Origin of the sequence: Streptomyces sp. MspMP-M5 (assembly GCF_000373585.1) — a bacterium.
Taxonomy (GTDB): Bacteria; Actinomycetota; Actinomycetes; order Streptomycetales; family Streptomycetaceae; genus Streptomyces.
The window spans coordinates 1-57,270 of record NZ_KB891895.1 but is presented as its reverse complement, the minus strand read 5'-3'; the positions used below and the strand labels follow the sequence as shown (position 1 = coordinate 57,270).

Genomic DNA, 57,270 nt, shown 5'->3' with positions numbered 1-57,270 from the left:
CCGCCGCACTGATCGCCGAGAAACTGGGCCTGCCCGGCCTGACCACGGACGGCGCCGACCGGTGCCGCAACAAGCACCGCACCCGCGGGGCCCTCACCCTGGCCGGCCTGCCACAGCCCCGCTACGCCCTCGCGCTCACCCTGAACGAGGCCCGGGAGGCCGCCGCGGCGATCGGCTTCCCCATGGTGCTCAAGCCCCGCGGCATGGGCGCGAGCATCGGCGTGGTGCGGGTGGACGACCCGGCCGGACTGGACGACGCCTTCGTGATGGCGGAACGGGCCGGCCACGGCGGCTCCCCCGACTACGAGGGCGGGGTGCTCCTGGAGGAGTACCTGGCCGGCCCCGAGATCAGCATCGACGGCGCCTGCCTCGACGGCACGTACCAGCCGATGTTCCTCGCCCGCAAGCAGACCGGTATGGAGCCGTACTTCGAGGAGACCGGCCACGTCGTCGACGCCGACGACGAACTGCTCCGCGACCCCGAACTGCTCCGGATCCTGCGGGCCGCCCACCGGGCGCTGGCGGTGTCGACCGGGACCACCCACACCGAGGTCCGCTTCACCACCAAGGGCCCGGTCATCATCGAGGTCAACGCCCGCCTCGGCGGCGACCTGATCCCATGGCTGGGCCAGTTGGCGACCGGGATCCACCCCGGCCGGGTGGCCGTCGAACTCGCCCTGGGCGTCCGCCCCGACCTCACCCCCACCGAACGCCGGGCCACCGGAATCCGGTTCAGCTACCCGCCACGGGACTGCCGCGTCGAGGAGGTCACCGTCCCCGCGCCGGACCCGGCCCGCGGACTGCTGTACGCCGAGCCGATCGCGGACCCCGGCACCGAACTGCGACTGCCCCCGAACGGCTATCTCGGCCGCTTCGCCTACGTCGTCTGCGCCGGCGAGGACCGCGCCGCATGCGAACGGCGACTGGACGCGGCCGCCGCCGCCACGGACCTCTCCTACACCCCGACCGTCTGACCCGTCCCACCACCGCCCCGCACACAAGGAGCACCCCACGGTGTCCGCGATCACTGAACTCACCCGCGCCGAAGCCGACGCCCGCGCCCGGCTGCTGCACATCGACTCCTACCGGATCCACCTCGACCTGACCGCGGGCCCGGACGTCTTCCGCTCCGAGACGGAGATCCACTTCACCGCCGCCGAACCGGGCACCGCCACCTTCGCCGAGCTGCTGCCCGAGCACCTCCACGCGGTCGAACTCAACGGCCGCCAGCTGGACCCCGGTTCGGCCTTCGCGGACGGCCGGATCCACCTCCCGGACCTCGCCGCCCGCAACCACCTGCGGGTGATCGCCGACTGCCGCTACACCAACACCGGAACCGGCCTGCACCGGATGACCGACCCCGCCGACGGCAAGGTCTACCTCTACACCCACCTCCAAGTCGCCGAAGCGGCACGGATCTTCGCCTGCTTCGACCAGCCGTCGCTGAAGGCTCCCGTCACCCTGAGCGTGACCGCGCCGGAGGGCTGGCAGCTCTTCTCCACCTCGCCCACCCCCACCGCGCCCGACGGCGCCACCTGGCACTTCGCGCCGGCCCCGGCCCTGCCGACATACGCGTTCGCCCTGGTCGCCGGCGACTACCACGTAGTGCGCGACACCACCTACACCGCTCCCGACGGGCGGCCGGTACCACTGGCGGTGGCCTGCCGGGCCTCCCTCGCCGCGCACCTCGACGCGGACGAGATCCTGCACACCACCCGGCAGGGCCTGGACCACTACACCGGGGTGTTCGGGTCCTTCCCGTTCGCCAAGTACGACCAGGTCTTCGCGCCCGAACTCAACGTCGCGGCCATGGAGAACGCGGCCTGCGTCACCGTCCACGAGAAGTACGTCTTCCGCTCCCTGGCCACGGAGGCGCTCCGGGTGCGCCGGGCCGGCACCATCCTGCACGAGATGGCCCACATGTGGTTCGGCAACATGGTCACCATGCGGTGGTGGGACGACCTGTGGCTGAGCGAGTCGTTCGCCACCTACGCCGCCGCCCGCTGCCAGGCAGAGGCGACCGAGTGGACCCAGTCCTGGACCATGTTCGCCAACGTCGAGAAGGTCTGGGCGTACCAGGCCGACCAGCGGACCACCACCCACCCGGTGGTGGCCGACATCGCCAACCTCACCGACGTCCAGGTCAACTTCGACGGCATCACCTACGCGAAGGGCGCCGCCGTCATCAAACAGCTGGTGTCCTGGGTCGGCACCGACGCCTTCAACGACGCGGTGCGCGACTACTTCGGCCGGCACGCCTGGTCCACCGCCTCCCTGGCCGACCTCCTCGCCATCGCGGGCAAGCACTCGGGCCGCGACCTCGGCCACTGGGCCGAGGAATGGCTGCGCACCGCCGGGCCCAACACCCTGCGTCCCGAGCTGACCGTGGACCACGACGACCGCTTCCGCACCTTCGCCGTCGTCCAGGAAGCGCCGACCGCGCACCCCCGACTGCGCTCCCACCGGATCGCCATCGGCCTGTACGAGCTCCGCGACGGCCGCCTCGAACGCGTCCGGCGGGTGCAGGCCGACGTGACGGGACCGCGCACCGAGATCCCCGAGCTGCACGGGGTGCGCCGGCCCGATCTGGTACTGCTCAACGACGACGACCTCGGCTACACCCGGATCCGCTTCGACGACCGTTCACTGGCCACCGTGCTGGCGCACGTCACGGCGCTGCGCGAGCCGGTGCAGCGGGCGGTGTGCTGGTACGCCCTGTGGGACATGGTCAACAGCGCCGAACTGCCCGCCCGGACGTACCTGGCGGCGGTCACCGCCTGCCTGCCCCACGAGACCGACTTCGGCATCGCACAGGTGCAGCAGCGGCAGGCCCAGACGGCCGTGGCCCGCTGCACCGCGCCGGCCGACCGCGCCGCGGCCCGCGACGCACTCGCCGCCACCTGGTGGGACCTGCTGGCGCAGGCCGAGCCCGGCAGCGACTTCCAACTGATGTGGGCCGGAGCCTTCGCCGAGACGGCACGCTCCGACACGGACCTGGACCGGGTCGCCGCACTGCTGTCCGGCGAGCGGACCGTGCCGGGGCTGGCGGGCGACGCCGAACTGCGCTGGCAGCTGCTGACCGCGCTCGCCGCCGCGGGACGCGCCGACGCCGCGGCGATCGACGCCGAAGCGGCCCGCGACCACACCGCGGCCGGACTCCGCCACGCGGCCCGCGCCCGGGCCGCCCGCCCCACCGCCGAGGCGAAGGCGGCGGCCTGGGAGTCCGTCGTGCACCGCACCGATCTGCCGCACGCCGTGCAGACCGCCGTCGCCGAGGCGTTCGCCGGCCTCCCCCAGGACGGGGCCGAGGTGCTACGCCCCTACGTCGACCGGTACTTCGCGGTGCTGGCGACCCTGTGGGACGAGCGCGGCGGCGACCTCGCACGGGGCCTCGTCGACGCCCTCTTCCCCCGCGCCCTCGTGGAGCAGGCCACCCTGGACGCCACCGACGCCTACCTCACCACGCACCGCCCGGCCCCGGCCCTGCGCCGACTGCTCCTCGAAGCCCGTGAGGACGTCGCCCGCGCGCTCAACGCCCAACGGCACGGCGCCGCCGGCCCGCTGCAACACCACTGACACGGAGCCCAGTTCGGCCGTCCGATCTGCGGAGACGTTCCCGTCCGCGAGGACGTCTCCGCGGACGGGAACGATGCGTACTCATCGTGTGGTCTCGTTCAGCGCCGGGGCGGCCTGCTGTTCGGCGTCGAGGCGTGGGCCGATGACGCCTTCGGTGGCCAGTTGGTCGTGGACCTCGTCGACGAGCCCGTGCAGCACCTTGATCTGGGACTTGGTGAACAGCAGCACGGCGACGATCAGCACGATGCCCGGCAGCTGGGACAGCAGGAACGACTCGTTGAACTTGTCGACATCGAAGCTGTAGACGACGATCACGCGCAGCACGGCGTCGACCAGTGCGGCGAGCCCGAACGCCGCCGTCACCATGCGCTCACGAGCACGGAACGGCTGGGAGCGCTCCCACGCCTGCTCATAGGCGACGGTGCGGTCGGGGTCGCCGTCGGTCGCCATGGGGGTGGCCGCCACATAGACCAGGGGCCGCCCGGCGACACAGGTGAGGAGCAGGTAGACGGCGGCGAGCAGGGTGTAGAAGGACGGCTTGGCGGCGATCAGGCGCGGGTCGTCGGATAGGAACAGCAAGGCGACGGTCAGCGCCATTTCGAGGACGACGAGCAGGCCGATGACGTCGAGTTTGCGCCGCTGAATGGTGTGGATCAGCGTCCACACGCCACCCGCCGCGCCGGCGAGGGTCAGCGCCCAGACCTGGCTCAAGCCGGCCAACTGGTGCAGGACGTAGAAGCCCGCGATAGGGATGACCAGGTCGAGCACCATCGGAGCGAGGGCCCGGAACTTCCGTGCCGGGTCCGGTGACTTGGATGCCTGGGTTTTCATGTAAGGGTTCCCTTGACGAGCTTTTCCAGTGCCAGGCAGCGATATATCCGGAGTGCGCTGCCGTTGCTTACAGTTATCACGGAAACCTGCTGGTCAACGACGTGCGAGCGCGAGATCGGCGTGCGGGGCCCGGGTGTGACAGGGGAGGGAACGCACGGGTCTCGTCGCCGACGCAGCGGTGGAACCTACCCCAAGACATAAGCCGATTCGGCTTTGCCGGATCGATCCCGTACAGTTCATCGTGCCGACGCGGGGTGGAGCAGCTCGGTAGCTCGCTGGGCTCATAACCCAGAGGTCGCAGGTTCAAATCCTGTCCCCGCTACTCACAGGTGAAGGCCCGGTCGATACCGGGCCTTCACTGCGTCCTGGGCTGCTCGCGCCGTGGCGAGGACTGGCCGACTGCCAGCTCCGCCTGGGCCGGCGGTGGCACGGCATCGGCCCGAGCAACGGAGCCGGCTCGTGGGAGCGGCACCCCGGTGCGCTGGACACCGGCTCCGAAGCTCCCGGCGTCCCTGGACTGGTCAGGGGCGCACTGAGGGTGCTCCGCCGACACTCGACCTGGCGGGACTGGGCCTGGGCCCAGATCTCCCTCCTTGCAAGCTGGTTCCTCGCGGTTGTCCCCCTCCTGCTGTTCGCGATGGGTCTCTTCGGGATCCTGATGCCGGTCCTGTGGGACCCGTGGGTCTCCACCTGGGACAACAGCTGGTACGGCTTCATACGCCTGGAGAACGCCCGCTCGGCAAACTGGGCGGCCGGACTCGGCGTGGGGTGGCTCCTGCTGGGCCTTTGGATCGGACCGCACGCGCTGCGCGCCCAGGCCAAGCTGGCGCGAGCGGTACTGGGCCGCTGACACCCGAGGGCTGTTGCCTGGGTTGGCGGACTCAGGACGGTGGGCGACGCCGACGGCGCTGCCGACGGAAGCCCCGCGCGGCGAGCACGAGCGCGGTGGCAGTGGCCACCGTCAGCAGCATGAAGAGCCAGTTGCGCGGATAGTCCAGCGGCAGAACCGAGGAGTTGGCCTTGGGTCCCGGGCGCAGCAGCACCGGCAGGGCCACCGCCGTCAACGTACCCGCGACCAGCAGCGCCCCGCGGACGGGCCCGCGCGCCCAGCCGCGGACCAGGACCAGCCCGGCGAGCAACACCAGCGGCGCGATGACCGCGTCGTGCAGGATCAGGGCCCCGCCGAGCCAGACCACGACGTCCCTCAGGTCGGGCACGTCCGGCAGCGACGACGCTCCCACACCCATCAGCGCCAGTCCGGCCATCCCGGCCAGCACCCGTGTCACGCTCACCTTCACCTGCCTGGGTTTCAAGACAGCACCTCCAGTCGGCCGACCCACTTCGTCTGCAGCGCACCGGGCCGGTTCGGTGCGATGAGGCGGGCCGGGTAGCCGTGGTCGGGAGTGAGTTCCTGTCCGTTGAGGCGCAGCGCGAGCAGGGTGAGCGGGTCGCGGGCTTGCTCGTGGCTCATCTCGGAGACCCGGTAGCCGCCGCGGAGCTGCAACGACACCACCCGCACGCGCGCATGCGACGGAGCGCCGGCTCGGTCCAGCAGGTCCGTCATGCGCACGCCGGCCCAGTGCGCCGACTTGCTCCAGCCCTCCACACAGGCGATCGGCAGTTCCACCTCGCACTGCGGCAGACCGCGCAACTCTGCCAGCGTCAGCGTGTAGGGCCGCGGCCCGTCCACCACCAGACGGTAGGAGTCGTCGGGGATCCGGCCGACGCCGGCCGCAGCCGCGGTGCGGTTGACCGGCAGGCCCTGTGGGCCGTGGTCCGGGTGGCGGGGCGCGAGCAGATCGAGCCTCTTCAGCGGGGTGAAGGACTGGCCGACCGTGGTCAACGTGACCGCGCCGACCGCCGCTGCCACCGCGGCCAGCAGCGAGCGCCGGTCGGGCGCGTCCTCGACGGGCAGAGCGAGCGTTCCGGGCGACCGTCGGCTCCAATGTGCCTTGATCTCGGGAGCCTTGACGGCGATGTGCAGCATCAGTGCCCCGGCTACCAGCCAGGCCACCGCGTAGTGCACGGGCACGAACGAGAACGGCCATGGATACCACTGGGCGATGTTCAGCAGACCGGTGACCAACTCGAACACCGCTCCCGCCACCAGCAGCCCGATGGACAGCCGCTCCAGTGCGTGGAGCACTGAGCGCACCGGCGGCCAGGCGAACAGCCGAGGGTACACCGCCCACAACTTGGCCAGCAGCAGGGGAATGGCGGCGATACCGGAGGCGACGTGCAGGCCCTGGGTGAGCCGGTAGCCCCACACCGGACGGCTCGGCAGGTCGTTGGCCAGCCAGCCCGGCGGATGTTGGAGGAAGTGACTGACCAGTCCGGTGACGAAGCACACCGCGAACGCCAGGCCCAGCCACCGCCCGATCGAGGTCGCCGTCCGGGCGTCGTGCAACCGCCCCCTGAACACCGGCGGCCGGAGCAAAAGAATGCGCGATCTCATGCCTTCCATCACAGCCGTCGCGAACTCGCAACGGAAGCTGCAAAGTCTTACGAAAGACGGACATCACGTCCGGCATCCGGCATCCCAGCAGCGACGACCGCGACGAGCGCCGGGCACTGGGTGGTTTCGCCTGCCCGTCGTCCACGTGCGCGTGCCTGCGTCGGGTATCGGCCGCGGTGCATTCGGCGTCCTTGGGAACCGCCGGCCACGTATCGCCGGCGACGGGCGCCGTCTCACGGTGACTTGGGCCCGTGCGCTCGCTGTATCCCGCTGTCCGCAGACAACCGGCAGCGCCATCCCGCCATCTCTTCCTGTGACCAACCACATGGGGGAGACGATGAACTGGACCAGGCTGGTGGGGTTTGCAGCGGCCGGTCTCGCGCTGTGCGGCTGCGCCCACGCGGCGAGCACGAGCGGGGCAGCGCAGCGCAGCCCGCGTACGACCGTCCACAGCGCGCACGAGGCTGCGGACAAGGCCGAGGGCGACCGCGGCCGCGCGCTCACCGGCAAGCCCTTCAAGCCCGTGCTGGAGCTGGCGGGCAATCTCGACGCGCGCCCCGAACAACTGGTCGGCATCCGGCTCGATTTCCTCTCCCGCGCTCAGGGTCATGACGCGGTGACCGCCCACTCGCCGGCGTTCAGCGGGCCCGTCAGGCTGCGTTGGCAGGACGACGACTCCTACGGCGCCACGCGCCCGCTCGCGATGACGGACAAGGCCGGCTGGTACCCGCTCGAGGTCTCCGTCGCAGGCCGCACCGTCGCCCGCGACAGGATCCACGTCGTGCCTTCCGAGCGCCCTTCCTTCACCCTGACGTTCGGGTCGGAGGTGGCGCGGCCCGGTGAGCCGCTGTGGCTGAACTTCGACGATCTGTACCCCGGTGAGCGGGGCACCGACTTCACCGTACGGTCCGCGGCTCTGCACCGGCCGGTCCGTCTCGTCCACGACGAGCGGAACGACTTCTACAACCCCCGGGCGTTCTCGGCCAGGGCGGAACTCGCACCCGGTCTCGCGGACGGTGACTACACCTTCGAGCTGTACGGCCCGCACGGCCACCGCATCGCCGACAAGCGCCTGACGGTCCGCGCATCCCGCCCCGGCGACGCCGACTACCTCGGCAAGGCACACGGCCCCGACCTCTACGACCCGAACATCGGCTACGCAGACAGTCCTCACCGGCACGACTTCAAGGTCAGTCCCGGAGGGCGGGTTGCGGTCATGTGGCACGACGCGGTCCCGGATCCGGGCGAGGAGACGCGGCTGACGGCCACCTCCTCGGCGTTCACGCAGGTACTCCGGCTCAACCGCGATGACAGCAAGTCCGCAGACGGCGATGACCCGCGTTACTTCAACACGGCCACCATCCGTGCCGGTCTCAAACCGGGCCGCTACCCCGTGACGATCGTTGCCCACCACGGCCGCGTCATGAAGGTCGGCTACGTGACGGTGACGGCGCCGTAGGTGCACTGACCGGCGTGGATGGCTCTCTTGCGGCAGCCACGTCACCAAGTGCCGCGATCTGGAGGTAGCCGTCTCGCACCACTCGCCGGCACGAGCACATGCCTGGTGAGGCGAGGAACCAGGGGCGGTCGCTCTGCGACTGTCGCCGGCCGCAACCTCCCGGCCCCGCACGAGACGGGGGCCGGGAGGGAACAGTAGCCAGAGCCTCACATACCGCCGACGCCGACGCCTTCGTTGCCGTTGGGACCGAGGCCGCCGACACCGACGGTGGCACAGGCATCGAGGCCGCCGACGCCGACGCCGACGTCAGGGCTGCCGACGCCGCCGACGCCGACACCGCCACCGCGGCCGTGGCAACCGCCGCCGTGGTCGCTGCCGTGCGTTTGCTGGGTGACGGCCGCAGGGGCCTGGGGCTGGTCGGGCGCGGCATTGGCTATACCGGCGCTCAGGAAGCCGGTGACGGCGGTGGCGGCCAGTACCGTGGCAATCGAACGGAACATGATTCAGATCCTTTCGCTTTCCCCCTCTTGTCCCGCTCATCCTCACCGCGGTCGGACGGTTCTGCCGTTCGGCGCGGGCCATCGCGGTGACGTCGCCCCGTGTCAGTTCCAGTCCAGAGCCTCTCCGCACCGCCCTGCGTGCGGCATGCTCAGCCAACGCTCCTGGCCGCATCGCGCGGTGCCGAACCCGCACGTGGCGCCGGACCCAAGCAGGCGAATGTTGCCTGATGGGACGCTATGGGGCGGTCCGATGGGTCGGTATCGATCCGCGAAGTGGGCCGTTACCGGCTCGTCCGGCAGTCCTACCCCTAGTGGGCCGCCAACAGCCCCGCAACAATGCCCACGACCAGCACCACGCCAAGGCTCAGTGCCACGCGCTTGGGATTCACTCCTGTGGCATGGCCTGATGACCCACGACGTCGGAAAGCGGGGATCCAGACGAAGCCCTGCGAGTCCCCCGTGTGAGGGTGGTGGTTGCCGTGATTGCCGTGGTGGCCCAACCCGCCGCTGTGATGGTGCCCGCTAAATCCCCCTCCGTGGTGGCCGCCCCCGCTGAATCCTCCGCCGCCGTGCATGGTGTTCACCCCGTTCTTTCGTGATCAGTTCTTCACCGCCCCCTGCCCGGCTTCCGGCGGCCTACACCTGAACGGCCGAGGTCGTTCCGCGCCTCGAAGTCCATCGCGGTGAACGCGCCACCGGGATCATGGGTGAACCGCCAGCCACCAGCCGTCAGCAGCGCGCCGAAGGCCCCGTTGAGGTGGACGGGTTCTTATCCGAGGGATGCCAGAAGTTCGCGCTCCCTGTCCGGGGCAAGTCCGGCGCGGCGTGGCCGGTGCAGTCCCTGCTCGCGTTCCCAGCGCAGGGTGTCGGCAAGGAGGTCGGCGCGGGAGCGGTGGCGCAGGCCCGCGGTAGTGGCGGCAGATTCGTCGCGCGCCGCCCAGCCCTCCCATCCCGGTTCGACCACCCACATGGGCAGTGAATCGGGGCCCATGTACTGGGTCACTCCGTGCGCGAGGAGTTGCTGGGACGCCATCGCGAAGACCGGTCCGGTGTGTCCGCCGACGCTGCGGGACAGGTCGATCCACTCGGCGAAAGGCACAACCGGGCCAACCGCGTTGTAGGTGCCTGTGGTTCGGTGCTCGGCAGTGTCGAGGAGCCAGGTCGCCAGATCGCGTACGTCGATGGTTTGCGTCGGGGCCTGCGGGGTGTCGGGGACGAGCAGGGGCTCCTGGGGGGCGCGGGCGGCGCGGGCGACCCAGTAGCCGGAGCGGTCACTGTGGTCGCCGGGCCCGCCGATGAGCCCGGCCCGTGCGACGAGGAGCCGGTCGGCCAAGGCCGTCCGAGTGAGCGATTCGCAGGCGGACTTGGCCTCGCCGTACCGGTCACGGTCTACCTCTTCTTGGTCTGCGGCGGGCAGCAGGGCGGCGGACTCGTCCGCGCCGGGCTCGCCGTGGGAGGCGTATGCGCTGACCGAGGAGACGTAGATCCAGTGACGTGCCCGCGCGCCGAGCGCGTCAACTGCTCTTCGTACGAAGCCCGGTTGCCAGGACACCTCGACCACAGCGTCCCATTCCCGGCCGGGTAGGGACGCGTACGCGGCGGGGTCTCGCCGATCCGCGGCCACCAGGCGCGCGCCTTCCGCCACGGGCCCGCTGTCGCCACGAGCCAGGCACGTCACGCGGTGGCCGCGACCGAGGGCCTGCCGGGACACTTCACGCCCCAGCCAGGCCGTACCGCCGAGGACCAGGATCTCCATGCGTTCCATGACGGAACTCAATCAGCAGGGCCCGATCACGCCAAGAGGATTCTGCCGTGAGCGGAGCCCGCATCTGCCCGAATCGTTTTCCTCGTGCGCCAACTACTGACACCACGACAGGGTTTGGCTGCTTGGCGTAGATCGCCATCCGGCATGCGCACGCCTTCGGCCGCGGCTCGGCCATGAGCCGCTCGGCTACCCGTCGGTGACGGCCTTTTCAAGGAGCGACGTGAGGATCGACTCGGCATGTGTCCATAGCAGGGCGCCGCCGGTATCCGGCACGACATGGTGCTGTGCACCGGGCATACGGGCAGCGAGCAGTGCTCCGTTGTCGGGTGAGTGGCTGGTGTCCTGCTCGCCGTACCAAATCTCCACCGGGATGGTGATCTCGTCGAGGGCGAACGGCCACCGCCCCATCGCCAGGACCGTGTCGCGGGCGTAACCAGCAGCACCTTGAGCAAATGCCTCGGTCAAGGCCCTTCGGTAACCAGCCGCGAAATCAGGGTCCTGGTACACAGCAAGGTCGCAGTCGGGGCTCCCGGCCATGACCATGTCCCACATCGCATCCGCAGTGAAGCCCGCGAAAAACTCCTCGGCGCCGGCTGGATCGCGCGTAGTCCGCTCGACGAGACCACGTAGGTCCGGCTCCAGAAGAGAAGCGAACTCCGGCGCGGCGACTTCGTCCGCACCGGAGACGACAGTCAGTGCCGAGGCGACCCCCTCCGCAGCGCAGGCGAGAGCGAAGGGTGCACCTTGCGAATTCCCGACCACGATCGGGTGCCCCAGCCCTTGCAGGACACAGAGTTGACGCATATCCGCAGCGAAGTCAGAGAAGGTCCGCCCGGGGGCGGGCGTCGAGACACCAAGCCCCGGACGATCCACAGAGACAAGGCGCACTCCAAGCGCGTCAACAACGCCTGCACCGAACCCGAGCCACCGGCTCGTAGCCGCACCCGGACACAACAGAACGGGCACTCCGTCCGATGGCCCCCACTCGGCCCAGCCGAGCAACCGCCCATCAGACAGAGCACTCTTGCCCAGCCGGGCCGGAACGTCGATGTATCCAGTCATGATCAACATGATGGCCATGGACAGGGTGCTCCGCACCAGACTTTCACCATGCCCCTGCCGACGTCGCGTGGCGCCGGCGGTAGGCCCGTTGGCGGCAGGCCGGGGAGCAGTAGTCCCGTGGACGGCCTCGGTGCGTCCGCGTCCCGCTGAAGGGGGTGCCGCAGACTGAGCACTGCCCAGTGTAGGGCTGCGACGTATTTACGTCACGATTTTCGTCACGTCGGCGCTGGATGAGCAGTTCGATGCCGTCGAGAGTGCGGGCCAGGCCGAAGTCGAAGGGGTCCTCGGGCTCGTCGAAGCCGCCGGCCAGCCACAGGCGGCCGAGTGCGGGGTACGGGCTCATGTGCTCGGCCAGATCCTCCCGGCTGCGCCACCACTGCGCGTGGGAAACGCCGGACTCCCGTTCTTCGCTGAGGACTTCGTGGACCTGTCGGGCGGCGGTCTTCACGAATCCGCCGACCAGTGAGACCACGGCGACCGCCTCGGAAGCCCGCAACCCCGTCCCCTCGGCGATCCGCAACGCGCGGTCGTAGTCGGCCATGATGTTCGGACCGGGCAGACGGCGACTGCCGGCGGTGTGCACGATCCAGGGGTGCCGCAGGTGCAGGGCCCAGTGTGCGCGGGCCCATGCCTCCATGCCGCTGCGCCAGTCGACGTCCGCGGGATCGGGACGGTCGGGTGCGGTCGTGTCGAGTTCGCCCACCACGGCGTCCCGCATCAGCTCGATCAGCTCCGCCTTGCCGGGCACATGCCGGTAGAGCGACATCGGCGTGAACCCCAGCCGCTCGGCCACCCGCCGCATGGACAGTGCGGACAGCCCTTCGGCGTCGGCGACCTCGATCGCCGCCGAGACGATCGCGGCCAGGTTCAGTCCCGTCTTTGCCTGGCTCTCCTTCGCGCCCCAGAGCAGCTCGACGGTGCGTCCAGGGTCCGCCGCCGTGTTCTCGTCGGTCATGCGCACTCACCTTCCATCCTTGACCTCCACCCTAGCCTGGCGTTTATGGTGTACGCAGCCGTGTACGGCATAAACCTCACTTGGGGGAAGGTGTGCCCATGCTCGACGACCAGCCCAGCCGGTCAAACCAGTGCAGCCAGTTCGACCTGCCCGGTCAGTCCGGCCAGACCGATGAGTTCGCTCAGTTCGACCAGCTCCACGTCGCACCCTGGGGCCGCGACTCCTGGCCCGGTACGCACGACCGGCCGTTCGCCACCCTGCCTGCCGCACAGCGGGCCGTCCGTGCCCGCACCGCGTCGCTGCATGCCGACCTCGTGGTGAACCTCCACGCCGGAACGTATTTCCTCGATGCTCCCCTCACTCTGGACGGCGCGGCGGGAGACTCCGGCGAGAACGGCCACCGGGTCGTCTACCAGGCATATGGCCACGGAAGTCCCCGTCAGGAAAAGGTCGTTGTCAGTGGCGGCCGGGTGATCACGGGGTGGACTCCCGGCGAGGTGGACGGTGCCTGGCAGGCCGAGGTGGGCTCGCTGGAGACCCGGCAGCTGTACGTGAACGGCCGCCGGGCACCCAGGGCTTCGCTCAGCCCCGGCATCCCGGGCAGTGTGACGAAAACCGAGACTGGTTACGTCACGGACAGTACGGCTCCGCAGAGCTGGCAGGACCCGACGGGCATCGAATTCGTCTTTCCGTGGGTGTACCCGTGGTCGGAGGCCCGCTGCCGCGTCGCCGAGATCACCGGCGACGCGCGGTCCACAACCATCACCCTCGCCCAACCAGCCTTCGACCGGGCCCGCGAGCTCTACGCCGCCACCTGGGTCGGCGAAAAGCCCGAGAGCCCCGAGAGCGCCGAGAGTCCGGAAAGCCATCGGGACGCGCGGTGGGACGGCCTGGCCCGGCCGAGTTCGGCGGAGAACAGCGTGAGCTTCCTGACCGAGCCGGGCACCTTCGTCCTCGACCGATCCGCACCAGGGCGCCACGTCCTGCACTACCTGCCACTGCCGGGGGAGGACATGGCCAAAGCCGAGATCGTCGCGCCGGTTCTGGAGAAGCTCGTCGTCGGCCGGGGAACCGAGGAACACCCGCTGCACGACGTGACGTTGCGCGGCCTGACCTTCTCCCACGCCGGCTGGACCGAACCGGACGGACCCCACGGATTCCTGCACTTCTTCGCCAACAGCTACTACGGCGGCGGGGAGCTGCAGAAGGTCGAACTCGCGGACGGAAACGCCCATGTGACGATTCCGGCGGCGCCCCGGTACGTGCCGGCCAACGTCGAGTTCACCGCCGCCGTGCGGGTCGCACTGCACGACAACACGTTCACCGGGCTCGGCGCCGGGGCGATCGGCTTCACCGGCCCGGGCCGCGACAACACGATCGTCGGCAACCGGATCGAGGACGTCTCCGGCAGCGCCGTGACCGTCACCTCGGGCACCGGTACCCGTATCCAGCAGAACCTGATCCGCCACATCGGCCGCGAGTACCACGGCTCACCCGCCCTCTGGGTGAGCGACGCCCGAGAGGTGACGGTGGCGCACAACGAGATCCACGACGTGCCCTACAGCGGGATCGTCGTCACCGGCGGCAGCCAGGCCGCCCGGGTCCAGGTCATCGAGAACCTCATCCACCACACCATGACCATGCTGGCCGACGGCGGCGGCATCTATCTCAACGGCCCCCAAGGGACCTCCTACGCCGACGGCACCCTGGTACGAGGCAATGTCGTCCGCGACACCCTCACCCCCTACAACTTCGGCCTCTACACCGACTACGGTGCAGCCTGGGTGACCGTGCAGGCCAACGTCGTCCACCGCAGTGACGCCCCGATCGTGCTACGGGTGACGCCCCCGCTGGAGAACGTGACCTTCCTCGACAACTTCTGGGACGACCACCCTGCCGACGCCGACACCCCGCCGAGCGGAGTCACCCTGGCCGGAAACAAGGTGCTGCCCAAGGACGGCTTCGAGAAGGCCCTGGCCGCCGACCCCGCAGGCGCCGCCATACTCGCTTCCGCAGGCCGGAGCACACCATCCGTTGGCCCGAACCCCGACCAGGCTGTGTGACCGGTCCCGATTGCCCCGCCGACGGCGCATCGGCCCCGTCCGGTCAGGCGATATCGGCGTGATGCCGGTGCGCGTGCCGGTGGAACTCCGCGCCCAGCCGGGCCAACTCCGCCTCGGAGCAGATCCGGCACACCCGGGGGAACACCTCACGCTCGCAGAGCCGGACATGGCGATCGAACGCCGCTGTAAGGCCCTGGATTCTCCCCTCGACAGCCGTGTCGCGGAGCGCGGCGGACGCCGCCGCCCCGTCCAACGCCCCCAGCACATCCGGATATTCGGCCTCCAACCGTCCGGCCAGGACGTCACCGTCCCGCATCTCGCACCGCACCACCGGCAGCAGGAACCGGCGTTCCGCCACGGCGTGCCGTTCCAGTTCGTCGGCGGCGTGCCGCACGCATTGCTCTTGATCAAGGCTTGCCCCGGCACTGCAGATCCGGTCCAGCAGGGCCTGGATCGTGCGGTGGTCGCGCTTCAGCTCCCACGTCAGGTCGGACTGGTGCATGGTGTGGGACATCGGAGCTCCTTTCGGAAGCGACGGGCTGGAGATCGGCCATCGCCGGTGCACGAAGGCCGGCGGGAATCTGGCGGAGGGGAAATTCCTGAGATCGACCTTACGGGGGCGTGCACTCGACGGCATCGGTCGATCGGTGGATCGGGCGGTGGAGCGGGGCCCCTCATCGAGGGAGCCCCGCCGGGAGGAAGGTGGCGGCCGGTGCCCGGTCCGATCCGTTGCATCCCCTGAGGAATGAGGTACCTCAGATGAGGGGGAGCCACCGGGGATGGGATGCGCCGCGGGGGAGGAGGGCGTAACGGTACGCGCCCGGGGTGTCGGACATCCGTACCTGATCGGTGACACCCTGGTAGTGGCCGAGCGGGGTGTGGGCGGTGAAGGTCTGCGGGGCGGGGTAGGCGTGCTCCTCGCCCGTGCCGGCGATCTCGGTGGCGTAGGTCTTGTCGAAGATGCCCATGCCGAGGATCCAGAGGGCCACCCGGGACAGCGAGACGTGCACGCGGTAGCTGCCGCCGTCGACGGCGCGGCGGCGCAGGGCCTCGACGATGCCGGCGGTCAGGAACCAGGAGACCAGGTAGTCATTGACCACCGTGATCGGTGGCAGGGCGGGCTTGTCGCCGTCGCCTTCCAGGTGCAGCAGGCCGGTCAGCGCGCCCGCGGTCTGGTCGAAGCCGAGGTAGTCGGCCCAGGGGCCGCTGCGCCCGTTCAGGGAGACGGTGGCGTAGACCAGTCCCGGGCGTCGGCTGGTCGCTTCCTGTTCCGACAGGCCGATGGACTCCAGGTAGCCGGGGCGGCGGTTGGCGAAGAAGACGTCGGCACCGGCCTGGAGCTCGTGGATGAGGGCCAGGCCCTCCGGGGCGTACGGGTTTACGGTGGCCGAGCGGACGCCGACGTTGGCGGTGCGGTATGTGACGTCGTGCTCCAGCTCGTTGGGCCGCCACAGGTTCAGCACGTCGGCCCCGTGCAGTGCCAGGGCGCGGCCCGCGCCGGCGCCGGCGATGATGTGGCCCATGCCCAGCGCACGCACTCCGTCGAGCGGGGCCGTGGCGGCCTCGGGAAGTGGTTCGGGGGCGCTGTCGCCGACCCGGGTGATCTCCACCAGCGGCATGTCTGCGAGGTGGTCGGTGTACTGGCGCTCGGTCAGGATCTCGTTGGGCGTACGGACCATGGGCATCACCGCCCCGGCCGCGGCCCCGGCCGCCTCCAGTTCGCGGGCGTTCCACCGCGCGATGGCGGCGGCGACCGCCTCGGGAACCTCGGGGGCGCCCAGCAGCTTCTGGGCGGCGGTCTTGATGTTCGGGTAGATGTTGAACGGCATCATCCAGCGGCCGTCCGCCGTGCGGTAGAACGCGTTGGCGTAGGCCATGTTGGGGATCGACGGCACGCCGCCGGGGTAGCCGTTGAGCAGTTCCCACTTCTGGTCGTAGAACGGGCACAGCCGGTGCGGCCCTACCCGCAGGTCCATGTGGATGTCCTGGCCGCGACCGGTCCGGTCCCGCCACAGGGCCGCGACGGCGGCGGACTTGGCGACCAGCGCGATGCCGGAAGCCGCCCCCAGCCGCAGCGTGCTGGGCACCACCGGGTCCGCGCCCTGGAAGGTGAGGGTGCCGCCGGTGTCCTGCGGCGTCAGGCCGATTCCGGCCAGGACCTCGGACGTCTCGGAGTGGACGTCGAAGGCGTCGTCGGTTGCGGGGGCGGCGATCGCCCTGGTGATTCTGTCGGTGAGGGACATGGTGTTCTGGGGGGACTGGGGCTTGGGAGGCATGGTCGTTTGCGTCTTTCGAGTACGAGGGACGTAGGGCGCGGCATTGCGCGCGGCGGCGCGCCCGCGGATCAGGCCGCCGCCGAGTCCGCAGCCTGGTCCGGAGCCGTCTCCGCAGTCATGTCGGGAGTCATGTCCGGTGTCTTGCCAAGGGCCCGCATCAGGGCGATCTGCGCGCGGTCACGGCGGGCGGCGAGTTCGCCGACCGACTCGGCCCCGAACGCCTCCTCGGCCTGCTCGGTCAGTACCGCCACGGTGGGCTCGTCGAAGGTGGGGTTCCCCAGCTCTGGCCAGCTCGCTTCCATGGCGGGGCCGAGGTGGCGGACGAAGTGCGGCAGGCCGTCCGGACCGCCACCGAGGTGGAAGGTGCGGAACGGGCCCGCGACCGCCCAGCGCAGGCCGATGGAGTCGGTGACGATCTCGTCGAGCTCGGCCTCGGTGACCACGCCCTCGGCCACCAGGTGCACGCACTCGCGGAAGAGCGCGGACTGGAGGCGGTTGGCGACGAATCCGGGGATCTCCTTGCGCAGGACCTGCGGCTTCTTGCCCATGACCGCGTAGAAGTCACGGGCCGCGCGGAGGGTCTGCGGGGCGGTCTTGTCACCAGGCACGATCTCCACCAACGGCACGAGATGCGGCGGGTTGAACGGGTGGCCGACCACCAGCCGCTCGGGCTGCGCCATCGCCTCGGCGATCGCCGTGGCGGGAATCCCGGAGGTCGAGGTGGCCAGCAGCGCATGGGCGGGGGCGGCCCGCTCGACGACCTGCCAGATCTCCTGCTTCACCGCCAGCCGCTCCGGGCCGTTCTCCTGCACGACGTCCGCGTCCGCGACCGCCGTGGCCAGGTCGGCCTCGAAGCGCAGCCGGGCGGTCAAGTCCCCCGTGGGCAACCCGAGTTCCGCCAGGGCCGGGGCGATCTCGGCAAGTCCCGTGAGGACTTGTTCCTGCACATCGGGCCGCGGATCGGTGACGGTGACGTCCAGGCCGTGGGCGAGGAACAGGCCGGCCCACGAGATCCCGATCACGCCGCCGCCGATGACCGTGGCCCGCCGGTATACGGGGGAGGTGTCTGTGGTGGTGGGTAGGTTCATGATGCGTTCACGGCTTTCTCAGCTCTCTCGGTGCGTTCTCTTCAACGGGTCGGTGCGCTCTCACGGCGGCCGGGCCTACGGTCAGGGGGCGAGGTAGTCGTGGACGACGTCGGCCGGGCTCAGGGTGAGGTCGGTCAGGATGTGACTGGCAGAGACGATCTCCAGCACCGGCAGGTCCGCGACCGGCGCCAGCGCGTGGGCGAACAGTTCCAGACGGGCCGGGCCGTGAAAGGCGCTCTTGACGGTGATGTCGGTGATCTGGGTGCGAACCAGTTCGCAGATGCGCGGCCCGCCGTCGTAGCCGGACACCACCTTGACCATGTACGTGGGCACGCAGATCTCCGCACGGGCCTCGTCGAGATCCATCGGGTGGTGCTTGTAGCCCATGGTGGCGGTGGCCACGCGCAGTGAGCCGTAGTCGAGGGTGCCCACCAGGGTGTCGGAGTCGACGTAGAGCCGGGGGCGGCCGGCCTTCTTCGGGTAGGCGCTCAGCTCCCGTCCACTGGAGATGGCCGGGACACTGTCGAGGTACATCGCCAGGTTGTACTCGCCGCGCTCGCCCTCGTACGCGACGGGGACCACCTGGCCCGCCTCCGTGTAGTCGCCCAGGCCCGTCACGTCGGGCATGCGCATGACCTCGAACCGCACCAGCGGCTCGGGCACCGACAGCGGTTCGGGTACGACGCGCCGCAGGGCCTCGGGATCGGTGCGGTAGGTGATGTTCAGGTACTCGCGGTCGGTGAACCGGTACCGGGTGGGGGCGAATGCGGGCGCGTCCAGCGGGGTGGTGAACAGCCGGGCGACGTCGTGCTTGTGCATGGTGGCTTCCTTCAGACGCCTGTGCCTGTGAACGGCGCGGAGCAGAGGCTTCCGCTCAGCGCCTGTGCACCAGTGCACGCCACCACGATCATGTCTGTCCAATATATGTTTCAGGCAGACTCGATATGCTGTGCCATATGGAGATCACGCAACGCCTGCTGGAACAGTTCCTGGCCATCGCCGAGGAGAAGCACTACGGCCGGGCAGCGGAACGGCTCTCCATGCGCCAGCCTCCGCTCAGCCAGGCCATTCAGCGCTTGGAGCGCGGCCTGGGGGTGACGCTCCTGGAGCGCGCCTCGCGCGGCCCGCGCGGTGTGCGCCTGACACCCGCGGGTGCGGCCTTCGTCACGGAGGCGCGACGGCTGCTGGACGCCCACTCCGCGGCCATCGAGCGGGTCCGCCGCGTCGCACACGGCCTGGAGGGGGACGTACGGGTGGGATATGTGAGCATCCTGAGCCACCGCTACCTTCCCCGGCTGCTGGGGGCCGCCGCCGCTGAACTCCCCGGACTGCGCATTCACTTGCGCCAGGACACCACCGTCAGCCTGGTGGAGATGCTGCGTGCCGGCGCCCTGGACCTGGCGTTCATCCGGGACCCCTCACCCCTGTCGGACGACTTGGCCGTCCGCGACTTCGCCACCGAACGCATCGTCGCCGCCCTGCCCGACAAGCACCGGCTGGCCGGAGCGGAGACGATCGCCCTGGACGACCTCCGCGACGACGCCTTCGTCCTTCCCAGCACGGCGACCCTCCCCGGCCTCGCCCACCAGGCCGAGCTGGCCTGCGGCGACGCGGGATTCTCCCCGCACCTCCACGCCACCGTCGACGACCTCACCGGACTGCTCGGCTACGTCGCCGCCGGACTGTGCGTCAGCCTGGTCCCGGAAGATCTGCGCGGCTTCCCCGTCCCCGGCATCGCCTTCGTACCGCTGCGCGGATCCTCGCCCCACCTGAAGACCACCGTCGCCGCCGTCCACCGACCCGACACCGACGCCGCAGTCCACCGCCTCCTCGAACTCATCACCCGCCACGCCCGACCATGACTGCGGCTGCGAAGCAGCCCGCGGAGAACGGCCTGGGTGAGAAACGTGCCTCGTGATTGCCTCCGCTGCGGCGGGGGAGGAGTGGCTCCTGCTGACGCTCCCCGCCGCGCCGGGCGCCCGCCGCGAGCGGCCTCCCACGCCGCCGGGTCACCGCATTTCGGTAAAGCGTTCGACATGGGCATTTAAACAATCTTGTCCTGAGCATGACTTTAACGATGGGATCGCGACAGCCGCTTTGTGCGGCTCAGGCCCACTCAGGGAGAATTCATGCGCATAGCCCGCCCCAGTAGACGTGCCGCGGCCGCGACGGCCGCAACCGCCACCCTCACCGTCGTCGCCCTGGCGACCACCCCGCTCGTCGGTACCGGTACCGCCGCCGTGCCGCACACCAAGGCCGTCCCGGCCATCGCCGGGCACCAGTTGGTGCACGGCGTGGGCAGCCCGCTCTCCATCGCGGAGTGCCGGGCCAAGTACAAGCTCGCCTGCTACGACCCCCTCCAGTACCGCACGGCGTACAACCTCAACGCGCTCTACAGCAAGGGAATCACGGGCAAGGGCCGCACGATCGTCATCGTGGACTCCTTCGGCTCGCCGACCGTCCAGCACGATCTGGACGTCTACAGCAAGCAGTTCGGCATCCCCAGCACCAAGGTGAACGTGGTCAAGTGGGGCAACGTCCCCGCGTTCGACCCCAAGAACCCCGACATGACCGGCTGGGCCGGCGAGACCACCCTCGACGTCGAGATGGCCCACGCCGTGGCGCCCGACGCGAAGATCGTCCTGGTGGAGACGGCGGTCGCCGAGACCGAGGGCACCACCGGTCTGCCGGAGATGATGGACGCCGAGAAGGCCATGATCGACCGCGGCGTCGGCGATGTGATCAGCCAGAGCTTCGGCGCCACCGAGAACACGTTCCCCGGCTTCGACAAGGGCGACTTCTCGAGCATCAAGAACCTGCGGTACGCCTTCAAGGAGGCTGCCAAGAAGCACGTCACCGTCCTCGCCTCCTCCGGTGACGGCGGTGCCACCGACAACACCGCCGACGGAAAGGGCTTCTACAAGGAGCGCGTCAACTCCTGGCCGTCCTCCGACCCGTTGGTCACCTCGGTCGGTGGCACCCAGCTGCACCTGAACGACAAGGGTCAGCGCATCAAGCCGGACAGCGTCTACAACGACCACGGCGCGGGCGGCGGCGGCCAGTCGCACGTCTTCACCCGCCCGGCCTTCCAGAACGTGGTGAAGAGCACCGTCGGCGACCGCCGCGGCACCCCGGACATCTCGATGACCGCCGCCGTCGACGGCGGCGCCTGGATCTACTCCAGCTACGACCCGACCGCCACCGGCTGGGGCATCACCGGCGGCACCAGCGAGGCGGCTCCGCTCTTCTCCGGCATCGTCGCCCTCGCCGACCAGGCCGCCGGCCGCCGCCTCGGCAACATCAACGACGCGCTGTACACGCTCTACAAGCACTCTGCCCACGGCAAGAGCACCGGCATCGTCGACGTCAACGATGGTACGAACAACAGCTACGAAGGCGTCACCGGCTACACCGCCGTCAACGGCTACGACATGGCCACCGGCATCGGCACCGTGGACGCCGCCCGCTTCGTCCCGGCCCTCGCCCGGGCAAGCCACCGCGGCTGACCCGCACACCGCCCCGCGCGGTCCGGGCCTCGCCGGGCCCGGACCGCACCGCTGTACCGGATTCCTCGTGAGCCGCCACGCCCGCGTCGGGCAGCTCCACCAGTCGTCCCAGCCCCAGCCGGGGTCGAGGAGGTGGTGCAGTACCGCGGCCGCCTGACTGGAGCTGACGTGCTGTGGGAGAAGGGGTGTCGAGCAGCACGAGTCCGGTGGGCGGGGTCTGTGCTGCGCACAGTTCGGCGGCGGCGTGTGCGGCCCAGCCGCCTGAGGAGTCACCGAGGAGCATGGCCTGCTCGACTTGCTTGCGCAGTACGCGTGTCCGGGCGCGGGCGGCCGGCGGCGCGGCGGCGGCGTCCGGCCACCGCGACCGCGGGGAATGAGCGCCGGCCGGGCCGTTTCCCGCTGGACGCCTCCCACCGCCGGTGAGCCCGGGTCACTCGACGCCGGCTCCGAGCCGGGCGAGTGCGGCGGCGCTCGGACTGCCTGGCTCCGCGGTGTACATCACCACCTGCAGGTTGGTGCCAGGCAGCAGCAGGGTCTGGCAGTCCAGCTCCAGCTCGCCCAGCTCGGGGTGGCGCAGGAACTTGCGCAGCGTTGCGATGGGACGGACATGGTGGTCGCGCCAGCCGGCGGCGAAGTGCGGGCTGTGCGCGGCGAACTCGTTGATCAGCTCACCCAGCGCACGGTCGGCCGGATACCGCACACTGGTCGTGCGCAGCTGGGCTGCGACCTGCCGGGCGAACTCGCCCTCCGCGCCTGCCGGTGCCGAGCACAGGGTGTCGCACAGCCGGATGGACAGCCGCACGACGTTGCGTTCCTCGACGGGCAGTTGACCGAAATCGGTGATCAGCGCGGCTGCCGCATCGTTCCAGGCCAAGATGTCCTGCCGCTCGTCGACCAGGTAGGCGGGGATCGGCCCGAGTCGGTCCAGTAGCTGGTGCGCCTCGCCGGGCACTGGCCCCCGATCGGCTTTTGTGCCGGGCGGGACCTGCCCGGCCAGCCGCGCCAAATGCTCGCGCTCCGTGGCTGTGAGCCGCAGCGCCGTACCCAGCGCGGCCAACACCTCCGGGGACGGACGCGGTGCGCGGGCCTGCTCCAGCCGTTCGTAGTAGCTGACCGACACCCCGGCCAGATCGGCTACCTCTTCGCGGCGCAGCCCGGGAGTGCGCCGGGCGCGCCGGCCCGGCGGGTGGGTGACGGCGGTCGGCACCTGGTCCGGACGTAGTGCCTCCCGCCGGCGGCGCAGGAAGTCCGCCAGTTCGCCTCTGCTCACCCACTGATGGTGTCACGAGGTGCCCGACGTAGCCACGGACTGCTGGTCCGGGGCTCAACTGGCCGTTCTCCGGCGGTGGGTTCGCGGCCAGTCTGGACCGGTCACACCTCGTCGAACATTGGAGGACACCGTGCCGAGCACTCCCGAAGAAGCATTCCGTCGCCTGCTGGATCTGATACTGGCCAAGAACACGGACGCCGTCGCCGACTTGTGGGCGCAAGACGGCACGGTCGAGTTCCCCTTCGCCGCGGGAAGCTCGCCGTGCCGCTTGGCCGGCCGGGAAGAGGTCCGCAGCTACCTGTCTGCCCTCCCGGGGCTGGTAGACATGCGAGAGATGTCCTCGGTCACCGTGCACCACACGGAACGGCCGGAGACCATCGTGGTGGAGTTCACCGGCAAGGGCCACACGGTGCGCACCGGAGAGCCCTATCGGCTGGACTACATCGCAGTCATCACCATCCAGGACGGTTTGATCACCCGCTACCGGGACTACTGGAGCCCGTTGGCCGTCGCCGAGGCTGCCGGGACACTGCCCGAGCTGCTCGACGCACTGCGCTCCAAGGCCGCTGGATGACGGGCGTACTGGTCACCGGTGGCACGGGGAAGACCGGGAGCGCGCTGACGGAACTGTTGCGCGGAGGCGGCGTGGCGGTCCGGGTGGCCAGCCGCAACCCGTCTGACGGTGATCCTGACGCGGCGCGGTTCGACTGGGGTGACCCGGCCACCCACGCGGCCGCGCTGCACGGGATGGACCGGGTCTTCCTGGTGCCTCCGACGAACTCGGTGGATCCTATGCCGCTGGTCCGGCCGTTCCTGGCCGAGGCGCAACGCCTCCGTGTGCGCAGGTTGGTGCTCCTCGGCTCCGCCGCCGTGCTGCCGAACGCTCCCAGCGCGCTGGAGCTGGCCGCGCGGGTGCGGGCCCAGCCCGGGTGGGCCGTACTGCGCGCGTCCGGGTTCATGCAGAACTTTCTGCGCCCGCACCCGCTGGGCGAGCGGATCCGGCGGCATGGCGAGATCCGCACCGCCGCCGGTGCCGGTCGTGTGGGTTGGATCGATGCGCGGGACATCGCGGCGGCCGCCTCCGCCCTGCTGGCCGACTCCGGTGTCGAACCCGACGACCGGCGCGACTACCTGCTCACCGGGCCGCAGGCATTGAGCTACCAGGATGCTGCGGCGATCCTCACTGCCCGCACCGGGCGGCCGGTCCGGATGGTGCACATCGCGACCGATGAGCAGGCGGCCAACTACCGGGCCGTAGGCATGCCTGCCGAGTTCGCGGCCGCCCTCGCCGCGGTGGAAGACGGCATCAGGGCGGGACGGGAAGATCAGGTCAGCACCGCGGTGCTGGACCTGACCGGCCGCCCACCCCGCACCTTCACCGCATTCGTCCAGGACCACGCAAACGCATGGGTGGACCTCGGGGTGCCCGAACGCTGATCGTGCGTGGGCCCGTCAGCCCACGGCCGGTGCTCGCACCGCTCCACCGCCGCATGTCTCCTCAAAGGGGGGCCGGGCGCTCCCCCTTGACGTGGACAGCCGTTGTCGCTGTCTCTTCGTTGTCATGGCGCGGCCGCGCGGGCGGAAGGCACCCAGTTCGACGCCCAGGTATCCACTGCGCCTCGTCCGCGATGCCCTCTGCCCTCTGTGCCCCTTGCACGGCAGACCGCCGCGGTGCACGTCCCGCGTGGTTGCCGGTCGTACCGCGGTCCGACGCCTGATCTCCGGCATCAGGCAATGACGCCGAGCAATTCGAAGGGAGCGAACGACAACGAACTGGATCCCGCCACCAACCTGGGGATCGCCCTCATGCGAGGCGCCGACATCGACCTCGAACAGCAGTGGCGAGCCTGTGCGCGGGACTGCCCACGACCGCCCTCGATGCGGCGGGCGCGGCGCTGTTCGTGATGCTCAATAGTGCAGCTCATCCGTCAGCAGGCGCATGCGACCGCTCGCGATCCGGCCGGCCCGTTGGTCACCGAGGCCGGTAGGAGGTGGCCAGGACGGAGACGGTGACCTGGTCGGGTAGGGAGCGTCAACCTCCAGGTCCGCACTCGGCACGTGGCGCGCGTTCGGTGTCATTCCCACCAGGTCGACGATCCTCAGCACTCAAGGCAACCGGATACTTCTTCTGCGACGACATGACACCCCCACCCAGCCGAAGCGAAGCAACGAGGGGAGACTGCCCGGCCATCAACTCCACCAACCAGAAGCGTACTTAGCCGCGACAATCTACTAGCTTGCTTTTTGGATCTCCTTGCCGCACAGGACAGTGCCGCGACCGTTGATCTGCCAGTGCTCCTGGTCTCCGCAGTCGTCCTTATTGGAGTACACACCCGTGATCCTGACGATGTACTTGTACTTGTCGGGGATGTGGCCATCGCAGGGGGTGATCTGGTTGCGGTACAGGACATCCTCCTTGTCGGCGAACTCGCACTGGGCGACACGGAAGTTGCGGTTCAGGCAGAAGGCGGTCGTGGTGCCGTCGTCGTTGTCGTGGGACCAGTGGTAGTCGTATGTATCCGAGCAGTTGTGGGAGTCGTGGACGATCGACATCACACGGTAGTAGGACCCCGTACCGGTGCAGCTAGCCGGGTGCGGAGTTTTGGGCGACCACGCCCCGTCGGGGTTGTTGTAGTTGTCCAGACAGTCGTCGATGCTGATGCTGGCGAACGCCTTGTCCTCTGGGCTGGGGGGAGTGGGCTTGGGGCTGTTCTCCACTCCGCCGGAGTCGTCACTGCCCGAGTCCCCGGCGGTTCCCGGGCTGCTGGTGTGAGGGGTGCGCGAGGGGTCGGGCGAGTTGTTTGAGTGGTTTCCGTGGAAGTTGATGACCAAGCTGACAACAAGGGCTGCGACACCCAGCAGTGCGTAGAGGTACTCGCTCTTCCAGCCGCCCCGGCGGGGCGTCGGCTCACTCGGTCCGGTGCTCGGCGGCGTACTGCCGCCGGGAGCCGTGACCGGTGGCGTCGACTTGGAGTCCGGGCTTTGCCGACCGGCCCCCTGCCCGTTGGCTGTCGCGCTCTGCGGGCCTGTCTCCGGCTTCAGGCCCGGAACGTCCGGATCCGGCCGTCCGGACTTCCGCACCCCGTCCTGGCGGTCCTCCTCGGTGAGGTGACGGGTCCCGCTCGGGCCGACGGTCCAGCTGCGGGTGACTGTCTCGGCCTCCGCTTGGTCGGCGGCCCGCTGGAGCCGTCGGCCCTCCTCCGCGTACTGGGCGACCAGCGACGTCCACCCGGCCGACAGGGTCCGGCTGGTGCCGCTCTCGAAACGCCGGACAAGCTGCTCGGCCGTCAGCCGGTCGTCGGGCCGCGCCGCGAGACAGTTGCCGACCACCTCGTCCAAACCCGTGGGAAGCCCGTCCAGATCGATGGCGGCCTGCCGCACATAGTTGAGCTGCTGGAGCGGCTCACTGGTCTCCGGATACGGCAGCTTTCCACAGGCCACGTAGTACAGGGTGACGCCGAGTGCGTAGATGTCCGAGGCTGGTGTGCTGGGGTGCCCCTGGGCCTGCTCGGGTGCGGCGAAGGCGATGGTGCCGAGGGTGAGCTTGGTGCTGGTGAGGTCGCTGGCATGGGAGATGCCAAAGTCGATGACCTTGGGACCGTCAGAGCACAGCAGGATGTTCAGGGGCTTGACGTCCCGGTGCACGATCCCCTTGTCATGCAGCTCGGCCAGGGCCCGGACCACGCCGGAGGCGATCCAGCGCACCGCACGAGGGTCGGCCAGGGGCCCTTTCTGCACCACCAGCGCCTCCAACGACGGCGCCGGGACGTATTCCATGGCCATCCACGGCCGGCCCGCGTCGACGTCGGAGTCCAGGACCCGTGCGGTGTACGAGCTCGTGACACGGTGGGCGAGCTTGACCTCGCGGTTGAAACGTTTCCGGGCCTCCTCACTGACGCCGCCCGGAGCCAGCAGCGTCTTGACGGCAGCGATCCGGCCTGAGCCCGGATCCCTCCCGAGATAGACCACGCCCATGCCGCCGGTGGCCAGCTGTCCGAGCAGCCGGTACGGGCCGAGGTTCCGTAGTTCCCCGCTTAAGGCGAACACGCCCATGCCGAAAGGATCCGTCACGGAAATTCCCCCTCCATCCAGTTGACGCAGGCACTGACGAGCCCGCGTCAGCTTTGGTTCCTGTCCAACTCGCCTAATGGGCATGCCCGTTCACGCCCCACAGGGCTGCCGGACCGACCGAATTTCGTCAGCGAACACGCCCGACATCACCCCGTAGGGGCGACGTGTCATCGCTGGTCACACGAGGCGGCCTCCTTTCTCCGTCCCGGCCGGGATGGGGAAAGGGGGCCGCAGTCACTGTGTGATGTCGGGCGTGCTGGTCAGTTCTGTGTAAAGCGGCGTCGCTTCACGCGGAACAGGATGAAGCCGACGGCCAGGAGCAGTGCGGCGGTGGCAACGGCCGCTCCGATCTGGGTGCCGGTGTTGGCGAGGCCGCCTCCGCCCTTGTTTCCGTCGTCATTGTGGGGCGGTGTGCTGGCCGGCGGAGTGTGGGTGCCGGGGTTGCTCGGTGTCGGGCTGCCCGGGCTGTGGGTGGGGGTGGGCTTGCCCGTGGGCGTCGGTGTCGGGGTGGGTGGGGTGGTGCCCCCGTTGTCGATCTTCGCGGCGCCGTTGCCGCCGAAGTAGCCGGTGTAGGTGCTGCGGTAGCCCGTCTCCTCGCGGACGGACCGCTTGGTGGTCTTGTCCAGGGCCGGGTGCTCGACGGTGAAGCGGGCTCGGCTGAGCTTCTGTTCGGGCTGCTTGGAGAAGTCGACGCCACCCACGCCTTGGTTGTAGACCTTGCCGCCGTAGCGGAGTTCGAACCAGTCGATGCCCTGGCGTAGGGACTTCATGTACTTGTCGTACGTTCCCTGCTTGGTCCAGTTCTGGTTCGGGGCACGCAGCGGCCACCGGCTCACGTTGTTGCTGTTGATGATCGGCCGGAAGTCGGTGGCCTTCTTCGCGTCCTGCTGGCGGATGAACTCGGCGGCCACCCGGGACTTGTACACGCGGCGCAGGTCAGCGTACGTGGGGGAGGTGTTGACCTGCTTGTCGACCTGCGGCATCACGTAGCGGCGCAGCAGGGCTTCGCTGGTGTGCTTCTCCGGGTCGGTGAGGTTGCAGACGCGGGCGCCGGGTGGGTGGTACTTGACGTCCATCCACTGGGTGGACACCTTCAATGGGGCGTCGAGGATGTAGATCCCGCCGTCCTGTTCGCGGACCTTGGCGGGCTTGGGTTCGATCCACAGCCGCACGGAGGGGAAGCAGGGCAGGTCGTCGCGTCGGGGGACGGTGTCCCAGAACGTCTTGGCCTGCGGGTTCTTGTTGGGGTTGATGGCGTGTGCGAAGTCGGTCTTCATCGCGAAGTCGGCGTCCAGCAGGATGCGGCCGGCATCGGTCTTCGCGAAGGTGGAGTCCATGATCTTGTCGGGCTGGTCCGGGTTGAGGTTGACCCAGAACTTTTCCGGTGTGAGCGCGAGCCAGGTGAACATGGCGTCGGAGGCGAGCTGGAGCTTGGCCTGGCCGCCGTAGCCCGGGGTGGTGTCCTCGTCGTCCACGTAGTCGGCCTTGAAGGAGTAGTCCAGTGCCTTGCCCTTGACGGGGTTTCCGACGTACTGGAGTTCCAGGGTGGTGAAGTCGACGCCGCCGGGGCCGCGGCCGAGCGCGGAGCGGGAGTTGACTGCGTTGTACTCGCGCTGGATCGCCTTTCCTTCGGCTGGTGTCTTACCGGAGCCGAAGGCGACGTCGTTGATCGGGCCGGCCGACCCCTGCCGGGGGTTGGGGTTCATCACGTTGTACGTCTTGGAGTACTTCGTGGTGGGGTAGACGCCCTGGCCAGTGGCGTTGCGCTGGTAGATCCGGACCGGGTTGCCTGTGATGGCGCGCTCGCCTTGGAGTTCCTTGTTGAGCTTGCCGTACTGGTTGACGGTCCCTTTGGCGGCTTTCTCGCCGCCGTAGATGACGAGCTTGTTCTTGGTGAAGTCGTGATTGGAGTCCTTGTGCCGCAGAACGATGTTGTCGTCGCGTAACTGCTTGGAGCGGTACTTCGCGGTGGACTTGAACTCGGCGAACTCGTCTTGCTTCTGGTTGTAGGCGTCGTACTTACGGCGGGCGAGAAGGTTGCCATCCTTGTCGCGTATCTCGATCGTGACCTCGCACAGCCAGTCCGGGCCGACCATGTTGAAGTCGCGGACGGTCTTGGCCTCGAAGGCGGACCCCTTGCGGTTGTTCTTCTGATTGAGGATCAGCCGGTTCTTCAACCAGTTGCCCCAGCCGATGTTCGGGTTCTTCGCCGTCGCCTTGAACCGGCCGTAGCGGGCGTAGATGGCTCGCTTCATGTCGTCCGGGTGCTTCGTCTGGGCGTACTTGGCATCCCACTTGCCGATGTCGGCGTCCGTGTTACCGGCGGCGGCAAGGTCCCCGGGGCTGGGAGCGGGGAGGTTGTCCCAGCCCTTGAAGGTGTTGTCGTAGGAGTACTGCTCGGGCGGGCCGCTCCAGGTTTCCTCGAACTGGCCGCCGCCGATGGGTGCGCCGGAGTTCGCAGGGGTACGGGAGTACGTCTTTCCGAGGTGGTACTCGTCGCAGCGCTTCCCACCGATGATCTTCGCGGTGTCGCCCGGCGCGGCGTACGCGAGGGCAGGCGGAAGCCCGACCAGCATCATCCCGGACGCAGAGACGATCGCGAGCGCGGACGCCAGGCGCCGACGCAGGCGAACTCTCAGTGGTGTGCTCATTGCGTGTCCCTGATGGGGGCGCACGGGACCAGGTCGGTGGACGAGATGGGCCCCCGTGTCATGTCACCGTCCACCGCCCCTACACCCTAGGACTCCAGATGAAAAATGGATGACTCCAGCCACGCCAACTCGCCAAATATTCCGGCCAGTTCACCGCGCGTCGCCGTCTTCGCTACCGTGGTCGTCTATGACCACCTCCGCAGACCACAGCACGGACCCGACGCGGCACCCGGAGCTTCTCGCGTGGCTGAGTGAGCGCCAGCAGGCTTTCACCCAGTGGGCGCAGCAGGCCGGCGTCGACCGGCTCGACTTCAGCCCCGGTTCCTTGAACGTGCTCGAAGAGCTGCTCCGCGAGTCGTTCGCGTCGGATGAGGAGATCCGCGCTCAACGGTTGGAGCCGTTCGTGCAAGGCGCCGTCTGGTACCTCGGGGAAGTGGTCTGCCGCGCCAAGGGCATGGTGTGGAAGTACGAGCGCGACGTCGACGCTCCCGATACAGCTACGATGCCGCCTCTGTTCGGCCCGAGCGCCCCGACGGGCGTTCTTGATACCCCGTGTGTCAGCTTCGCGGAGGACGGTCCCGAGCGCGGCCTGTACCCGCTGAACGTCCTGTGCCGCACGCTCATCACTGAGGATGAGCTGGGTGAGCCGGTGGACGAGCGTCTGGTCGACGCCCTCGCAGACGACTACCTCGATGTTGCGTTGGACGAGGACGCGTACTAGTAGATTGTCGCGGCTAAGTACGGTTCTGGTTGGTGGAGTTGATGGCCGGGCAGTCTCCCCTCGTTGCTTCGCTTCGGGTGGGTGGGGGTGCGATGTCGTCGCAGAAGAGGACGAGAAGCCGGACCAGCTGCTCGGCCACGTCCGCGACCCGCTTCCTCCGCGGCCCGGCCGTGACCGTCGCGAGGAGACCGAGTACGTCCGCTCGGGGACCTGCTCGATCTTCTGCTGGGTGGAACCGCTGCGCGGCTGGCGACGCGTGGATGCCCAGCCCCGCCAGACCAAGGTCGACTGGGCGCGCCAGGCCGAACGCCTGCTGACTGTGGACTATCCCGACGCCGCCACGGTCGTGCTGTTTTGATGGACAACCTCAACACCCACACCATCGCCTCGCTCTATGAGGCGTTCGACCCTGGGAAAGCCTTCACGCCGGCACAGCGCCTGGAGATCCACCACACACCCGAGCACGGGTCCTGGCTCAACATTGCCGAGATCGACCTCTCCGCGCTCACCCGCCAGTGCCTGGACCGCCGCATCGACGACCTCGCCGTCAGCCCGTAGGTGCCGGTGGACAGAAACCGGTTTCTGGCCCGAGCCATGGCGGCATCATCGCCGCTGGTAACGAGGTTGCCGGCCAGGAGGAACAGTCATGCCGCGCCGATGAGGAGCAGCCGGCGCGAGGCCCCGCGAAGTGGTAGGCGTTCACCGCGGTGATGATCCGGCCGTGCCTGACGCGGGCTGCGGCTGCCCTGGTATGGCTGTCGCCCGGGCAGCGAACGCGGGCGACATGCGCTGTTGTTCCTACCCGGCCACCCGATCGCCGGTGGCGGCGGGCGTGGGTTCGCGGCCCGCCCTGCCCACCTGGCCGGTCGCCGTTGCGATCCAGGCGATGGCCTGCACGACTCCGGCCGTGGCGAACAGCGCGGCGGGGGTGAAGGCCGCGGCCAGCCAGCCGCCCAGCAGCGCGGCCGGGAGGATGGCAGTGAAAGAGATGGCCCGGTTGACCGCGACGGCCCGGCCCATGTACTCCGTGTCGATCACCTTCTGGCGGTAGGTGAACCAGCCCACGACGATCAACGAGGTGGCTGCGCCCGCCAGCGCCCAGGCCGGGGCCAGGACCCACACGTCCGCCGTGGCGGCCGGCGCGAGCAGGGCCACGGCGAGCGCTCCCATCCCCGCCGACAGCAGTGCGCCTTCGCTGAACCGCTTGATCAGGCGGGGGACGGCGGCGGCGCCCGCTACCGCGCCCGCTCCCTGGGCGGCGACGATCAGCCCGAGGACGACGGTGGACTGGCCGGTGGCGTCCGTGACGACGTACACCAGGTTGGCTTCGATCGCGTGCACCGCGAAGTTGGTCAGGGTCAGCAGGACCGTCCCCGAACGCAGCACCGGATCGGAGAACAGCAGTCGGAAGCCGGTGAGCAGGTCCGGGGCCATGCCGCGCAGCGACGCGCGGAGAGCCGTCGTCGCCGCCGTGACCGGGGCGGCGGCGGTGGGCAGGATGAGTACGGCGGACAGGATGAACGACACCGCGTTGACCCCGCTGGCCGCCGCGGGGCCGAGGAAGGCGACCACGCTGACGCCCGCGATCGGGCCGAGCATGTTGAGCAGGCTGTCCGAACCCTGGACCCACGCGTTCATCACCGCCCGCCGCTCCTGCGGCACCCGTTCCATCAGGAAGCCCTGGAACGCCGGGAAATACAGCGGCCGCATACAGGCCAGCGCGAACGCGGCCCCGTATACCGCGGCCACCGGCGGCCGGTCGAGCAGGCACAGCAGTGCGATGCCCCCGACGACGACGGCGGAACACAGGTCGCAGCGGACCATGAGCCTGCGCCGGTCCACCCGGTCGGCGATCACGCCGCTGAACAGGCCCACCAGTACATACGGCACGAACTCCAGCGCGTAGGTGAACGCGGTCAGCAACGCCGAGCCGGTCAGGTGCAGCACCAGCACCGGCAGGGCGAAGCGGAACACCCAGTCACCCGTGGTGGAGACGATGTACGCCGAGCGCAGCAGGATCTCGTCGCGGCGTTCAGGCACCGCGGCCGTCCAGCGGCAGCAGCGGGTCTTCGACAACCTGCTCCAGCAGGGTGACCAGGCGGTCGAGCAGGCCGGTGACGAATGCGGCGGAGAGCCGGTCGGCCTGGTAGTAGGCGGACAGGGACAGCTCGTCGCCACCCGCTTCGCCGACGAGCATCAGCTCGCTGCGGGGGCGGAAGCCCTCGTCGGACAGCGGAAAGGGGGTGGTCACGGCGGGCGCGAGGTCGAGGCCACCGCCGTGGAGCTGGGCGTAGAGCATGTTGAGCACCACGCCGATGGGTGCGTCGGGGTCGGCGTACTCGTCCGGATTGAACGCCTTGACCAGTTCGGCGAACGGAATCGCACCGTTCTCCTGCGCGTCCAGGCTGCTGCCGCGCACGCGGCGCAGCGCGGCCCGGAAGGTGGTGGCGCCGGCCAGGTCGGTACGGACCACCAGCAGTTCGGCCAGCGGCGCCACCAGGTTCTCCCGGCCGGTGGTCTCCCGGTTGTAGACGTTGACCGCCACTGCCTGGTCATCATGGCCCGTGCGTTCGCGCAGGGCGACGTACAGCACGCACAGGACCAGCATGAACAGGGTGACCCGTTCCTGTGCCGCGAACGTCCGTACTGCGGTGGCCAGTTGGGCGGGCAGGCGGCGGGTCTCGTAGCCGCCCTCCGGCGTGGCGCCGGGGGCCCGCTTGGGAACGTCCAGCCGCGGGATCGCCCCCGAGCCGGCGAGCCGCTCGCGCCAGAAGCCCATCATCCGCTCGCCGTCCTCGCCGGCCAGCAGCGCGCTCTGGCCTCGGACGTGGTCCTGGTAGGTGTAGGAAACCTCCGGGACCTGCGGCTGCCGGTCGGTGGCCAGGGCCGTGTACAGGGCGGACAGTTCGTCCACCAGGACCCCCCGCGCCCATCCGTCGACCACCAGGTGGTCGAAGACGAGCACGACGAAGTGGTCGTCCTCGGCCACGCGCACCACGGCGACCCTGAGCCGCTCGGGCTGGTCGGCGGGCAGCGGCCGGTCGGCCTCGGCCCGCACCCGTTCGATCGCCGTCGCCTCGTCGTCAGCCTCGAACAGCACGCTGCGCACGACGGTGTCGGCGTGCACCGACTGGGCCTTCGGGGTGGAGAACCGGGTGCGCAGCGCCTCGTGACGAGCCGTCAGTTCGGCCAGGGCGCGGTCGAGGAGAGGCAGGTCGAGCCGGCCGCGGACCCGGTAGGCCAGGGGTATCGTGCGGACCGACGGCACCCCCAGGGCGCGGCTGCGCTCGTCCATCAGCAGCCTGCCCTCCTGGTAGCTCAGGGTCGGCAGGGGCAGTGGTTCGGACATCTGCGAGGGCTCCTAGGCTGTCGGGGCGGCGGTGTCGACGCGCTGGGTCACCAGGTCGGCGAACTCGCCGAACTCGGGGTACTCCAGCACCTCGCGCATGGTGACCTTGACTCCCAGTGCCGCCTCCAATCGGGCCACCATTTGGGTGGCCAGCAGGGAGTGGCCGCCGAGCAGGAAGAAGTCGGACTCCTCGTCGATGCTGGTGCCCAGTACCTCGGCCCAGATCTCCGCCACGGCCTCTCGTGCGGTCGTGCTCATCGGGACTCGCTCTCTCCGGCGGACAGCCGGTTCCGGTCGATCTTTCCGTTGGCGGTCAACGGAAAGCCGTCGACGACGATGTAGCGGGCGGGGACCAGGTAGCCGGGCAGAGTGGCCCGCAGCGCCGCCCGCACGGCCTTGGCCAGGCCCTTGTCGTCGCCGGCGATGTGGGCGGCCAGCCGCTTGCCGCCCAACGGGTCGGTCTCCACCAGGACGCAGGCCCCGCGCACACCCGGCACGGCGAGCACGGCCTGCTCGACCTCGCCGGGTTCGATCCGGTGTCCGTTGACCTTGGCCTGGGCGTCCTCGCGGCCGAGGAACTCCAGGGTGCCGTCGGCGCGGAAGCGGGCGAGGTCGCCGGTGCGGTAGCAGCGGATCCCCGCCAGGCGCCCGGCACGGGGGACGGGGAAGCGCTCGGCGCTCTGGTCCGGCAGTCCCAGGTAGCCTGCCGCGAGGCCGTCGCCGGCCACCCACAACTCGCCGGGCACTCCCGGCGGTACCGGGTGGCCGCCGCGGTCCACCACGTAGACCCGGGTGTTCCGCACCGGTGTACCAATGGGCACCGTGGCCGTTCCCGCGGGCAGCGGCTCGCGCAGCACGTGGCAGCAGGTGAACGTGGTGTTCTCGGTAGGGCCGTAGCCGTTGACCACGGTGAGCCCGGCATGCCGGGCGAGCACGGCGTTCACGTGGTGCGGCGAGACCACATCGCCTCCGGTGAACAGCCGGCGCACGCCGGCGAAGGCGTCCGGCTGGTGCTCGGCCATCTGGTGGAAGAGCCCGGCGGTGAGCCAGAGGGCGCTGATGTTCCGCCCGCTGATCAGCTCGGCGAGTTCGGTCAGCGTCAGCGGTCCGGGCGGGGCGACCTCCAGCCGTGCGCCGCGGGCCAGCGTGCACCACACTTCCAGCAGCGCCGCGTCGAAGGTGGCGGGCGCCAGCTGGAGGACGGCGTCGCCGGGGCCGAAGTCGATGCGCTCCTCCCGGGTCAGCCGGGCGACCCCGCGGTGGGTGAGCTGGACGCCCTTGGGGCGCCCGGTCGAGCCGGAGGTGTACATCACCGTGGCGACCTCGGGCACGGCTGCCTGGAGCGGTTCGCCGGACGGTGCGATGCCGTCCACCGGCAGGGTGTCGCCGAGGGGGACGGTCCCGGCGAGCGCGGTATCGGTGAGGGTGAGCCGCACGCAGGGCCCGGACATCATCAGCCGCAGCCGCGGCTCGGGGTAGTTCGGGTCGAGCGGGACGGCGGTCGCGCCGGCCAGCGCCGTGCCGACCATCGCGGCGATGGACGCGACACCCCGCTCGAACAGCAGGCCCACGGGGTCGCCGGTGCGTATGCCGCGGCGGAGCAGCTCGCGGGCGATGCCGGTGGCGTACTCCAGCAGCTCCCGGTAGGTCAGCGTGGCCTCGCCGCTGGACACGGCGACGGCTTCGGGCTGTTGGTGCGCCCACTCGGCGAACATCCGGTGGGCGGGCACGTCGACCGGGGCCGCGCCCGGCCCGGACGACCAGGCGGACAGGCGTGTCCAGTCGGCATCGCCGATCAACTCGACGTCGCCGAGGGCCCGTTCCGGCGTGGCGAGGGCGGCAGTGACGAAGGGGCCGGCGCAGGCGTCGAGCGCGGCGGCGATGTCGTCGGTCACCGGACCGAACGTGAACTCCGCTGTGCCGTCCGGCAGTTGTGCGGCGGTCGGCGTGTCCCCGGGGTGGCCGACCCCGTAAGCCAGCGCCTCGCTGTCGAGGCGGCACAGCCGGGCCATCAGGGCGGAACAGGCCCTGCCCAGGATCTGTCCGGCCGTCGTGCCCGCGGTGGCGGCGAGGTCCGCGGCGGCGGCGACGGCCCGCGCGTCCAGTCGGATCGTGTGGGCCGTGGGCCCACTCCGAGTCAGTGGCATGCCCTGCCCCTTCCCTTACGATCATGCATCAGTGAGTCCGACCGAGGGAGCAGGCCATGACCACCCTGATCGTCTTCGACATCGACGGCACGCTGCTGCGCAGCGTCGCCCCGCACCAGGCCGCCTTCTCCGGCGCACTGCGCGACAGCGGGCTCACGGAGATCGACTCCGCATGGGGCGGCTACGCCCACCACACGGATTCGTGGATCTTCCGTGAGGTCTTCCGCCGCAACACGGGCCGGCTCCCCGACGCGGCGGAGACCCTGGCCTTCGCCGACCGGCTGGCCGAGCGCTTCGTGGCCGCCACCGCACACGACGGCGTCGAGCAGATACCGGGCGCCGCCGCCTTCCTCAAGGCGCTGACCGCGTCCGAGGAGTACGCCGTGGCCTTCGCCACCGGCGGCATGCGGAAGGTCACCGAGGTGAAGCTGGCGCCGCTCGGCGCGGCCGGGCCGGTGGCCACCGCCAGTGACCACACCTTCCGGGAGCACGTGGTACGCGAGGCCGTCCGTCAGGCGGGCACCGGATTCGACCGGGTGATCTCCGTGGGCGACGGGCCGTGGGACGTACGGGCCGCGGTGGCCACCGGCAGCCAGTTCATCGGCATCGGCGAGTCCACGGCACCGTTCGGCGACTGGTTCCCGCGTACTCACCTCTTCGCCTCGTTCGACGAGATCGACCCGGCGGCGGACTTCGCCCTCTCCCCGCCGGCGGGGCGGGTCGCCGCGGTGCCGGACACGGACGTGGCGTTCACCGCCCGCCCGGCGTCCTGTGGTTGCTGGAACTGACCGCACGCTCACGCCCCGACCTGTTCGGCCACCACGCGGCAGAGTTGGTCGAAACGGCCCGTTCCCGTGAGGCTCGCCGCGGGCAGCCGGATGCCGAACTCCGCCTCGACCGCGAGCACGATCTGGATCTGCCCCAGAGAGTCCCAGCCCGGCGTCAGTCCGACACCCCCCTCGCGCACGTCCGCCCCGGCCCCCAGAACGCTGCGCACAGCTGCCTCGACGCGGCCGGTGAGGTCGTTCGGTGCCGTCCCCGGCGCCGGGGCCGCACGCTCGGCGTGCACCGGAGGGGAGGCAGGGGAAGCGGCCGGGGGAGCCGCCGCCTCCTGAGCGCCGTCCAGGGCGAACCGGGTGACGCCCTCCGGCGTGAGCCACACCCGCCGCGCCGGCGCGTCCGCCGCGCGCAGCTCCGCGGCGACCAGTTCCGCGACCTCCTCGGGCAGCAGGCCGAGGACGTCGGCCGGCCGGACCGCCGCCGAGTACCCGCCCTGGACATAGCCCGGCTCGACGACGACCGTGCGGATGCCGTGGGCACCGTGGTGGCGGTCGATGCCGTGCAGGACGCTCTCCGCCGCGGCCTTGGCGGCGACGTAGTCCGACCAGCCGCGCGGGTGGTAGCGCGTGGCCTGCGAGCCGAGCAGGACGACCACGCCGCGCTGGCGCACGAGCATGCCCTCGAGCACGGCGTCGGCCAGGTCGCGCAGCGCCGCGTAGCCGATCTCCAGGTGCTCCTGGTGCCCCGCCGCCAGCGGTGCGGCGGCCGCGTGCACCAGCGCGGTCGGGGTGCGGGCCGCGATCTCCGCAGCCGCTGCCGCACGCCCGGCGGGATCAGCCAGATCGACCGTCACCGACTGGACGGTGGCCCCGGCCTCCTCGCACTGCCGGACGAGCGGGTCCGCGCCGCCGCGGTGCACGAGCACGAGGTCCCAGCCCTGCCTGGCCAGTTCGCGGGCGACCGCGGAGCCGATGTCCCCGGCCGCGCCGGTCACCACGGCGAGCCCGCGGGCGTCCGCCGGGATCAGGCGTCCCCCGGTGGTCTCGTCGGGCCGGGGCCGCGGGGCCCGTACGGTCGTCCTGATCTCGCCTTCGAGGACGACCTCGCGGTCCTGGAACGCCAGGAGCCGACAGGTCAGCACCCCGGTCGCCGCGCTCACCGAGCGCACCTTGAGCGAGTAGTCGACGCGTCGGTCGAAGGCGACGGCACGCACCGGGCGGAACGCGGTGTCGAGGATGACCGCACCGGGGCCGGGAACGACCATGCCGATCAGTGCGGACACCGGACCGAGCGCCATCACCAGCGGCACGATCGGTGCGCCGAATGCGGTCCCGGCGGCGTGTTCCGGGTCGTGGTGGATGGGGTTGTGGTCGCCGGTGGCCGCGGCGAAGGCGGTGAACTCCGCGGCGGTGAAGCTGTGGCTGCTGTGGGCGATGTCGCCCGGCTTGACGTCATGCATGGTGGTTCTCCGGCTCGGTGTGGTCGTGGATCCGCAGCCATGAGGGGGCGGTGTGGTCGCCGGTCAGATCCAGGTGCCAGGTGCCCTCGGCGGCTCCGGGGGAGAAGCCGGCGTCCGCGAACACCGTGCGGCAGGGCGCGTTGCGTTCGGTCGGCACCACGAGGCCGTGCAAGCGGGTGCGGCCGTCGGCGGCCAGTCCGGCCGCCAGCACGCGCAGTACGCCGGCCTCAACACCCCGGCCCAGCACGCGGCAGGACAGCAGATACGCGTCCACCGTGGTCTCCGTGCCCTGGTGCGAGAGCACCAGCAGGCCCAGGTCCTCACGCGCGCTGAACCGGTCGGCCACCCCGAGGACCAGCACGTCCGACTCCGGAGCCGCGGCCAGCCTGCGCAGCTCGGCGCGCGTGTGGCGGCGGGTGGTCGTGTTGAACTGGTTGGTCTTCGCGCACAGTTGTTCCGCGCGTGCCGTGTTGCCCTCGGTCAGCGGGCTGAGGTGCAGCTCGGTCTCCAGCGAGGCGTAGAAGTCCTCGATCCGCTCGAAGCCGCGCCGGCGCCGCTCGACCTGTTCGCGTGCCCGGTACTGCTCGGTGCGCCTGCGATCGGCCTCGGTCACGTTGAAGACCGTGGTGAACGGGCTGTCCAGCAGCACGTCCGCGTATCCCGCCGGGTCCTCGGGCAGCTCCGGCACGATGACCTGGGGCAGGAACTCGCGTACCCGCGTGCGCTCCACGGGGTTGTCGTCGAGGAACAGGACGTTGGACAGGCCCACGTTGAGCCGCTCCGCGATGTCGGCGATCGCCTCGGCCTTCGGCCGCCAGCTGATCTCGGTTGCCACGAAGTCGTCCTCGCGCAGCACCATCCCGGAGTGCTCGCGGATCGCGCGCAGCGCCAGATCCTCGTCGTTCTTGCTGCACACGGCGAGTGCGATGCCGCGCTCGCGCAGCGACTTCAGCGCGCGCTGAAGCCTGTGGTGCGCGTTGCCGGGGTGGTCCGTGCCGACCTGGATGCCCTCGATACCGTCCTCGCCGACGACGCCGTGCCACAGGGTGTTGTCGAGGTCGGTGACGATGACCCGGGCGGTCCTGCCCGTCACCGACAGCGTCAGCCCCCAGAACCGGCGCGCCAGCGCCTTGCTGAGCGCCACACCGTGCGGGACGCGGCCCACCAGCCACAGTCGCGGGTCCACCAGGGGGCCGCCGTCGACCCGTGCGATGATCTCGGGCAGTTCGATGACGTGGACGTGGTCGTGCGCGCTCAGCGCCTCGCGCAACAGGCGGTCGGCCTCGCGCAGCAGCGCGCCGACGCCGGCCGCGTACGGCTGAAGCGGCGCGAAGGACAGTACGAACACGGGCCGGTCGGTGGTCTCGGCGTAGGCGGAGACCAGCCCGGTGTAGTGCTCCAGCGCGCCCCCGAGGCGCTCGCCGTCGGCGTCGTCCAGCTCCTCGACGCCGAGCACGTCCTCCAGCCGGTCGACGAAGAAGCTCGCCTGCGGGCCGAAGCCGCGCAGCGTCGAGTCCGGATCGTGGATCTCGCGGGCGAGGGTGCCGTACTCCGGTACGTACAGGGTGTGCGGCGCGAAGCCGAGCACCCGACTGCCCTCGGCGGCCATCTCACCGGCCAGGATCTCCAGGTTGCGCGAGCCCAGTACGGCCAGCCGTACGGGCTCGGCGGCCAGCTGGCGCGCCCGGTGCTCGATCACCCGGGGCTCCCGCAGCAGCACGTAGGGGTCGTCGGCCATCAGCTCACCGCATACGCGGGCGAGTTCGGTCGTGGCGACCGATTCCAGGGTGGTGCCCCAGAGCTCGGCGCGCGCCATGGCGCCGGACTCCCGCAGACGGTCGAAGACCGGAGCGAAGTCCAGTGTGGACTTCAGGGCCGTGTCCCGGACGATCATCTCCAGGTCGAGCCGGACCGGGCCGGTACCGAAGTCCGCCGTGCCGCTGACCGTCATGGGGTGCCGGTACGGCACCTGGGCCAGTTCCTCGTAGCGGTGTACTTGGGTGCAGGAGTTCCAGCCGGCGCCCAGGGTGACGATCCGGGCGCCGCGGCGCTCGAACACCTCGAAGACGGTGTCCGCGCCGAACGCGGTGTCCGAGCGGCAGGCCGTCAACTCGTCGGCCAACGGCCCCGCGACGGCGAAGGAGTACACGGGGTGCGGGGTGCGGCGGACCTCCGGCAGGTCGAGGAACCACTCGACCAGCACTCCGGTGTTCGGCACGGACCGCCGGTGGTGGTACTCCTTCGTACGGCAGAACTCGAAGGTCACCGCGGGCAGCGCCACGGTGATGCCGTCCGCGACGAGGGCGCGCAGCGCGGCCAGGAGGTCACCGCGCAGCCCGTCGGTGGGGGTGCGGAAGGCGAACAGTGACGAGTGCACCACCACCAGGCGGTCCGCCGGGTCGAGTACGGCTCGCAGGGCGGCGTGGATCTCGTCGCGTCGCGATGCGCCGCCCATCAGGACACGCCCGTGGTCAGCGGGGCCGGACGGCCGGCGAGTACGGCCGCCAGCGAGTCTGTCAGGAGCGCGTTCTCCCGCGGGGTACGGCACGACACCCGCAGGTAGCGGTCGCCGTCCGGCATGGACTTGCCACCGCAGTCCTTGAGCAGGATGCCGTGCTCGGCGAAGGTCCGGCGCACCACGGCAAGCGCGGAGACGCCCTCCGGCAGGCGGACCATCACGTAGTTGGCGTCCGGCGGGTACACCGTCACCCCCGGCAGGCCGGCCAAGAGTGCGGCCAACTCGTCGCGGTCCCGGCGGACTTGGGTGCAGCTGGCGGTGAACGCGTCCTGGTACCGGGGCAGCAGCCGCAGGAAGCACTCGGCGAAGCCGTTGACGTTCCAGATCGGCAGCGCGGCCCGGACGTCCGCGACGAAGTCCACGTCCGCCGAGAGCAGATAGCCCAGGCGCAGCCCGCCGATGCCGTAGACCTTGCTCATGCTCTTGACCACGGTCAGTCCCGGCAGTCCGGCCAGGTCCGGCTCCAGGCTGTGGCCCGGTGCGCAGAAGTCCACGAAGGACTCGTCGACCACCAGGCGGATGCCGGCCCCGGCCAGGGAGCGGGCCAGGGTCACCAGGTCGGCGCGTGGCACCGCCATCGACGTCGGGTTGTTCGGCGAGGTGATGATCACCGCGGCCACGCCCGCCTGCCGTGCCTCCTCGGCGACCCGCTCCGGGTCCATGGTGAACGCGGGAGCGGGCAGGTGGATGCGGTGGATGTCCGCCTCGTCGAACACCGCCTCGTACTCGTTGAAGCCGGGCACTACCAGGCCGACCCGGCCCAGCAGTCCCCCGAGGATCTTGATCAGCTCGGATGCTCCGTTGGCCACGACCAGTCGCTCGGGCGGCTGGCGGATCGCGGCGCCCAGCAGCTGTTGCAGCGCGCGGTGGCCCATCGGGTAGTGCACCAGCGCGTCCCGGAAGTCGCGCGCCAGCTCATCCACCAGTTGCGTTGGTGGGAAGTAGAGGTTGTAGAGCAGGCGGTGGTCGACGAGGTCGTAACGCCAGTAGCCGCCGTGGAGGTTCTCCAGCATCGTCAGTCGGTCGTCGGGGCTGCTGAAGAGGTATTCGGCCGCGCCGTGATCGGTGAGGTCGTCCACCTCGTACCAGCGCAGCCGCCCGCAGTCCACGCCGTGGACCGGGAAACGGCCCGCCGTCACGGTGTCGGCGATGACCTGCTCGTAGTAGGCGCCGTGGCCGCCGCCGGCGATCAGTTTCTCCAGCGCGGGGACGAACTCCTCGCGCAGGTACTCCTCGCGCAGCAGGTGCACATTGACCGTCTTGAAGGTCTTCGTCAGGTCGAGCCCGGGCCCCTGCTGTGCGGGCAGCAGCATCGCCGAGACGGTGCCGGCGGCGTCGAGGGTGACCACAGTGCCGTTCATCGGCGGCCGGTACGGGGCGAGCGCGGTGACGACCTCGCCGTCGGCCGCGGTCAGCGCGCCGAGCAACGCACCGTCGAACACCACATCGCCCTCGATCAGGTAGACGTCCTGGTCGAGGTGCTTGTGGGCCAGCCACAGCGAGTAGGCGTTGTTGGTGGTGCGGTAGGCGTCGGACTCGACGTAGCTCACGTCCATGCCGGCGAAGCTCTCACCGACCACGGTGCGCACGTCGTCGGCGAGGTGGCCGACGACGAGGACCGTCTCGCGGACGCCTGCGGCGGCGAGGTTCTCCAGCGTGCGGATCAGGATGGGCTTGCCGGCCACCGGAAGCAACGGCTTGGCGTTGTCGAGCCCGAGGCGGCGGCCCAAGCCGGCCGCCAGGACGACGGCCTTGGTCGGCTTGGTCATGCGTGGATCTCCCCCGTGGTCGTCACGTTGTGCAGCAGTTCGTCGAGAACGATCCCGCCGATGTCGTGCTGGTAGAGCCAGACGCCGTCGGCCCTGCGGGTGTAACTCGGTTCGCCGCCGACCTCGGCGGACGGAGCCAGCCCCGCTCCCAGTCCGTACGCGAGGAGCCGCGGGTGCGCCGTGCCGTGCACGTCGACCAGGTGGCCTTGGGCGGTGACCACGGTGCCGGTGGGGCCGACGGCCGCACTGACCGGTGTGCCGTCGGTGCGATGGATCGGCGGCAGGTTGGCCTCGAAGCCGTTGGCCATGACGATGACGTCGGCCTCGGCGAGTGCGCGCTGCGCGGCCTCCAGGGCCGCCGGGTCGGTGACCTGCACGAGGCGCGCCGGTGCCGGGCCGGTGCCGGGCAACCGCAGGGCGGCCCTGGCCAGTTCGTGGGCCCGGCCGCGCAGGCCGCCGTAGCGGTTGACCCGTCCGTTGGTGGGGCAGACGTCGAGCACGGGGTCAAACGGGTAGCCGTCGGCGCGCGCCTCGTCGGGACTGTTGTAGAAGAGCCGGAGCCCGCTGCGGTGGATCACGGTGATCTCGTCCGCCTCGGGGGCCAGCAGGTGGACGACCGACCATGCGCTGTGCGAGCCGCCGACGACCACGGCCTTGCCGCGCACCGGGGGCAGGGGCTTTCGCGCGTCGATGAACGACTCCGAGTGCCACACCTTGTCCCGATGGGGGAGCAGGTCCAGTCCCGGGACGATCCCGGCGGTCCCGAACCCGCTGAGCGGGCGGCCGCCGGTGGCGATCACCGTGCGCTCGGCGGTGAGTTCGCGGCCCGATCCGGTGGTGACCACCACGCCGTCGTCGGCCAGCTCGATCGCCGCGACGGCCTCGGGCACGACGGTGCACCGCGGGTGCGCCGCCAGCAGATCGGACACGACGGCGCCGAGGCGGGTGAGGAAGGGGGCCACCACCGACAGCGGCGGGTGCTCGTCGGAGTGGGCTCTCAAGCGCCGGGTCTCGGGCAGGTCGCGCAGTGCGGCGAACGGCGCGCTGTCGCTGAGGCCGTCGAGGCACTCCAGGAACGGCCCGCCCAGCGAGTTGGCGCTGATGCGGTAGTGCGCCAGACCGCCGGGGCCGATCGGCCCGGGTTCGACGAGGGCGATGCCCCGGTCGAGCAGATCGTCGAGCCGACCCTTCCTCGCTGCGGCGATGACCGGTCCGAGCGCGGCGGGTCCGCCGCCGCAGAATACGAATCCCAAGGAATTGTCGGCAGACGGCAAGAGACTTCCCCCAAGAAATTGACAACGATCCACGCGTAACTGACCGGCAATTCGCGTCACATTGAGCCAGAAGGCGGCGGAACCGAGTACGGAGCAAATCAAACACGAGGTGAACGAAAGGTCAACCCCCGGTGATCAAGTGTGGCGTAGGTCGCCAAACCCCCTGCTAGCAGCCGTAGTTGACAAGACCCGTGGTTTAATGTCCGATCTCGAACAAGGGGTGTGGAATGGCAAGGGTCAGCATCTGTATACCGGTGTACAACCGCCCGCAGGAGGTGGAGCGGGCAGTGCGCAGTGCGCTCGAACAGACCTACCAGGATATCGAGGTCGTGGTGGTCGACAATGCGAGCACGGACGCCACATGGGAGGTCGTCACTAAACTCGCAGAAGCCGATCCGCGTGTTCGGGTACACCGAAATGAATCAGTGATACCGCGGGTGCGGAACTGGCGTTGCGCGGTCGAGCTCGCCGAAGGCGAGTACGTCAAACTCCTTTTCTCCGACGACTGGATCTCCCCGGACGCGATCGCCCGCTCGGTCGAGGCACTCGACCGGGCACCCGACGCCGGCTTCGTGTTCACGGCGATGACTTGGCACCGCCAGGTGCCCGAGACCTTCTATCGGTGGCGCGAGGGGCGGATGTCCTCCCTGGAGTTCCTGGTCCGGTCGGCGACCGTCGAGGACCAGGTCCCGGTCAGCGCCTCCTGCACACTGATCCGCCGGGCAGACCTCGTCGACGTCTTCCAGGACGAGCTGCCGAGCAATCTCCCCTTCGACTTCACGCACGGCCTCGGCCTCGACGGCACCCTCCTGTGGCGTGTCGCCGACCGCTATGCGAACGTCCACCATCTTCCCGCGGACCTTGCCCACTCGGCCGATCCGCATGCGGGCGAACCCAATACGCGCATGCAGATCGGCGCGCAGCAGCACGAGATGATGTGGTGGGCCTACCGCAACGCCTTCGCCCAGTCGCTACTGGCCTCCCGCCGACCCGCCGCCGAACTCCGGGCCCTGCGCACGGCCCTGCTGGTGTCCTGCGTACCGCTGCGGCCCTCGGCGGTGAGCCGGCGCAACTTCCGCTTGTTCAGGCTGATGTTCCCGGGGCAGTGGTGGAAACTCGCGCCGCTGGCGGCACCGGTGCGGTCCCTGGTGCGGCGGCGCTTGAGGGAGCGGCTGGACCCGACGATCCCGCTGTGACATGTCGGGATGGCGAACTCCGCCTCGCCCAGGCGCTCGTACAACGATCCGCAGGGCGCGGATGCTCCCCCGCCTTCGTCAGTTGCCATCCCCACCCGTTCCGTTCAGCTCCCCCGGCGGTGGCGTTCTCGGTGGACCGAAACGCCGGACCGGTCAAAGGATTTCGCGCGTACAAGAAGCCGGCGCAGCAGCGCCCGGCGGCAACCCATCGTGATCACCCTAGAGCGTCACCGCACGGCTGCACTGTGGCGCATCTCACTGCACTGTCGATGGAGCGCTGCCTTTGCCCTTGCTTTGCGTCGGTCCGCACGGGCGAGCTGCCCATGCAGCCTGCGGTGCGATGCCGCGCTGCCCTCAACTCGCGCGTGGAGTACGTGGATCCGAACGTCAAGGGCATGGGCAAGCTCCGCCACGTCGTCGAGCAGGCGTTGCAGGCTTGCCAGTCAGCCGCGGCTCCAGGCGATCCTGCACGGCAAGTCGTCGATCGAACGGCACCTGAACGAGGGGCCGTTGCCACGAAGGCAGCCGCGTCGTACTCGTGGCCTCCGTCGAAGTGCAACGCGCTCCCAGCATCTCCTTCCGAGTAGCGCGGTGGCCGGTGAGACACAGATCACGCCAAGGTGGATGCTCGTACCCAGCGTGCATGCGTAGCTTCGAATGTCCGGATTCCCCGGTCCCTTATGGCGCGTTCCACGCCGTCCGCCCCGCTTGGCGCGCCCTTGTTCGGTCACGCTCCGTGGATCACTTCGGCGCGCAGTCCCTCCGCAATTCCATTTACCGGGTGATCATTCCGGCTTAAAGTCCGGTACTGCTCGGACGGAACGCCTGACGTTCCACACTTCCCCACCCTCAGCGGACGGAACGTCTGACGTTCCAGACCTCCCCACCCCCCCAGCAGACGGAACGTCTGACGTTCCACACCCACCCCCAGCGAGGGACCCTGTGAGTGACGTCAACGGCCCCCCACACGTCTACCGGATCGCCATCGTCGGATCAGGACCAAGAGGGCTCGCGGTCCTTGAACGCATCGCGGCGCGGCTTCAGACCCCCTCCCACCGTTCCAGGATCGACATCCACCTGATCGACTCGACCGAAGTCGGGTGTGGTCGCATCTGGCGCACCGACCAGGACGATCTCTACCGGATGAATACCGTCGCCGATGAGGTGACCATGTTCTCCGGTCCCGTGGACGACGGGCCGGTTCGTCCAGGCGCGGGTCCGTCGCTCGCCGAATGGTGGCGGTCTTGCGATCCGCACGTGGGGAGCAATGAATACGCTCCCAGAAATCTCTACGGCCGGTACATGCGGTTCGTCCTGGCGGCGACGAAGAAGGCCCTGCCGCCGTCGGTCTCCTTCGAAGGGATTCATGACTGCGTCCTGGACGTGTACCGGGAGTCCGAAGTCTTTCATGTGCGGCTCGAAAGTGGGCGAATACTCCGGGCCGACAGCGTCGTCCTGGCAACCGGGCACGGGCTTCCTCGGCTCAAGGGGAGCGAGCTTGCTTTTGCGAAGTTCGCCGCCCGAAAGCCCGGAATACGGTACATCCGCAACGAATCTCCCGCTGAGATGAATCTCGAAGAAATTCCTGCGGGTGCACCGACCGGGGTCATCGGACTCGGTCTTTCGGCCTACGACGTGATCTTTTCGTTAACCGAGGGGCGTCAAGGAAAGTTCCTCGAGGTCGCGGAGAACGAGTACAGCTACCAGCCCAGCGGTCACGAGCCGCTGATCATCGCGGGCTCCCGAAGCGGGCTGCCGTTGCCCGCCCGAGGGCGGAATCAGAAGGCGCCCGACTATTCCTACCAGCCCACTCTGTTCAGGGCCGATGAGATCCTTGAAAGGTCTTCCGGTCGTCCCCTGGACTTCCGGTCAGAAGTCGCCCCGTGGGTCTTCGCCGAAATGCACCTGGTGTATTTTTCGACGCTTGTGCGCGGTCTGGCGGGAGAATCCTCAGAGGATGAGTTCGTTGAGGAGGTTCGGCAGCAAGGTGCCAGTGATCCCTTGGCGATCAGGGACATTGCCAAGGCATTCGGGGTCCACGCCGAACCGATCGACTTCTTCGCCCTGGCGCGTCCGTTCGACGGGCTCTCCTTCGTATCGCGGGAGGACTTCACGGACCATGTGATGGCGTTCATGCGCAGGGACCTCCAACACGCCGAGGTGGGGAACCGGCTCGATCCGCTCAAGGCCGCGCTGGACGTCCTCAGGGATACGCGCAGCGAGATACGTAGGCTGGTGGACTTTTCGGGGCTCACCGCGCAATCGCACGCGAACGACTTCCTCGGCTGGTTCGGTCCCCGAAGCTCCCTGCTGTCCTCGGGGCCGCCGAGAAAACGCGTTTATCAGTTGCTCGCGCTTCTCGAAGCCGGGATCGTGCGCATCGCCGGCCCGAGTGCCCGTTTCGGGGCCTGTGAGTCCACCGGACGGTTCACCATCGGATCGCCGGCGGTCGCCGGCTCCGACACAGAACTGGACGTCCTCATCGACGCCAGGATTCCCGGTACGGATCTGACCCTGGAAACCTCTCGCCTCATGGTCAACCTCCGTGACCGGGGGATGTTGACGGAATACGTCAACCGCAACGGAGAGGAAGCCTTCAGGACCGGCGGTGTCGCGACGACAGGCTCCCCTTTCCATTCGGTAGGGCGAGATGGGTCGTCACTTGAGGGCTTGCACGTGATCGGTATTCCGACGGAGAACACCCGCTGGTTCACCTTCGTCGGAAGCGGCAGGCCCGGCCCCTGGAATGAGTTCTTCAAGGACGCGGACGCAATAGCCGAGCATATGCTCGGCCGAGCAGGATGAGGCATCGTGGAAAACATAATAATGACGCCGCTCAAGGTGTTACTCCGCAATACACCGCAGGAATGGTCCGACGCCACCCAAAATTCGGCCTACCTATTGACGGGCACGGACCGCGATCACTCTCCGGAATGGATTAAGGCCCACTACGGTGGGGCGTTCCCGGAAATCGAGTGCTTCCAGAATTACGCGATGAACGACCTGGTCGGGAAGCGGGCCGACCAGCTGCTCGCGAACGGCGGGTTCAAGCGGATCATCCCCATGGCGGAGGCCGACGTCCTGCGAGCGGCATGGCTGCGCGAACGGCACGGACTGACAGGTATCCGTCCTGAGGACGCGGTCTACATGCGCGACAAGTTCCTCATGAAGCAGTGCGCATCTGCGGCAGGCGTTCCGGTGGCCGAGTTCAGGAAGGTCCGCAACGCCTTCGAGCTGCTCGACTTCGCCGACGTGGTCGGCTTCCCCGTCGTACTGAAGCCGATCTCGGGCAAGGGATCGGCCGATACCTTCATCCTGGACTCGGAGGCGGAGCTGGACTCGCTGCTGAGTACGGGAATCTTCGCCGGGATCGACCGCGAGCCGGACATGCTCGCCGAGACCTTCGTCGAGGGGACGCAGCTACGCGTCGACGGCTACTACTCCCAGGGCGTCTGCCGCTTCATGAGCGCGGCTCGGTATATCGGTAGTCATATCGATTTCCTTCATGGCGGGTTCATGGGCAGCACGATGCTCGACGCCCGCAGCGAACTGTCCCGGGAAGTCATCGGATTCACCAGGAATCTCCTGGAGAAGGTGCTTCCCTTCGGACCCGACGGGCTCTTCCACGTGGAGCTGTGGCAGCGTCCGGACGGCGAGCTCGTCCTCGGCGAGGCCGCACAGCGGCTCGGCGGCGGCTCGATATTCGAAGAGAACCGGGCCAGTTTCGGGGTCGATTTCAAGATGGCCGCGGTCCGTGCGTTCTGCGGTTTTGAACCTCATGACTGGCCGCGGACGGAAGCCCTGCAGCGGCAGATCTCGGGGCAGACGACGATTTCTCCCCGACCCGGGGTCCTGACCAAGGTTCCTCAGTCGGCTCCGTTCGACTGGGTGCTGGACTACACGTGCGCCCCTGCCGGACGGCGCTACCAGGCCATGCAGCACACCAACGGCGAGATCGCGACCTTCCTCGTTTCCGGCGCGACCAGTGACCAGGTCGAAGAGCGTCTTCGCGCATGTGTCGACTGGTTCTACGCGAACACGGAGTGGTCGGATGCGTGAGGGAGCAGCAGCGGTTGCCGGACACCTTCTCATGATCGGTGGAGCACGTGAGGTCCCGCGGAACTGCTTCCAGGCCGCTCCCGGACTTCGGATCAGCGTGCTCTGCCGGTCGGAGGTCGAGGGCAAGGTCTGGGACAGGAAGGACCTGCACCGGCTGCTGATCCTCGATCGTGCGACCAGTCGGGAGGAATGGCTGGGCATCGCCCGGACCATCCATGAACACGACCGCATCGACGCGATCGTCAATTTCACCGAGTCGGACGCGGACAAGACCGGATACATCGCCGAGAAGCTGGGGTTGCGGTGCTACTCCGAGCAAACCGCTCAGTGGGTCACCGACAAGTACCTCATGCGCGCCCGCCTGGGCGAGACGGGTGTCGACGACACTCCCGCGAGGAGGGTCCACGGTGCGGACGAACTCGCCCAGGTGGCTGGGGAGTTGGGGTACCCGGTAATTTGCAAGCCCGCAGGAGGTATCGGAAGCCGGGGCATCAGCAAACTGACGTCCCCGGCGGACGTCCCTCAGGCATTCACGTGGAGCATGGAGGGAACCTCGGGCCTGGACGCGGAAGAGCTCATAGTCGAGCCTTTCCACCAGGGCCGGGAGTTCAGCGTCGAGTGCGTCAGCGAGACAGGCCGGCACTTCGTAGCGGGGATCACCCAAAAGTCCATCGATCAGAACAGCTTCGTCGAAGTCGGGCACCTGGTGCCGGCTCCGCTTCCCGAGGCGGAGGCGGCGGCCATCGCCGACACCGTGCGCCGGATGCTGGACGCGCTTGAGATCCGGGACGGCGCGACCCACACCGAGGTGATCCTCACCGAGGACGGTGTCCGGATCATCGAAACCCATCTGCGCTACGGCGGCGACCGGATCCCCAACATGCTCGCGGCCGCGACGGGGATCGATATCCAGAAGACCTGGGCTCGTCAGGCGGTCGGCCACTCGATCACCGCGGAGATCGAGGAGGCGATGAAGCGTCACCGCAGCGGCGAACGCGCGGAGTTCGCAGCGATCCGGTACCGGTGTGCTGACCGGCGGGGCGTGCTCACCGCAGTCCACGGCATCGAGGAAGCTCAGCGGATGCCCGGCGTGGCGGAGGTCGCCGCTGTTGCCGGTGTCGGTGAGCAGGTCGGCGATCTCACCGGTTCGCTCGCACGGCTCGCGTTCGCCTGGGCGCTCGGCGCGACGCCGGAGGAAGCCGCCGAGCGTGCTCGGGCGGCAGTGGACTCGCTCACCTTCGACCTCGACGAGGAACCGGAGCGCCGCCCGTGATGCTGCGATCCATGTCGACCAGTGTCCGCCTCCTGGGCATCGCCGTCTTCTTCAACCTGCTGGGCCGAGGCGCCTTCATGGCCTCCTCGGCGCTGTATTTCACCAAGTTCGCGGGGGTGACGCCCGGCCAGCTCGGCGTGGGACTCACGATCGCCGGTGCCACCGGCCTCCTCTCCGGTGTCCCGTTCGGGCACCTCGCTGATCGGCGGGGCCAGCGCGACGTGGCCGCCGTGCTCCTGATCCTCAGCGCGCTGGCCGCCGTGTGCTTCCTGGTGGTCGACGGATTCGTGCAATTCACGGCGGTCGCCGTCGTGTTCACGTTCATCGAGAGAGGCGCCTACGCGGCGCGACAGGCGGTTCTTTCGACCCTGACCGCCGGTGAAGACGCGACCCTGGCGAGGGCCCAGATCCGCACGATCGGCAATCTGGGGGTCGCGATCGGCAGCGGTATCGCCGGCCTGGCGATCTGGGTCGACACCCGAGGGGCCTACCTGGCCGTGATCGGCTTCAACGCGGTGTCCTATCTCATCTGCGGTCTCATCCTCTTCGCGCTGCCTCGCATCGCGGCCGTGCCGGTGAAGCCCGGCGCCTCCAAGCTGCCGGTTCTGCGGGACCGGCGGTATGTGGCCGCCACGATGGTGAACATGATCATGGTGATCCATTTCGCCATGCTCGACATCGGATTCCCTTTGTGGATCGTGCAGTACACCAGTGCCCCGCACTGGATGACAGCGGTGCTGATTCTCTTCAACACCGTGGGCTGCGTCCTGTTTCAGGTATCCGCGTCACGCAGGATCGGAACGCTCGACTCGGCGCGGCGGTCGTGGCGGCTGGCCGGCTTCCTGTTCCTCGGCACCTGCGTTCTCACGGGCCTGACGAACGGCGTTTCCGGAGTCGGTGCCGGTGTCCTCTTGCTCGTCGCGGCAGGTCTCCATCTCTACGGAGAGATCATCCAGTCGGCAGCCGGCTGGGTCATCAGCATTGACCTCGCTCCTTCCGGCCAGAACGGCCAGTACCAGGGACTCTTCACCACCGGATTCGCGTTCTCCCAGATGGTTGCCCCCTTCGTCATTTCGACCCTGGTCATCGAGAACGGAACGATCGGCTGGGTCTGTCTCGGTGCGACGTTCGCGCTCGCCGGTATCGCGATGACCCCGGTGCTGCGCAACGCCGACGAAGCGCCGTCGGCCGGCCCCCACGACAAGGAGATAGCCCGCTCATGAGTTCTCGGCCCCCTGTGGCGGTTGTCACCACCGTCACGTCTGACGCCCACACTTGGAACCTGGTCTACCTGCAGCTCCTCCTCGAAGAGCGTGGGTGGCAGGTGATCAATCTCGGCCCCTGCACACCGATCGGACTCGTGGTCGAGTCCCTCGCCGAGTCGGATGTCGACCTCCTCCTGGTCAGCACCGTCAACGGCCATGGCCTCCTTGAGGCTCCTGCCCTGCTCGACGCCGTCCTTCACGTGCCGGAGCGAGTCCGTCCGCCCGTCGTCCTCGGTGGCAAGCTCCACACCCACGGAGAGGTCGGCGACGACGAAGTGCGGCGCCTACGCGATATGGGCTTTGCCGAGGTGTTCGTCGGAGAGACGGCCGTCGATACGTTCCACGCGTACCTGTCCGGCTTTTCGGCAAGTTCAACGGCGAACGCGGCTTAAGGATTGGCAATCGGTATGTCGAAGATATCCAACTTCGGCGCGTATATCGCCGAGGCGAGGAACCGGGGCGAACTGGTTGTTCAACCCCGCATGGGCTTCGCGAGCCCTGAACTCATGCGAGCCGGTCTCGATGCGACCCGCGGCGCCGGCCCTCGCGTGGTAGGGACCGTCACCCTGGACAGCTTCACGCGCACGGGGCAGTTTCTGCGGGCCGGCCGAGCCATCGCTTCAGGCGAGTCGCTCAACGGCTACCCGCTTGTGTCGCACGCCGATTCGAGCAATTCCCTGCTGTTACGCGACATGGACCTGGATGCTTTCCCCGTTCAAGTCCGGCATGGATCGCCAAAGCCGCAGGAAATCTTTCGGACCATGCTCAGATTCGGTCTCACTGTTTCCGAGGGAGGTCCGGTTTCCTATTGCCTGCCCTACAGCAGGGTGCCGCTGCGGGAATCCATCGACGCCTGGGCAGAGGGATGCCAGATCCTTGCGGACGGCGGGCAGGGTTCCGCACACCTTGAGACCTTCGGTGGCTGCATGCTGGGCCAGCTGTGTCCACCAAGTCTTCTGGTCGCCCTCAGCGTCCTCGAATGCCTTTTCTTCGTGGAGAACGGCATCCGCAGCGTTTCCCTCAGCTACGCCCAGCAGGCAAATCCGCAGCAGGACCTCGACGCGATCCTGGCTCTGCGTACCCTCGCCGAGGAACACCTCGTCGATATCGACTGGCACGTGGTCCTCTACACCTTCATGGGTGTCTACCCGAAGACCACGGACGGCGCCACCGCGCTTCTTCGAGCGAGCGCCGAACTTGCCGCAACCTCCGGCTGCGAACGTCTCATCGTCAAGACGACGGTCGAATCCCAACGGATCCCCACCATCGCGGAGAATGTCGCTGCCCTCCGCATCGCCGCGAACGCCGCCCACGGGGTCCCTCGCTCCGCGCGCTTGCCAAGCAGCGAAGTTCTTCACGATGCCGCAGCCCTCATCAACACCACGCTCTCCCTCAAGAGCACGGTGGGGGAGTCCCTCCACGAGGCATTCCGCCTCGGGCTGCTCGACGTTCCCTACTGCCTCCACCAGGACAACAGAAACCAAACGCGAACCTCGATCGACAGCGACGGCTCCCTCCGGTGGGCGTCCACGGGCGGCATGCCCCTCCCCGCGCAGTCACGACCGGACGAACGAGGGGGAGCAGCCGACCGCCTCCTCCAGATGCTCTCCTTCAACCAGCACCGCTTCGACGCCCTCCAGCCTCGGACTTTGACCGGCGGGCTGTCCGACCGGTGAGCACACTCGCAGAAAGTGCCGGCTCGGCTGGAGAGGGCGTGGCAGGCGTCGGCGGGGGCGTGTCGATGGTGTAGAGGCGGTGGCGGCCCGCACCGCGACCCCGCTGGTGCTCGCCCGCAAGCCAGGCAAGTTACCCGGCTCCCTCCATACGGCCCCCTACGCGTTGGAGTACGGCAACGACCGGCTCAAACTCCAAAAGGGCGCCGCCCTCCCCGGGGAACGGGTGCTCTACGTGGACGAGGTGCCGGCCACCGGTGGCACACTGGACGACGCCGCACAGTTGGTCGCCGAATCCGCCGCCCACGTCGCGGGATTGGCCGTCGTCGTCGAACTGTCCGGCCTCGGCGGAGCCGAACGGCTCTCCGTGCACCGTCTGCTCACGCTCTGCGAGGTGGGACCATGACTTTCGAATCGGACCCGACGCTCTCGGCCCCCGCGGGCCACGGCCAGGCGGAACTCCTCGCCGGCCAACTCGCCCGGATGGCCCGTGACTTGTACCGGCGTGGCTGGATGCCGGGCACCTCCGGCAACCTCTCCGCCCGCTTGCCCGGCCAGGATGGCCACGCCCTGATCACCGGCAGCGGCCGGGACAAGGGCGAACTGACCGCCAACGACATGGTCGCCGTACGCGCGAGCACCGGGGAGACCGTCCGCCAAGGCCCGCTGAGGGCCTCGGCGGAGACTTCGATCCACGCCGCCGTCTACCGTTCCACCGCCGCCGGCGCGGTCATCCACGTGCACGCACCCCACGCCACCACGGTCGCCTCCCGCACCGGCGGCGCACAGGTCGCCCCCCTGCTCCTCGAACGCTTCGAACTGCTCAAGGGACTGGGACTGCAGGACCCCTCGCACACCGAACTACCGGTGTTCCCCAACTGGCCCCAGGTCCCCAGGATCGCCGACGAGGTGGCCGCCTACCTGGCCGCCAACCCCCAGGCACCCCCCGGACTGCTCATCGCCGACCATGGCATCACCGCCTGGGGAAGCGACCTGGCGCGAGCCAGAAACCACCTGGAATGCCTGGAAGCCATCTGTCAGTTGCTGCTGCTCGGCGCTCGGCCGGCGCTCGCGCCGACCATCACCGCCGCGGAGACGAAAGGGGACCGCTCATGACCCTGTTGCAGGTCATGCCGGACGATGCGCCCGACGAGGTACTCGTCCACACACGTGACGAGACCGAGATCGCCGAGGCGCTGCGGGTGTGTGAGGTGGAGTTCCGGCGCTGGCCGCTGCGCGGCGTCATCGTCCCGGGCACGGCGGCAGAGGACGTCCTGAACCAATACCGCTCCGACATCGACCAGTTGTGCGCCGATGAGGGCCTGCGGGTCGTGGACGTCGCCCAGTTGTCTCCGCAGGACGGACCCGAGTGGAAGGCACAGGCGGCAAAGGCCCGCGCGGCGTTCCTGGACGAACACCGGCACGCGGAGGACGAGGTGCGCTTCTTCGCACACGGTCGCGGCTGCTTCTACCTCCATGTGCACGGACGGGTCTACGCGGTGGTGTGCGAGGCCGGCGACCTGCTGTCGGTCCCGGCCGGCACCCGCCACTGGTTCGACATGGGGCCGCGCCCGGACTTCTGCGCCATCCGCTTCTTCAAGGAGGAGGACGGCTGGGTAGGGGACTTCACCGGCGACGCGATCGCGCGGCGGTTCCCGGGCCTGGAGACCCTGCCGGCGGCCGACCTGTGATCACGGCAACCGTACGGGCGGTGGTCCTCGACATCGAGGGAACCACCGGCTCGCTCTCGCACGTACACGACGTCCTCTTCCCCTACGCACGCCAACGCCTGGCCGACTGGTTCACCACGCACCGCAACGACCCACGGCACGCCGAGATCCTGCAGTCCGTACGGGACTCGACCGGCACCCCTGACCTCGACGACGCCGGAGCCATCGCCGTCCTGACGGCCTGGGCGGACGCCGACGTCAAGGCGGCACCGCTGAAGCGGCTCCAAGGACTGATCTGGGCACAGGGCTACGCGGACGGCACGCTGACCGGACACGTCTACCCGGACGTGCCCGAGGCACTCGACCGATGGCGCGCGGCCGGAATCGGCGTCCACATCTACTCGTCCGGCTCGGTGGGTGCGCAGCGGGACTGGTTCGCCCACAGCGACCACGGCGACCTGACGCATCTGCTGCTCGGCTACTTCGACCTGGACCGGGCCGGGCCCAAGCGCGAGCCGGAATCCTATCGGGCGATCGTCCGGGCCATCGGCGGCGAGCCCCCGCACACGCTCTTCCTCAGCGATGTCGCGGAGGAACTGGACGCGGCGGCTGCCGCCGGCTGGCTCACCGCCGGCGTGCGGCGCGCCCGTGACCCGAGGGGCCCCATCGTGCCGGGGCACCCCTCGGTGCCCTCGCTCTCACTCGACCACGTACGGCTCCAGGCATACCGCCCCACAGACCCGGACGACACCAACAGCACTCACCCCACAGGCCCCACGGACGAGGTATCCCAGACATGACCACGCGGGGATCGACGCGGCCGAGGCAGGGCCGCGTCACCCCGGTGGGGTCGGTCACGCGGTGGTGCTCCCGTTCGCGTAGCGCGCGGCCAGCTCAGGGTCGCGCTTCTCCAGTGCGGCGGCGAGTTCGACGATCACGTGGCACTGTTTCACCGTGGCGTCGTCCTGCATGGTGCCGTCGACCATGACGGCACCCGTCCCGTCCCCCATCTGCTCGATCACGCGCCGTGCCCAGGCAACCTCCTCGACGGTGGGGCTGAAGACCCGGCGGGCGATGTCGATCTGGGCCGGGTGCAGACTCCAGGCTCCGACGCACCCCAGGAGGAAGGCGTTGCGGAACTGGTCCTCGCAGGCAACGGTGTCCTTGATGTCGCCGAACGGCCCGTAGTAGGGCAGGACGCCGTTGGCCGTGCAGGCATCGACCATGCGCGCGAGCGTGTAGTGCCACAGGTCCTGCTGAGCAGTGGGCCGCCGCCCCTGGATGTCCCCGTCCACGGGGTCGGCGCGCACGAGGTAGCCGGGGTGCCCGCCGCCCACCCGGGTCGTCTTCATGCGCCGGCTCGCCGCGAGGTCGGCCGGGCCCAACGACATCCCCTGCAACCGGGGACTGGACGCGGCGATCTCCTCGACCCGGGCGACGGCGCCCGCGGTCTCCAGCACGGCGTGCACCAGGATCGGGCGCCTGATCCCGGCGCGGGCTTCGAGCTGGGCCAGGAGCCGGTCGACGTAGTGGATGTCCTCGGGTCCGCGGACCATCGGCAGGATCACCACGTCGAGGACGTCGCCGATCTCGGGGACCAGGGTGAGCAGGTCGTCCAGGCCCCAGGGCGTGTCGATGCCGTTGACCCGCGTCCACAACTGGCTTTCCGATAAGGGAGCCTCCTTGGCGATCCGTACCAGGCCGGCCCGGGCGGCGTCCTTGTTCGCGGCGGTCACCCCATCTTCGAGGTTGCCGACCAGGACGTCCACCCGCTTGGCGAGGTCCGGCACCTTGGCCGCCATCTTGGCGTTGCTCGGGTCGAAGAAGTGGAGCATGCGGGTCGGTACGGCGGGGATCTGGTCGAGCGGTGCGGGGGCACCGACCGCCAGCGGCTGGAGGAACTGCCTGGGGGGACGCATCGTGCTCCTTGCTGTCGGGATCCTGGGCCCATGGGCGGGGCCGGGGCCCCGCAGGCGGGAGCCGAGTGCCGCGGCATCGATGGCCGACGACCGCAGGTGCCCCGTTGTGTCGGGCACCGCACTCGCGAACTCCTCGAAGTTACCGACAGGTATCGCATGCGTCGAGCGATTTTAAGGAACGCGAACACACACTCCGACACCTTTACCGAACCGGCCGACACGACGAGCCATCAGGATTCGGACGGAACGCCAGAACCGATACCCATAGCGGCGAATCGCCCCTTGACAACGGGCCGATACAACGAAGATCCTCAACAACCGGTGCGGTGAACTTCAGGTACTCCCACAAGTTTTCCCGCACGGCACCCGCCCCCGGAGGCCCCCTCGGCCTTTCTCCTGCAAAACACCTGCCGTCCGTACCATCGCCGTTACGGACGACAATCGGTGCGTCGGATCCCGGCTGTCAGGGTGGCAGCCGATCGACGCCGCGGACCGCACCGTCACGACGGATCGCGCTGCGCTCCGCCGACTTCCGTCCATCATGTGACAGAGGCCATCGTGTGGCCTTCGTCTCTTCCTGAATCCCCCCATTCCGCATCCTTCGAAATCTGGCAACTGCCTTGTGTCAGAGGCGAGTTGTCACATCCCCCACGTTCCCTCACCTCCCCCC

General features: G+C 69.3%; 48 protein-coding genes and 1 tRNA gene (1 of these 49 only partly in view). 26 read left to right on the top strand and 23 right to left on the bottom strand.

Annotated features, from left to right (window positions below):
- Together B073_RS0119525 and pepN are read left to right on the top strand one after the other, a co-directional pair.
- Positions 1-974: the 3' portion of an ATP-grasp domain-containing protein gene (locus B073_RS0119525; protein ID WP_018539768.1), read on the top strand. 280 nt of this gene lie to the left of the window's left edge; 974 of the gene's 1,254 nt are visible here — the last part of the coding sequence; its start codon lies beyond the left edge, outside the window; its stop codon occupies positions 972-974.
- A gap of 40 nt (positions 975-1,014) precedes the next feature.
- Positions 1,015-3,576, top strand: a complete 2,562-nt coding sequence (pepN, locus tag B073_RS0119520) for an aminopeptidase N (RefSeq protein WP_018539767.1) — start codon at positions 1,015-1,017, stop codon at positions 3,574-3,576.
- An 81-nt stretch (positions 3,577-3,657) separates the two neighbouring features.
- Here the strand turns inward: pepN and B073_RS0119515 are convergent, their stop codons facing one another.
- Entirely contained in the window at positions 3,658-4,407 is a 750-nt protein-coding gene (locus B073_RS0119515; RefSeq protein ID WP_018539766.1) for a VC0807 family protein, read from the bottom strand.
- A 248-nt stretch (positions 4,408-4,655) separates the two neighbouring features.
- Between B073_RS0119515 and B073_RS0119510 the strand changes: the two genes are divergently transcribed.
- Positions 4,656-4,729: transfer RNA gene (locus B073_RS0119510), tRNA-Met, on the top strand.
- A gap of 216 nt (positions 4,730-4,945) precedes the next feature.
- Positions 4,946-5,257 carry a sensor domain-containing protein gene (locus B073_RS0119505; RefSeq protein WP_018539765.1) on the top strand — a complete coding sequence of 104 codons (312 nt, stop codon included), beginning with the start codon at positions 4,946-4,948 and terminating at the stop codon, positions 5,255-5,257.
- A 31-nt stretch (positions 5,258-5,288) separates the two neighbouring features.
- Here B073_RS0119505 and B073_RS0119500 read toward each other — a convergent pair whose 3' ends face one another.
- Complete coding sequence (locus B073_RS0119500; RefSeq protein ID WP_037812164.1) at positions 5,289-5,699, bottom strand: hypothetical protein; 411 nt, start codon at positions 5,697-5,699, stop codon at positions 5,289-5,291.
- Positions 5,700-5,716: 17 nt separating this feature from the next.
- Complete coding sequence (locus B073_RS0119495; protein WP_037812141.1) at positions 5,717-6,862, bottom strand: molybdopterin-dependent oxidoreductase; 1,146 nt, start codon at positions 6,860-6,862, stop codon at positions 5,717-5,719.
- Positions 6,863-7,199: 337 nt separating this feature from the next.
- Here B073_RS0119495 and B073_RS0119490 point away from each other — a divergent pair, with 337 nt between their 5' ends.
- The gene (locus tag B073_RS0119490; protein ID WP_018539762.1) at positions 7,200-8,321 is read left to right on the top strand and encodes a hypothetical protein; all 1,122 of its coding nucleotides are present in this window, start codon (positions 7,200-7,202) and stop codon (positions 8,319-8,321) included.
- 206 nt (positions 8,322-8,527) lie between these two features.
- Here the strand turns inward: B073_RS0119490 and B073_RS46510 are convergent, their stop codons facing one another.
- From B073_RS46510 to B073_RS0119470, 4 genes are all read right to left on the bottom strand, one after another.
- Positions 8,528-8,821 (bottom strand): hypothetical protein, encoded by a 294-nt coding sequence (locus B073_RS46510; protein WP_018539761.1) that lies wholly within the window; start codon positions 8,819-8,821, stop codon positions 8,528-8,530.
- Between the two features lie 769 nt (positions 8,822-9,590).
- Positions 9,591-10,577 (bottom strand): NAD-dependent epimerase/dehydratase family protein, encoded by a 987-nt coding sequence (locus B073_RS0119480; RefSeq protein WP_026247533.1) that lies wholly within the window; start codon positions 10,575-10,577, stop codon positions 9,591-9,593.
- A gap of 195 nt (positions 10,578-10,772) precedes the next feature.
- Positions 10,773-11,648, bottom strand: coding sequence for an alpha/beta fold hydrolase (locus B073_RS0119475; protein WP_026247532.1), 876 nt, complete (start codon positions 11,646-11,648; stop codon positions 10,773-10,775).
- A gap of 43 nt (positions 11,649-11,691) precedes the next feature.
- Entirely contained in the window at positions 11,692-12,603 is a 912-nt protein-coding gene (locus tag B073_RS0119470) for a TetR/AcrR family transcriptional regulator (RefSeq protein WP_018539758.1), read from the bottom strand.
- Positions 12,604-12,701: 98 nt separating this feature from the next.
- Between B073_RS0119470 and B073_RS0119465 the strand changes: the two genes are divergently transcribed.
- Complete coding sequence (locus tag B073_RS0119465) at positions 12,702-14,666, top strand: right-handed parallel beta-helix repeat-containing protein (RefSeq protein ID WP_018539757.1); 1,965 nt, start codon at positions 12,702-12,704, stop codon at positions 14,664-14,666.
- A 43-nt stretch (positions 14,667-14,709) separates the two neighbouring features.
- Here the strand turns inward: B073_RS0119465 and B073_RS0119460 are convergent, their stop codons facing one another.
- The 4 genes from B073_RS0119460 to B073_RS0119445 form a co-directional block, all read right to left on the bottom strand.
- Entirely contained in the window at positions 14,710-15,180 is a 471-nt protein-coding gene (locus tag B073_RS0119460; protein ID WP_018539756.1) for a hemerythrin domain-containing protein, read from the bottom strand.
- A 241-nt stretch (positions 15,181-15,421) separates the two neighbouring features.
- Positions 15,422-16,942 (bottom strand): CoA transferase, encoded by a 1,521-nt coding sequence (locus B073_RS0119455; RefSeq protein ID WP_267881424.1) that lies wholly within the window; start codon positions 16,940-16,942, stop codon positions 15,422-15,424.
- Between the two features lie 68 nt (positions 16,943-17,010).
- Positions 17,011-18,030, bottom strand: a complete 1,020-nt coding sequence (locus B073_RS0119450; RefSeq protein ID WP_018539754.1) for a 3-hydroxyacyl-CoA dehydrogenase NAD-binding domain-containing protein — start codon at positions 18,028-18,030, stop codon at positions 17,011-17,013.
- 81 nt (positions 18,031-18,111) lie between these two features.
- Positions 18,112-18,849, bottom strand: coding sequence for an acetoacetate decarboxylase (locus B073_RS0119445; RefSeq protein WP_018539753.1), 738 nt, complete (start codon positions 18,847-18,849; stop codon positions 18,112-18,114).
- Between the two features lie 137 nt (positions 18,850-18,986).
- On the opposite strand from B073_RS0119445, the gene B073_RS0119440 reads away from it, so the two are divergent.
- Together B073_RS0119440 and B073_RS0119435 are read left to right on the top strand one after the other, a co-directional pair.
- Positions 18,987-19,892: a LysR family transcriptional regulator gene (locus B073_RS0119440; protein ID WP_018539752.1), complete on the top strand. Its 906-nt coding sequence runs from the start codon at positions 18,987-18,989 to the stop codon at positions 19,890-19,892.
- Between the two features lie 267 nt (positions 19,893-20,159).
- Positions 20,160-21,536 carry a S53 family peptidase gene (locus B073_RS0119435; protein WP_018539751.1) on the top strand — a complete coding sequence of 459 codons (1,377 nt, stop codon included), beginning with the start codon at positions 20,160-20,162 and terminating at the stop codon, positions 21,534-21,536.
- A 430-nt stretch (positions 21,537-21,966) separates the two neighbouring features.
- On the opposite strand, the gene B073_RS0119430 is transcribed toward B073_RS0119435, so the two are convergent.
- Positions 21,967-22,806: a helix-turn-helix transcriptional regulator gene (locus tag B073_RS0119430; RefSeq protein WP_018539750.1), complete on the bottom strand. Its 840-nt coding sequence runs from the start codon at positions 22,804-22,806 to the stop codon at positions 21,967-21,969.
- Between the two features lie 130 nt (positions 22,807-22,936).
- On the opposite strand from B073_RS0119430, the gene B073_RS0119425 reads away from it, so the two are divergent.
- The 3 genes from B073_RS0119425 (at position 22,937) to B073_RS46505 (ending at position 24,711) form a co-directional block, all read left to right on the top strand.
- Positions 22,937-23,380 carry a nuclear transport factor 2 family protein gene (locus B073_RS0119425; protein ID WP_234025122.1) on the top strand — a complete coding sequence of 148 codons (444 nt, stop codon included), beginning with the start codon at positions 22,937-22,939 and terminating at the stop codon, positions 23,378-23,380.
- Positions 23,377-24,243: an NAD(P)H-binding protein gene (locus B073_RS0119420; protein ID WP_018539748.1), complete on the top strand. Its 867-nt coding sequence runs from the start codon at positions 23,377-23,379 to the stop codon at positions 24,241-24,243. Before B073_RS0119425 ends, B073_RS0119420 begins: the two co-directional genes overlap by 4 nt.
- A gap of 297 nt (positions 24,244-24,540) precedes the next feature.
- Positions 24,541-24,711 (top strand): hypothetical protein, encoded by a 171-nt coding sequence (locus B073_RS46505; RefSeq protein WP_158690161.1) that lies wholly within the window; start codon positions 24,541-24,543, stop codon positions 24,709-24,711.
- A 327-nt stretch (positions 24,712-25,038) separates the two neighbouring features.
- Here B073_RS46505 and B073_RS42840 read toward each other — a convergent pair whose 3' ends face one another.
- Both B073_RS42840 and B073_RS47220 read right to left on the bottom strand, forming a co-directional pair.
- On the bottom strand, positions 25,039-26,877 hold the full coding sequence (locus B073_RS42840; protein ID WP_158690160.1) for a serine/threonine protein kinase: 1,839 nt from the start codon (positions 26,875-26,877) through the stop codon (positions 25,039-25,041).
- 260 nt (positions 26,878-27,137) lie between these two features.
- The gene (locus B073_RS47220) at positions 27,138-29,528 is read right to left on the bottom strand and encodes a hypothetical protein (RefSeq protein ID WP_199788171.1); all 2,391 of its coding nucleotides are present in this window, start codon (positions 29,526-29,528) and stop codon (positions 27,138-27,140) included.
- Between the two features lie 187 nt (positions 29,529-29,715).
- Between B073_RS47220 and B073_RS0119405 the strand changes: the two genes are divergently transcribed.
- The 3 genes from B073_RS0119405 to B073_RS47215 all read left to right on the top strand — a co-directional run bounded on the left by B073_RS0119405 (position 29,716) and on the right by B073_RS47215 (position 30,807).
- Complete coding sequence (locus B073_RS0119405; RefSeq protein ID WP_018539747.1) at positions 29,716-30,249, top strand: hypothetical protein; 534 nt, start codon at positions 29,716-29,718, stop codon at positions 30,247-30,249.
- 229 nt (positions 30,250-30,478) lie between these two features.
- Complete coding sequence (locus tag B073_RS48800; protein WP_267881423.1) at positions 30,479-30,607, top strand: hypothetical protein; 129 nt, start codon at positions 30,479-30,481, stop codon at positions 30,605-30,607.
- Complete coding sequence (locus tag B073_RS47215; protein ID WP_026247531.1) at positions 30,607-30,807, top strand: transposase; 201 nt, start codon at positions 30,607-30,609, stop codon at positions 30,805-30,807. The genes B073_RS48800 and B073_RS47215 overlap by 1 nt, the downstream gene beginning before the upstream one ends.
- A gap of 240 nt (positions 30,808-31,047) precedes the next feature.
- Here the strand turns inward: B073_RS47215 and B073_RS0119390 are convergent, their stop codons facing one another.
- Genes B073_RS0119390 through B073_RS0119375 form a run of 4 tightly spaced genes read right to left on the bottom strand, consistent with a single transcriptional unit; the run spans position 31,048 to position 35,745 of the window.
- Complete coding sequence (locus B073_RS0119390; RefSeq protein ID WP_158690159.1) at positions 31,048-32,289, bottom strand: MFS transporter; 1,242 nt, start codon at positions 32,287-32,289, stop codon at positions 31,048-31,050.
- Positions 32,282-33,598: a condensation domain-containing protein gene (locus tag B073_RS0119385; RefSeq protein WP_018539745.1), complete on the bottom strand. Its 1,317-nt coding sequence runs from the start codon at positions 33,596-33,598 to the stop codon at positions 32,282-32,284. Before B073_RS0119385 ends, B073_RS0119390 begins: the two co-directional genes overlap by 8 nt.
- A 12-nt stretch (positions 33,599-33,610) precedes the next feature.
- A complete protein-coding gene (locus B073_RS42835) occupies positions 33,611-33,856 on the bottom strand; it encodes a phosphopantetheine-binding protein (RefSeq protein ID WP_018539744.1) in 246 nt (81 codons plus the stop codon).
- Positions 33,853-35,745, bottom strand: coding sequence for an amino acid adenylation domain-containing protein (locus B073_RS0119375; protein ID WP_018539743.1), 1,893 nt, complete (start codon positions 35,743-35,745; stop codon positions 33,853-33,855). The genes B073_RS42835 and B073_RS0119375 overlap by 4 nt, the downstream gene beginning before the upstream one ends.
- A 56-nt stretch (positions 35,746-35,801) precedes the next feature.
- On the opposite strand from B073_RS0119375, the gene B073_RS0119370 reads away from it, so the two are divergent.
- Positions 35,802-36,533 (top strand): HAD family hydrolase, encoded by a 732-nt coding sequence (locus tag B073_RS0119370; RefSeq protein ID WP_018539742.1) that lies wholly within the window; start codon positions 35,802-35,804, stop codon positions 36,531-36,533.
- Between the two features lie 8 nt (positions 36,534-36,541).
- Here the strand turns inward: B073_RS0119370 and B073_RS0119365 are convergent, their stop codons facing one another.
- From B073_RS0119365 to B073_RS40420, 4 genes are read right to left on the bottom strand one after another with little or no spacing between them, the layout of a single operon-like run.
- Complete coding sequence (locus B073_RS0119365) at positions 36,542-37,984, bottom strand: SDR family NAD(P)-dependent oxidoreductase (RefSeq protein WP_018539741.1); 1,443 nt, start codon at positions 37,982-37,984, stop codon at positions 36,542-36,544.
- Positions 37,977-40,439 (bottom strand): HAD-IIIC family phosphatase, encoded by a 2,463-nt coding sequence (locus B073_RS0119360; RefSeq protein ID WP_018539740.1) that lies wholly within the window; start codon positions 40,437-40,439, stop codon positions 37,977-37,979. The genes B073_RS0119365 and B073_RS0119360 overlap by 8 nt, the downstream gene beginning before the upstream one ends.
- Positions 40,439-42,271 carry an aminotransferase class I/II-fold pyridoxal phosphate-dependent enzyme gene (locus B073_RS0119355; RefSeq protein WP_018539739.1) on the bottom strand — a complete coding sequence of 611 codons (1,833 nt, stop codon included), beginning with the start codon at positions 42,269-42,271 and terminating at the stop codon, positions 40,439-40,441. Before B073_RS0119355 ends, B073_RS0119360 begins: the two co-directional genes overlap by 1 nt.
- Positions 42,268-43,524 carry a hypothetical protein gene (locus B073_RS40420; RefSeq protein WP_018539738.1) on the bottom strand — a complete coding sequence of 419 codons (1,257 nt, stop codon included), beginning with the start codon at positions 43,522-43,524 and terminating at the stop codon, positions 42,268-42,270. Before B073_RS40420 ends, B073_RS0119355 begins: the two co-directional genes overlap by 4 nt.
- A 248-nt stretch (positions 43,525-43,772) precedes the next feature.
- On the opposite strand from B073_RS40420, the gene B073_RS42830 reads away from it, so the two are divergent.
- The 11 genes from B073_RS42830 (at position 43,773) to mtnC (ending at position 55,481) form a co-directional block, all read left to right on the top strand.
- Positions 43,773-44,741 (top strand): glycosyltransferase family 2 protein, encoded by a 969-nt coding sequence (locus B073_RS42830; protein WP_078508082.1) that lies wholly within the window; start codon positions 43,773-43,775, stop codon positions 44,739-44,741.
- A 942-nt stretch (positions 44,742-45,683) separates the two neighbouring features.
- A complete protein-coding gene (locus tag B073_RS40410; RefSeq protein WP_158690158.1) occupies positions 45,684-47,546 on the top strand; it encodes an FAD/NAD(P)-binding protein in 1,863 nt (620 codons plus the stop codon).
- Between the two features lie 21 nt (positions 47,547-47,567).
- The gene (locus tag B073_RS0119335) at positions 47,568-48,800 is read left to right on the top strand and encodes an ATP-grasp domain-containing protein (RefSeq protein ID WP_018539735.1); all 1,233 of its coding nucleotides are present in this window, start codon (positions 47,568-47,570) and stop codon (positions 48,798-48,800) included.
- Positions 48,801-48,831: 31 nt separating this feature from the next.
- Positions 48,832-50,073: an ATP-grasp domain-containing protein gene (locus B073_RS0119330; protein ID WP_158690157.1), complete on the top strand. Its 1,242-nt coding sequence runs from the start codon at positions 48,832-48,834 to the stop codon at positions 50,071-50,073.
- An 11-nt stretch (positions 50,074-50,084) separates the two neighbouring features.
- Positions 50,085-51,296 (top strand): MFS transporter, encoded by a 1,212-nt coding sequence (locus B073_RS0119325; RefSeq protein ID WP_018539733.1) that lies wholly within the window; start codon positions 50,085-50,087, stop codon positions 51,294-51,296.
- Entirely contained in the window at positions 51,293-51,730 is a 438-nt protein-coding gene (locus B073_RS0119320; RefSeq protein ID WP_037812137.1) for a cobalamin B12-binding domain-containing protein, read from the top strand. Before B073_RS0119325 ends, B073_RS0119320 begins: the two co-directional genes overlap by 4 nt.
- Positions 51,731-51,745: 15 nt before the next feature.
- Complete coding sequence (locus B073_RS0119315; RefSeq protein ID WP_018539731.1) at positions 51,746-53,014, top strand: hypothetical protein; 1,269 nt, start codon at positions 51,746-51,748, stop codon at positions 53,012-53,014.
- A 79-nt stretch (positions 53,015-53,093) separates the two neighbouring features.
- Positions 53,094-53,417 (top strand): hypothetical protein, encoded by a 324-nt coding sequence (locus B073_RS40405; RefSeq protein WP_018539730.1) that lies wholly within the window; start codon positions 53,094-53,096, stop codon positions 53,415-53,417.
- Entirely contained in the window at positions 53,414-54,127 is a 714-nt protein-coding gene (gene mtnB / locus B073_RS0119305; protein ID WP_018539729.1) for a methylthioribulose 1-phosphate dehydratase, read from the top strand. The genes B073_RS40405 and mtnB overlap by 4 nt, the downstream gene beginning before the upstream one ends.
- Positions 54,124-54,702, top strand: coding sequence for a 1,2-dihydroxy-3-keto-5-methylthiopentene dioxygenase (locus B073_RS0119300; protein ID WP_018539728.1), 579 nt, complete (start codon positions 54,124-54,126; stop codon positions 54,700-54,702). Before mtnB ends, B073_RS0119300 begins: the two co-directional genes overlap by 4 nt.
- On the top strand, positions 54,699-55,481 hold the full coding sequence (mtnC, locus tag B073_RS0119295) for an acireductone synthase (RefSeq protein WP_018539727.1): 783 nt from the start codon (positions 54,699-54,701) through the stop codon (positions 55,479-55,481). Before B073_RS0119300 ends, mtnC begins: the two co-directional genes overlap by 4 nt.
- 54 nt (positions 55,482-55,535) lie before the next feature.
- On the opposite strand, the gene B073_RS0119290 is transcribed toward mtnC, so the two are convergent.
- Entirely contained in the window at positions 55,536-56,600 is a 1,065-nt protein-coding gene (locus B073_RS0119290; protein WP_018539726.1) for an HpcH/HpaI aldolase/citrate lyase family protein, read from the bottom strand.
- Between the last annotated feature and the right edge of the window lie 670 nt (positions 56,601-57,270).

What these genes read in the sequence shown, in the direction of transcription:
- B073_RS0119370 (WP_018539742.1), top strand. Translation starts at nt 35,802, where the DNA reads ATGACCACCCTGATCGTCTTCGACATCGACGGCACGCTGCTGCGCAGC.
- B073_RS0119335 (WP_018539735.1), top strand. Translation starts at nt 47,568, where the DNA reads ATGACGCCGCTCAAGGTGTTACTCCGCAATACACCGCAGGAATGGTCC.
- B073_RS0119300 (WP_018539728.1), top strand. Translation starts at nt 54,124, where the DNA reads ATGACCCTGTTGCAGGTCATGCCGGACGATGCGCCCGACGAGGTACTC.
- B073_RS0119435 (WP_018539751.1), top strand. Translation starts at nt 20,160, where the DNA reads ATGCGCATAGCCCGCCCCAGTAGACGTGCCGCGGCCGCGACGGCCGCA.
- B073_RS47215 (WP_026247531.1), top strand. Translation starts at nt 30,607, where the DNA reads ATGGACAACCTCAACACCCACACCATCGCCTCGCTCTATGAGGCGTTC.
- B073_RS0119320 (WP_037812137.1), top strand. Translation starts at nt 51,293, where the DNA reads ATGAGTTCTCGGCCCCCTGTGGCGGTTGTCACCACCGTCACGTCTGAC.
- B073_RS42830 (WP_078508082.1), top strand. Translation starts at nt 43,773, where the DNA reads ATGGCAAGGGTCAGCATCTGTATACCGGTGTACAACCGCCCGCAGGAG.
- B073_RS0119455 (WP_267881424.1), bottom strand. Translation starts at nt 16,942, where the DNA reads ATGCCTCCCAAGCCCCAGTCCCCCCAGAACACCATGTCCCTCACCGAC.
- B073_RS0119490 (WP_018539762.1), top strand. Translation starts at nt 7,200, where the DNA reads ATGAACTGGACCAGGCTGGTGGGGTTTGCAGCGGCCGGTCTCGCGCTG.
- B073_RS0119440 (WP_018539752.1), top strand. Translation starts at nt 18,987, where the DNA reads ATGGAGATCACGCAACGCCTGCTGGAACAGTTCCTGGCCATCGCCGAG.
- B073_RS0119480 (WP_026247533.1), bottom strand. Translation starts at nt 10,577, where the DNA reads ATGGAGATCCTGGTCCTCGGCGGTACGGCCTGGCTGGGGCGTGAAGTG.
- B073_RS46505 (WP_158690161.1), top strand. Translation starts at nt 24,541, where the DNA reads ATGACGCCGAGCAATTCGAAGGGAGCGAACGACAACGAACTGGATCCC.
- B073_RS0119355 (WP_018539739.1), bottom strand. Translation starts at nt 42,271, where the DNA reads ATGACCAAGCCGACCAAGGCCGTCGTCCTGGCGGCCGGCTTGGGCCGC.
- B073_RS0119450 (WP_018539754.1), bottom strand. Translation starts at nt 18,030, where the DNA reads ATGAACCTACCCACCACCACAGACACCTCCCCCGTATACCGGCGGGCC.
- B073_RS47220 (WP_199788171.1), bottom strand. Translation starts at nt 29,528, where the DNA reads ATGAGCACACCACTGAGAGTTCGCCTGCGTCGGCGCCTGGCGTCCGCG.
- mtnB (WP_018539729.1), top strand. Translation starts at nt 53,414, where the DNA reads ATGACTTTCGAATCGGACCCGACGCTCTCGGCCCCCGCGGGCCACGGC.
- B073_RS0119325 (WP_018539733.1), top strand. Translation starts at nt 50,085, where the DNA reads ATGTCGACCAGTGTCCGCCTCCTGGGCATCGCCGTCTTCTTCAACCTG.
- B073_RS0119445 (WP_018539753.1), bottom strand. Translation starts at nt 18,849, where the DNA reads ATGCACAAGCACGACGTCGCCCGGCTGTTCACCACCCCGCTGGACGCG.
- B073_RS0119360 (WP_018539740.1), bottom strand. Translation starts at nt 40,439, where the DNA reads ATGGGCGGCGCATCGCGACGCGACGAGATCCACGCCGCCCTGCGAGCC.
- B073_RS0119405 (WP_018539747.1), top strand. Translation starts at nt 29,716, where the DNA reads ATGACCACCTCCGCAGACCACAGCACGGACCCGACGCGGCACCCGGAG.
- B073_RS0119465 (WP_018539757.1), top strand. Translation starts at nt 12,702, where the DNA reads ATGCTCGACGACCAGCCCAGCCGGTCAAACCAGTGCAGCCAGTTCGAC.
- B073_RS0119515 (WP_018539766.1), bottom strand. Translation starts at nt 4,407, where the DNA reads ATGAAAACCCAGGCATCCAAGTCACCGGACCCGGCACGGAAGTTCCGG.
- B073_RS0119420 (WP_018539748.1), top strand. Translation starts at nt 23,377, where the DNA reads ATGACGGGCGTACTGGTCACCGGTGGCACGGGGAAGACCGGGAGCGCG.
- B073_RS0119365 (WP_018539741.1), bottom strand. Translation starts at nt 37,984, where the DNA reads ATGCATGACGTCAAGCCGGGCGACATCGCCCACAGCAGCCACAGCTTC.
- B073_RS0119315 (WP_018539731.1), top strand. Translation starts at nt 51,746, where the DNA reads ATGTCGAAGATATCCAACTTCGGCGCGTATATCGCCGAGGCGAGGAAC.
- B073_RS0119290 (WP_018539726.1), bottom strand. Translation starts at nt 56,600, where the DNA reads ATGCGTCCCCCCAGGCAGTTCCTCCAGCCGCTGGCGGTCGGTGCCCCC.
- B073_RS0119495 (WP_037812141.1), bottom strand. Translation starts at nt 6,862, where the DNA reads ATGAGATCGCGCATTCTTTTGCTCCGGCCGCCGGTGTTCAGGGGGCGG.
- B073_RS0119385 (WP_018539745.1), bottom strand. Translation starts at nt 33,598, where the DNA reads ATGTCCGAACCACTGCCCCTGCCGACCCTGAGCTACCAGGAGGGCAGG.
- B073_RS0119460 (WP_018539756.1), bottom strand. Translation starts at nt 15,180, where the DNA reads ATGTCCCACACCATGCACCAGTCCGACCTGACGTGGGAGCTGAAGCGC.
- B073_RS0119375 (WP_018539743.1), bottom strand. Translation starts at nt 35,745, where the DNA reads ATGCCACTGACTCGGAGTGGGCCCACGGCCCACACGATCCGACTGGAC.
- B073_RS0119330 (WP_158690157.1), top strand. Translation starts at nt 48,832, where the DNA reads ATGATCGGTGGAGCACGTGAGGTCCCGCGGAACTGCTTCCAGGCCGCT.
- B073_RS0119470 (WP_018539758.1), bottom strand. Translation starts at nt 12,603, where the DNA reads ATGACCGACGAGAACACGGCGGCGGACCCTGGACGCACCGTCGAGCTG.
- B073_RS0119475 (WP_026247532.1), bottom strand. Translation starts at nt 11,648, where the DNA reads ATGACTGGATACATCGACGTTCCGGCCCGGCTGGGCAAGAGTGCTCTG.
- B073_RS42835 (WP_018539744.1), bottom strand. Translation starts at nt 33,856, where the DNA reads ATGAGCACGACCGCACGAGAGGCCGTGGCGGAGATCTGGGCCGAGGTA.
- B073_RS46510 (WP_018539761.1), bottom strand. Translation starts at nt 8,821, where the DNA reads ATGTTCCGTTCGATTGCCACGGTACTGGCCGCCACCGCCGTCACCGGC.